Here is a 57,671-nt window from a genome sequence, read left to right as displayed (position 1 = left end):
ACCCAGAAATGACTGCAATGGCTAAAGAAGAACTGGAGTCTTCTAGAAAAGAGTTGGATGAAGTTGAACACAACATCACTCTTTTGATGCTACCTAAGGACCCTAATGATGATAAGAATATTATCATGGAGATCCGTGGTGCTGCTGGTGGTGATGAAGCCAGTTTATTTGCAGCTGATTTGTTGAGTATGTACAGTAAATATGCTGAAAAACAAGGTTGGACTTTCGATATCATTGATGAAACTGACACTGAAGTTGGTGGATACAAGGATGTCGCTGTCATGATCACAGGTAATAGTGTCTATTCAAAATTGAAGTATGAGAATGGAGCACACCGTGTTCAAAGAATTCCTTCTACTGAATCACAAGGCCGTGTTCACACTTCAACAGCCACAGTTGCTGTTATGCCTGAATATGACGAAGTTGATATTGATATTGACCCTAAAGATATTCGTACTGATGTTTACCGTTCATCTGGTGCTGGTGGTCAGCATATCAATAAGACTTCTTCAGCCGTTCGTATGACCCATTTGCCAACCGGAATTGTTGTTGCTATGCAAGATCAACGTTCACAACAACAAAACCGTCAAAAGGCCATGCAAATTTTGAAATCTCGTGTTTATGATTACTATGAATCACAAAATCAAAGTGAATACGATGAGCAACGTAAGTCAGCCGTTGGTACCGGGGATCGTTCTGAACGAATCAGAACATACAACTATCCTCAAAACCGTGTGACTGATCATCGTATCGGTTTATCTTTGAACAAACTGGATAGAATCATGAATGGCGACCTTGAAGAAATTATCGATGCCTTGATTGTTGACGACCAAACCAAGAAGTTGGAGCAAATTCAAAGTGGAGAAGCTAAGTTATTCTAACGCCCTGAAAAGGGCTTTTTTATTGTTAAAAGAGCAGGATAAGTTTCCAGAAGATGCGCAATACTTAATGGAAGAGTTAAGTGGCTTTAACTATACACAGTTGCAGCTGCATCGAAACGACATCGTGCCAAATGATGTTATGCGTAAATTTCGTGATGGCATCATTAAGCTAGGAATGGATGTCCCAGTTCAATATATCCTAGGCTATGCCTATTTTTTGAATCGTAGTTTTACGGTGAATGAAAATGTTTTGATTCCAAGACAGGATACTGAAGAGATGGTTCAAAAGATCATCGACGACCACAGTGACAAGAATGAATCGATCTGTGACATCGGTACCGGATCAGGAATCATTGCTGTCAGTTTGGGATTGGAATTTCCTGATGATGAGATTTTAGCGACTGATATTTCCGACGAAGCACTCAAAGTGGCTCAACTTAACGCCGATAACTATCAGACTAATAATGTCTATTTTCAACAGAGTGATCTGTTTAAAAAGATTGAACCACAGCAATTTGACGTGATTGTATCTAATCCACCATATATTGCTGAGGACGAAAAAAAGGACATGGATCCAAGTGTTATTAAATATGAGCCCGATTTAGCTTTATATGGAAGAGATAATGGTTTAGAATTCTATGAGAACATTGTAAAGGTAGTCGATAATTATCTTTCGGATCACGGAACTCTTTATATGGAATTTGGATTTAAACAAAAAAATGCAATAAATCAAATTTTTTGTGATAATCTACCCAATTATGTTGTAGAATTTCATAAAGATATGAGTGGTAATTATCGATATCTAAAAGCTAAAAAGGAGATGTAGTATTGGAAACTGAGATACTCGAGAGTACACAGATTCAAGAGGCTGCAGACTTCTTAGCCGATGGACAGTTAGTGGCTTTTCCCACAGAAACTGTTTACGGCTTAGGAGCTGACGCAACAAGACCTGATGTAGTCAAAGAGGTTTATGCTGCTAAAGGACGTCCAAGTGATAATCCTTTGATAGTACATGTTTCGGGACCAGAGATGGTTTGGGAATATGCCGACAACAGTTACAAACCATTGGCGGAAAAACTAATGAAAGCATTTTGGCCAGGTCCTTTGACAATTATTATGCCAATTCAACCCGGTAAACTTTCAAAAGCTGTCACAGGTGGTTTAACAACTGCTGCTTTTCGTATGCCTAAGAATACAGCAACATTGAACCTGATCAAGACTTTTGGCAAACCAATTGTTGGTCCTTCCGCTAATACTAGTGGGAAACCTAGTCCAACTTTGGCTAAGCATGTTTATCATGATTTACATGGTAAAATTGCAGCTATTTTGGACGACGGACCAACTAAGATCGGTGTTGAGTCAACGGTAATCGACTTATCTGTTGACGTTCCAACAATTTTGAGACCAGGGATGATAACGGATAAGGACCTTTTGAAGGTCATTGACAACGTTAATAGTGATCACCATAAGGTCAAAGCCGGTGAGGTTCCAAAGGCACCAGGGATGAAATACAAGCACTACGCACCAAGTGCTCAAGTTATTATTGTCGATGATAAGAATGACTTTAAACAAGCAATTGCACAATACCAAGCTAAGGATGTTCCAATGGGCGTCATGGCAGTGGATGAAATTTTGCAAGAAGTACCAGCTGGAATCAAGACCTTCTCTTTAGGAAATGATGTCATTAGTGCTTCGAGGGATCTATTTGCTGGCTTACGCCAATTAGATGCTGATCATGTTAAATTCATTCTTGCTCAAGGCTTCCCAGATGCAGATCATGGTGAGGCATATAGTAATCGTTTGAACAAATCAGCAGGTAACACACATTATAAAAACTAAGGAGACAGAAAATGTCTAAATTTACAGTATTGAACCACCCTTTAATTCAACACAAATTAACAATTATCAGAAATAAGAATACTGGTACTAAAGTATTCCGTGAAGTTGCTAATGAAATTGGTGAATTGATGGTTTATGAAATTACAAGAGACTTACCTCTAAAAGACGTTGTCGTTGAAACACCAATGGGCAAATCAACACAAAAGGTACTTGCAGGTAAGAAGCTTGCCGTTATTCCTATTTTACGTGCTGGTTTAGGCATGGTTGATGGTGTTCTTGAATTGATTCCAGCTGCTAAAGTTGGTCATATCGGAATGTATCGTGACGAACAAACTTTGAAACCACATGAATACTTTGTAAAGCTTCCTAGTGACATCGATCAACGTGAATTGTTCATTGTTGACCCAATGCTTGCTACTGGTGGTTCTGCAAATATGGCCATTGATGCATTGAAAAAACGTGGTGCTAAACATATGCGTCTAGTTGTTCTAGTTGCTGCTCCAGAAGGTGTTAAAGCCGTTCAGGAAGCACATCCAGACGTTGACATCTATGCAGCTTCACTAGATGAAAAGATTACAGATAGTGGTTATATCTTCCCAGGATTAGGTGATGCTGGTGATAGATTATTTGGGACAAAATAGTAATTTCATTGTTTGAATATATAAAATTTAGTGTTATTATTTTGTAGTATCAATTGTTTTCAATAAGCAAAGAAAGGAGGGTTATTATTGGATGATAAGTATAAGTTTATTGATTTCTTAGGGTTAAGATTCAATGTTGCAAATGACTTATCAGTTCTTATCTCTGCAATCCTTGTTTTCATTTTGGTCTTTGCATTATCACGAAAGATCACAATGAGGCCAGGTAAGGCACAGAATGTACTCGAATGGATGATTGATTTTACAAATGGTATTGTAAAATCAGCAATGCCTGATGGGTCTGGTAGACGCTTTAACCTTTACGCGTTTGTATTATTCCTATTTATTTTCGTATCAAATCAATTAGGATTGTTTTTCCAACTAAAGGTTGGAGGTTTCACATATGTTAAGTCACCAACGTCTAATCCACTAATTACAATGGGACTCGCTACGATTTCATTGTTGCTTTCACACTACTATGCTGTGAAGAAATTTGGATTTGGCGGTTACTTATCCAATTATGCGAGACCGGTAAAGTTCTTACTACCAATTAACCTTCTGGAAGAGTTTACAAACTTCCTGACATTGTCACTTCGTCTTTACGGTAATATATTTGCCGGTGAAGTACTTCTTGCACTTATTGGAACTGTTGCAAAAAGCGTTGGCGCTGTTACATTCGTCGCAGCAATACCATTAGCTATGGTATGGCAAGGCTTTTCTGTATTTATTGGAGCCATCCAAGCGTATGTATTTACCACATTGTCTATGGTCTATATTTCACGTAAACTGGAACAAGAATAACTTTTATTGGAGGAATTTTTAATTATGAAAGATATTGCGGCAGCTCTTGCAGCTGGTATCGCTGCTCTTGGAGCATCAATCGGTAACGGACTTGTTATTTCAAAGACTCTTGAAGGTATGGCCCGTCAACCAGAAGTAGCTGACAAACTAAGAGGAACAATGTTCATCGGTGTTGGTCTTATCGAAGCTGTTCCTATCATTGCTATTGCTATTGCGTTCGTTATTCTTTTCGTTTAATACATATGATGATTCGGCGATAAATTGACATCGCCTTTTTTATGTGTGTATTTATTTGAGAGGAAGGAGTGAAGAATATTGGCAGGTTTATTAGTTCTCGGAGCTAATCAAGTAGCTTTGGGTGACATGCTTTTCATTCTTGTTTCTTTCATCATTTTGGCACTTGCGGTTAAGCACTTTGCTTGGGGTCCGATTACAAAAATGATGGATGCCAGATCTGAAAAGATCACTGGTGATTTGGATTATGCGGATCAAGAACGTGCTCGTGCTAAAAAGTTGGCTCAAGAACGTGAAGATGCACTTAAAAATTCACGTGCTGAAGCAGTCGGAATTGTTAATAAGGCTAAAGAAAGTGGAGAGACTCAAAAGAAGTCTATCCTAACTGAAGCCCATGGCGAAGCTGAAGAAGTAAGACAAAGAGCTAAATCTGATGCTGAAAAAGCTAAACAAGATGCTATGGCTGGAGCACAAAAGGACATAGCAAACTTATCTTTGGAAATTGCTTCTAAAGTTATTTCTAAAGAGCTTAATGCTGACGATCAAAAGTCACTAATCGACTCTTATATTAAGGAGTTGACGGTTAATGAAACTAAGTAATAAGCAAGTGGGAAAACGCTATAGTAAGGCACTTTACGAAGTTGCCGAAGAACAAAAGTCTGTAGAAGAAATGCTCGAAGATCTAAAAGCTTTGAAGCAAGTTTATGAACAAAATCCAGGTTTGGGTTTTGCTTTAGCAGGCCGTTCTATTTCTCGCACTGAAAAGCTTAAAATCTTGGATACATTAAAGGGTCAATTTGGTCCTTTGATGCAAGATTTCTTAGGTTTAGTGTTTGATAACAATCGTATGGATTGTGTCATTGACATTGCTGATGCTTTCATCGAAAGATATGATGAAGTTAATGGAATTGTTGAAGCAACAGTTACAACAGCAATTGATTTGGATGAAGCACAAGCTAAGAATCTTGAATCCGTGATTAAAAAGAGATTTTCAGTAAATGAAGTAAATTTAACGAAAATAGTTGATTCAAATATCATTGGTGGCGTTATAATCCGTGTTGGAGACCAAGTTGTCGATGGTAGTGTTGTTAAGAAATTTAACGATATTAAGAACATGCTATTAGTTAATAATTAATTCGAGGTGAAAAGAATGAGCATCAAAACTGAAGAGATTAGTTCGCTGATCAAAGAACAGTTAAAGAACTATAAAAATGAACTCTCAGTTGATGAAGTAGGTACAGTTACATACGTCGGTGATGGTATTGCTCGTGCTAATGGCCTTGAAAATGCTATGGCTAGTGAGTTACTTGAATTCCAAGACGGTACTTTTGGTGTGGCTCAAAACCTTGAAAGTGATGATGTTGGTATCATTATTTTAGGTAATTACGATAAGATCCGTGAAGGCGATACTGTTAAGAGAACAGGTCGTATCATGGAAGTTCCCGTCGGTGATGCGATGGTTGGACGTGTCGTTAATTCTTTGGGTCAACCTGTTGATGGTCTTGGAGAAATCAAGACTGACAAGACAAGACCTATTGAGTCACCTGCACCCGGTGTTATGCAACGTAAGTCAGTTTTCGAACCTCTACAAACAGGTTTGAAATCCGTTGACTCACTTGTTCCTATTGGTCGTGGTCAACGTGAGTTGATCATCGGTGACCGTAAAACTGGTAAGACATCAATTGCTATCGATACTATTCTTAATCAAAAAGATCAAGATATGATTTGTATCTATGTCGCAATTGGTCAAAAGGAATCAACAATTAGAGCCCAAGTTGAAACCTTAAGAAAGCATGGCGCAATGGATTACACAATCGTTGTTGAAGCTGGTCCTAGTCAACCAGCACCTATGCTTTACTTTGCACCATATGCTGGTGCTGCAATGGGTGAATATTTCATGTACAATGGCAAGCATGTTTTGATTGTCTATGATGATTTAAGCAAGCAAGCTAATGCCTACCGTGAAATTTCGCTATTGCTTCGTAGACCACCTGGGCGTGAAGCATATCCTGGTGATGTTTTCTACTTGCATTCACGTTTGCTAGAACGTGCTGCTAAGTTGAGTGACGATTTAGGTGGCGGTTCAATGACTGCTTTGCCTATCGTTGAAACACAAGCCGGTGATGTGTCAGCCTATATTCCAACTAACGTTATTTCCATCACTGATGGACAGATTTTCTTGAGTAGTGATATGTTCCACTCAGGTACACGTCCAGCTATCGATGCTGGTACATCTGTTTCTCGTGTTGGTGGGGATGCCCAAATTAAGGCTATGAAGAAGGTTGCTGGTACTTTACGTCTAGATCTTTCTTCATATCATGAATTGGAATCATTCGCTCAATTCGGTTCAGATCTTGATGAAGCTACAAAGGCAAAACTAGACCGTGGACGTCGTACAGAGGAAGTTCTAAAACAACCAGTACACTCCCCAGTTCCTGTTCAAAAACAAGTTTTGATTTTGTTTGCTTTAACAAGAGGATTCTTAGATAAAATCAATGTTGATGATATCAAAGAATATGAAGCTTCACTTTCTGAATACTTCGATGCAAACCATTCAGATCTTTTACAAACAATCAAAGATAAAGGTACATTACCTGATGAAGATACCCTTAAGTCAGCTGTAGATGAATTTACAGAAAACTTCTTGGCTTCAAAATCAGATTCAGATAGCAAGCAAGAAAAATAATACAGGAGGTTTAAATAATGGCTGAGTCCCTTATGGATATTAAAAGAAGAATTTCTTCTACTAAGAAAACCGGTCAAATAACTAAGGCCATGCAAATGGTCTCTGGTGCTAAACTCTCTCGTATTGAAAAGAAATCTATTGCTTATCAATTGTATGAAAAAAAGGTTGAAGATATTGTTAGACATTTAACAGCTGCTGATGTGTTTAAAGAATTATCTGTTGCAGATGATTCCACTGATCCGTTGAGTCTAAACAGTCTTCTAAAAGTTCGTGAAGTCAAAAAGACTGCCTATGTTGTCATTACAAGTGACCGTGGTCTTGTTGGTGGATACAATAGTAATATCTTAAAAGCAATGATGGATCTTTTCCAAAAGAAATATCATGGTGATAAGAGTAAATTTACTATCATTTCCTTAGGTACAACTGGTACTGAATTTTTCAAAGCACGTGGCTTTGACGTTGCTTACGAATATACAGGTTTACCTGATATTCCAACTGTTGAAGACATTACACCAATCATGAAAACAATTTTGCAAATGTATCAAGCTGAATTGTTTGATGAAATTGACATTTGTCATAATCATCACGTTAATTCATTAGTTTCTAAGTTTGTAACTCAAAAACTTTTGCCATTAACTGAACCTGATGATGTTAGTGCTGAAGAACAACAAGTTGCTAGCGAATACATCACAGAACCAAACCCTAAAGCAGTTCTATCTGCAATTGTGCCTCAATATATTGAGTGTTTAGTTTTAGGAGCAATGATGGATGCAAAAACAGCAGAGCATGCTGCTTCTGTAACAGCTATGAAGAGTGCTAGTGATAATGCTGATGACCTTATTGCAGGTTTATCATTACATTACAACCGTGCTCGTCAGGCTCAAATTACTACAGAGATCACTGAAATTATCGGTGGTGCTGCTGCACTTGAATAGTTTAGAAAGGAGCCAAATTAATGAGTAGCAAAGGTAAAGTTATTCAGGTAATCGGTCCGGTTGTCGATGTTGAGTTTGCCATTGATGGAGACTTACCAGAGATCAACGACGCTTTGAAAGTTAAGAAAAGCGACGGATCAGAGATTACCCTTGAAGTTGCTCTAGAACTAGGTGATGGCGCCTTGCGTGCTATTTCTATGAGTTCTACTGATGGACTTCAAAGAGGTGCTGAAGTTATTAACACAGCCGGTCCTATTTCTGTACCAGTTGGTAAAGAAACATTGGGTCGTGTGTTTAATGTCTTAGGTGAATCAATCGATGGAGGTAAGGAATTTCCTGCTGACTTCCCAAGAAACAGTATTCACCGTGCTGCACCTGCTTATGATCAATTAAATACATCAACTGAAATTCTTGAAACAGGTATCAAAGTTATCGATCTACTCGAACCTTACGTTCGTGGTGGTAAGGTTGGTTTGTTCGGTGGTGCCGGTGTTGGTAAAACCGTTCTAATTCAAGAGTTAATCCATAATATCGCCGAAGAGCATGGTGGTATTTCAGTATTTACTGGTGTTGGTGAAAGAACACGTGAAGGTAATGACCTCTATTACGAAATGAAGGAATCCGGTGTTCTTTCTAAAACAGCCATGGTTTATGGTCAAATGAACGAATCACCTGGTGCTCGTATGCGTGTTGCCTTAACAGGTTTGACAATTGCTGAGTACTTCCGTGATGTTGAAGGACAAGATGTTCTATTGTTTATCGATAACATCTTTAGATTTACACAAGCTGGTTCAGAAGTTTCTGCCTTGCTTGGTCGTATGCCTTCAGCCGTTGGTTATCAACCAACATTGGCTACAGAAATGGGTCAATTGCAAGAAAGAATCACTTCTACTAAGAAGGGTTCAATTACTTCAATTCAAGCCGTTTATGTTCCTGCCGATGATTATACTGATCCTGCTCCTGCTACAACCTTCGCCCATTTGGATGCTACAACTAACTTGGAACGTAGATTGACACAACAAGGTATTTATCCAGCCGTTGATCCTTTGGCATCATCATCATCTGCTCTTGATCCCGACGTTGTCGGACAAGAACACTATGATGTTGCAACTCAGGTCCAAGAAGTTCTTCAAAGATATCATGAACTTCAAGATATTATTTCTATCTTGGGTATGGATGAATTATCTGACGAAGAAAAGACTGTTGTTGCTCGTGCAAGACGTATTCAATTCTTCTTGTCACAAAACTTCAGTGTTGCTGAACAATTTACTGGTGTGCCTGGATCATACGTCCCAGTTGAGGAAACTGTTAAAGATTTCCGTGCTATCTTAGATGGTAAATATGATGATGTTCCTGAAGATGCCTTCAATGGTGTTGGTGGAATTGATGATGTTTTAGCTAAGGCTAAGAAGATGGGCTGGACACCAGCTGATGAACAAAACGACGATGACGACGCTACTCAAGCAGTTGCCAATTAACAGAAGGAGGAAATGATATGGCTGGTAATATTATGAAGGTCAATATTGTTACTCCTGATGGTGTTGTTTACGACCATCATGCAAAACTCGTTGTCTTGAGTACCATTGATGGTGAAATTGGTGTCATGGCACACCATGCCCCAATTATTGCCCCATTGGTCATTGATGAAGTTCGTGTCCGTCGTGTCGACAAACCTCACCATGAAGACTCAATTGCTGTAAATGGCGGGTTCTTGGAGTTTAGTAATGATCTAGTATCGATCGTGGCTAATAGTGCCGAAAGAGCTAGAGATATTGATTTAAGACGTGCCGAATATGCTAAGCAAAGAGCTGAAGATACCATTAAAGTTGCTGAACAAAAACACAACATTGATGAGTTGGCTCGTGCACAAGTATCCTTACGTAAGGCTATTAACAGAATTAACGTAAGCTCACATCGTAATTAATATGTAATTAATAAAGACTGAGGAAACTCAGTCTTTTTTTGTACCTTTCTCTAATTTGAAAAGAGCGGGGAGAGTGAAGTTTCCCGTCTTCCACAAGAATTGGGAATGCCTTGGAACGCCGTGGGCGCGACTTGGAGCTAATTATTTTACACTTTGTGCAAAATAATGGATCTTCAAGCTCGTCCTCATTGTAAGTAGCAAGCTACTAACAATGATTTCACGGCTGAAGGCATTCCCAATTCTTGTTCCAGACTAAACAGTACTTTGCCTATTTGGTTAGAAATTATATTTTGGAATCAAAAAACATTTTTGCCATACAAACGATTTAACGGATTTCGGTACTTAACTATTTAAAAGTTTCATAGTCAATTATATGGTGAATCTAAAAATGATAGTGTCCACAGCGTTTCAGACCGATCGGGCTTGTTGTGGAAGACGGCATATTTAGCAAATAGGAAGGGCCTTTTCTCTTAAATTAATTTAAAGTATTTGATATGTATTAATATAGGCATTAATAAAATGTTATTATTTAGAAAAGTGAGGTTTATAAAATGACAAACTTAGGAATAAATGCAATAATTACGCTTGTAAGCCATATCATTTTCATATGGATCAGTTTTAATGCTTTACAAGCAGTAGATTGGAAAAAGATATATAACAAAACCAATCCTAAAATGTTACAATTACTTGTAGCGTTTATTGCAATCGCTCTAGGTTACACTGTAAGTTCATTTTTCATGAGCATATTTAGTTTAGCCCGGAATATAAACTTGCTTTTTTAAATGATTCTAGGTTTTGGAGGAGAATATTGTGCAACAAATAATCGTAAATGGACCTACGCAATTAAAGGGAAATGTAAGAATTGAAGGTGCGAAGAATGCTGCCTTACCAATTTTGGCAGCGACTATCCTAGCATCAAAAGGAAAAACCTCTTTGACAAATATCCCTCCGTTATCAGATGTAATTACAATGTCTAAGGTTTTAAAAGCTTTGGATGCAAATGTTTCATATGATGAAGTTGATGAAGTATTAACGGTCGATACAAGTGAAGGAACTTCCACTACGGCTCCCGAAGACCTAGTTGATAAAATGCGTGCTTCCATTGTCGTCTTAGGACCATTGTTAGCTAGAAATAAAGAAGCCCACGTTGCTATGCCTGGTGGCTGTGCAATTGGTTCTAGACCCATAGATTTACATATTAAGGGTCTTGAAGCTATGGGTGCTAAGTTTAAACAAAATGGTGGCTACATTGATGCCACAACTGACGGATTACATGGTGCTAATATTTATTTAGATTTTCCAAGTGTCGGAGCTACTCAAAATATTATGATGGCTGCTACATTGGCTGATGGTGAAACAACTATCGACAATGCCGCTAGAGAGCCTGAAATTGTTGATCTAGCTAATGTTTTAAGTAAAATGGGTGCAGATGTTACAGGAGCTGGTACTAATACAGTTCGTATCACCGGTGTATCTAGTTTACATGGCTGTGAACATTCAATTATGCAAGACAGAATCGAAGCTGGTACATTTATGGTAGCCGCTGCAGTTACGAATGGTGATATTTTCATCAAAGATGCAGTCGCTGCACATAATCGTCCATTGATATCTAAATTGATTGAAATGGGTGTTAAGATTGATGAAAATGATGAAGGTATTAGAATTACCGGATCTAATCAATTGAAACCAGTTGATGTTAAGACAATGCCTCATCCTGGTTTCCCAACTGATATGCAAGCTCAAATGACTTTGGCTCAATTATTGAGTGTGGGAACAACCGTTATGACGGAAACAGTCTTTGAAAATAGATTTATGCACTTCCCAGAATTTGGGAAGATGAAGGCCGATTATAAGATTGAGGGAAATTCAGTTATTATGTTCGGACCTGCACAATTGAGTGGTGCTAATGTTGCTGCTACCGACTTACGTGCCGCTGCGGCATTGGTATTAGCAGGATTAGTTGCTGAGGGCGAGACAAGAGTTTCTAACCTTCAATATTTGGATCGAGGATATTATCATTTTACTGAGAAGTTAAGAGACTTAGGTGCTAACATAAGACGTGTAGCAATCGATGAATCAGGTCGAGAAAGTTTAGTATTGAATACAATACCAAGTGTTACAAAATTGGCTTAAAGTTGACTTAAGGAAGTGGAATTTCCACTTTCTTTTTTTATTGGCAATTTAATGATTGAGCTGGTTATGATATACTTTTTGTGTTTAGATTTTGGAGGATATAGTATGTCGAAATATCTAGGAATTGATTTGGGTACAGCAAATGTACTTATTGATGTAAAAGGAGAGGGAATTGTCTTAAATGAACCCTCTGTCGTAGCAATTAATACGAATAATAATGATGTTGTAGCTGTTGGTAAGGATGCCTATATGATGGTTGGTAGAACACCAGCTAACATTAAGGCTATCCGTCCATTGAAAGATGGTGTAATAGCTGACTTTGATATTACTGAAAAAATGCTTCAGTATTTCATTGATAAATTGAATATGAGAAGTCGCTTTGCTAAACCAACAATTATGATCTGCGCACCTACCAACGTTACACCGGTAGAACAAAAATCTATCATTGAGGCCGCTGAACAAGCTGGTGGTGGTAAAGTTTATTTACAACTTGAACCTAAAGTTGCTGCAGTTGGTGCAGGTCTTGATATCTTTAAACCACAAGGAAATATGGTTATTGATATCGGTGGTGGTACTAGTGATATTGCCGTTATTTCAATGGGAGATATCGTTACAAGCCGTTCATTACGCTTTGCGGGTGATAAGATGACAGGTGCCATCCAAGCTTATGTGAAGCAAAACCATAGCCTTATCATAGGTGAAAGAACTGCTGAGCAAATTAAGATGGAAATTGGTTGTGTCATGGATGCTGATGAGAGTAAGACATTCTCTGCTAGCGGAATTGACATTGTTACTGGTTTGCCTAAAGAAATTACGATCAATGAATTAGAGGTCCAAAATGCTTTATCTGATGGTGTAGAACAAATTGTTGACGCCGCCAGAAATGTTTTGGAACAAACACCTCCTGAATTGTCTGGTGATATTATTGATCGTGGTATTATGTTAACTGGTGGTGGAGCTTTATTGAAGAACCTTGATAAACTCCTTTCCGAGAAGTTGCAAGTACCTGTACTTTTGACAGATAGTCCACTTGACTCAGTTGCCTTGGGTACTGGTGTTTTATTAGAGAACATCGAAAAACATAAAAAATACTAGGGTGAAAAATGAAAAGAGACTTTGGTAAAGAATATCGTCGTGATATTTTTAAGAAAATAGGTTGGGTATTATTATTAATGCTAATTTTTTTAGTGTTGGGTATGTTAATTGGCTCAGCTTTGGGTGGTTCTAATCCGTTGGCCGTATTGTGGCCAGGGACCTGGATGCATATGTTCGATTTCCTAAAATAATATGTTAAAGAAAATATTAATAGGAATTGTTAGATTTTATCAGAAATTCATATCGCCAGTGTTACCACCCAGTTGTCGTTATTACCCGACGTGTTCATCTTATTTTATTGATGCGGTAAAGAAGCACGGTGGAATTTTAGGTACTATTATGGGGATTGCAAGAATATTACGTTGTAATCCCTTTGTGCGTGGTGGGGTAGATCCCGTACCAGATAATTTCACCATTTTTAGAAATCCTCATCCGGAAAAATATGAAGATGAAATTATTGCAAAAAAATTTCATAATAAAGAATAGGAAAGATTCAATGTCTAGAAGAAAAAAATCAGTCGAAATAAATTTAAAAGATATCAGTAGTGATCCCGAAACTTATGAACTTTGGGATGGTAAACATTATATTGGAACGATAAAAAAAGAAGGCGAACGTTATCTTTCATTTGTAGAAAGTAACGATACTCCTTTTAAGTCGGTCAAACTTGACGATGCAATTAATGAATTGTTGATGCAATATAATTTACATAATCATTAATAGGTGTAGATATGCAAATAAGAAATGAAAATAAAAAGAACGACGTGGATTCGAGAATTGATTACGGAATAATTTTTTCCGTAATGATGTTGGCTATGATTGGATTAATGTCGATCTATGTGGCAACAATTCAAGATTCACAAAATCCATTAAAAAATGTGATTTCACAAGTAGTTTGGTACGTTATCGGAGCCGTTATTGTGGCGGTGGTGATGCAATTTGATGCGGAACAACTGTGGCAGGTGGCAACCTTGGCTTATTTTGCTGGGCTGGCGTTGCTGTTTTTGGTATTGATTTTTTACAGTAGATCTTACGCTGCAAGTACAGGTGCTAAGAGTTGGTTTGCCATTGGCTCGTTTACGTTCCAGCCGTCTGAAGTAATGAAACCAGCGTTTATATTGATGCTGGGTAAGGTAATCACAAACCATAATAGTGAATATTCTCATACGATTAAAAATGACTTTATGTTGATTGGAAAGTTATTCCTATGGACATTGCCTGTTATGGTACTTTTAAAGTTACAAAATGACTTCGGTACTATTTTGGTTTTCGTGGCCATCTTAGGTGGAATGATTTTGGTATCAGGTATCGATTGGAGAATTCTTTTAGTAGGATTCCTGATTGTTGCTGTTGTCGGTGGAACAGCTTTACTGTTCGCTACTACTGACTGGGGTAGAGAGATTCTTGGCCATTTTGGTTTCAGATCATATCAATTTGCCCGTATTGATAGTTGGCGTGATCCTTCAGCCGATACTTCTGAAAATGGGTATCAGATTTGGCAGAATATGAAGGCTATTGGTTCAGGTCAACTGTTTGGTAAAGGTTTTAATGTTTCCAATGTTTATGTACCAGTTCGTGAGTCAGATATGATTTTCTCTGTCGTAGGTGAAAACTTTGGATTCGTTGGTTCTTGTATTTTGATTCTCTTATACTTTTTACTAATTTACCAAATGGTTCAAGTAACTTTTGATACTAAGAATGAATTCTATGCATACGTATCAACAGGTGTTATTATGATGATTCTATTCCACGTATTTGAAAATATCGGTATGAGTGTCGGTCTATTGCCATTGACCGGTATCCCATTGCCATTTATTTCGCAAGGTGGATCTGCATTGCTTGGAAATATGATTGGTATCGGATTGATTATGTCGATGAGATTCCATCATAAGAGCTACATGTTTGAAAATGGAACTTTTAAACAAAGGTAGGAATTAATTATGAGTGATAAAAAGAATTATTTTTGGATAAAAAAGGGTGAGCATACAACTCGTATAGGTCTCACAAAAGAAGCTCAAGATACTTTAGGTGATGTCAAATATGTTGAATTACCTGATTTAGATTCTGACATAAAAAAAGGCGAATCTAGTGGCGAGATTGAAGCCCAAAAAGCCGTAGTTGAGCTAGAATCACCGGTTAGCGGTAAGATTGTCAAGGTTAATGATAAATTAAATGATAATCCTGAATTATTAAATGGTACTGAAAAAGATGCATGGTTCTTTGAAGTAAATAATTAAATTTTTAAAATTTATCTTTTTATTGTTGCTTATTTCTTGCAACATTTTTTAATAACTGTTTAAATTATCCATGGAATTAATAAATGAATGGGGATAGTTTAGAATGAAAATCTTAGGTGAAAAGATTCGCCATTACAGAAAACTCAGAGGTCTTTCTCAATCTGAGTTAGCTGATGGCATTTGTACACAGGCAACTGTCAGCCTGATTGAAAAAAAAGACAAGATTCCAAGCATGGAAATTTTGGTTCGCATTTGTGATAGACTGGGTATCACAATGAACCTTGTAATTGTTAATGATGATAGTCAAATCTATTCATTGATCAGTGATATTAAGAAGTCATTCTATCAAAATGACTTCAATGGAATTAGTGATAAACTGGGTAAGCTTAATAACATCAATGTCAACAACAAGCAAGAAATTAAGCTAATTCACTTCTTCCATGGTTTGATCGAATATGTCACAAACAAGAATTACGACAAGGCCATTTTTGATTTCAATCGCGCAATGAATGTGAACATTGCTAATGTTGATATGTACGATATTTTAATCGACATATTTACAGCTAAGGCATACATCAATAAGAAATCACTTGATGAAGCCAAAGTATACTATGACCAAGCTAAAGACTTAATCAAGTCAAGCTTAGAAAAAATTGGTGATGAGAATTACCATGATAGCATTTTGATTTACGATAACATGTCCGACTTATCATTGAAGTTGAACGAAAATCAACAAGCTATGAAGTATGCTAACGAAGGTATTTTCATTGCAAGAAAAGAACAAACTCTTTTCAAACTTGATGAAATGTATTCTTACTTAGCAGAAGCTGGCACACGTGAAGGTCAAAAGGCCGACGAGGATTACATTAAAGCATATGTGATCTCTAGTGTCAGTGAAGATAAAAAAGTATTTGAACAACTAAAATCAAAAGTTCAAGATATGCACTTAAATATCTTTTAATAAAAATAACAATTTATTAAATTCCAATAAAAAAAGGAGTGATTCGAAAGAATCACTCCTTTTTTGTTTTACCAATTATTTTCTAGGTTTCTTGATTGTCTTATTGTCTAAGTCAGTTCTAACAACAAGAACATCGCAAGCTGCAGTTCTTGTTACATATTCAGTAACAGAACCGATTAATAGTCTCTCCATGGCGTTAAGACCGGTAGCACCGATCATGATCAAATCAACGCCTAATTTCTTAGGGAAATCTGTGGCAATGATTGCCTTAGGAGCACCATATTCAATACTGTAATCAATTTCGTCTAAACCAGCATCTTTAGCCGTCTTGACATAACTCTTAACAGTATCCTTAGCTTTTTCTGTGATTTGTTCAACCATTGTTGAATCAAAACTAGAAACGTTTTGGAAAGCTCTAGTATCAATAACATGAAGCAAGTGTACAGCAGCATTATTTCTTTTAGCTACTTCTACCGCTTTCTTAAATGCTAATTCAGCTTCAAATGAACCATCAATTGGTACGAGAATGTTTTTATATTGTTGTAACATAAGTATCACCCCGTTAGTGTAGTATTGTTACTGCTTTATACCCTTATTTTAGTTGATTGAGACCGATAAATACAGTAATCAGCGAATATTTGCTAAATAAATTGAAAAGGCTGCCGCAATCAAACTGCCTAAAAGTAAAGTTATCAAATTCATTTCTTTGCTACCGACTAAAATGATGATGATCCCTAAAAGAGCAACCAAAGCTAGTAGGACAGCAGTGAAGCGCATGATATTTTTTAATGTTAGATTCTCGTTAGGCGAGTAGATCAGAAACTTCTTGTTACTGTGTGACCATAATGTATAGGCTAATGCCAATAAGAAAATAATAAAAAATATCATTAAAACTTTAATTATCATAACTATCTAACCCCGTTTTGAATTCTTTTTCCATTCTTGAATTTGTTGCATTCGAAGATTTAATGCTTGTTCATACTTACCAGTATTCTTAGGTTGATAATACTTTTTATTAACGAGATTGTTAGGTAAATATTGTTGTTCGACCCAAGAATTAGGATAATTATGTGGATATTTGTAATCAATTCCGTGACCCAATTTTTTAGCTCCTGAATAGTGGGCATCCTTAAGATCATCAGGAATTGAATTAGCGACGCCATTACGAACGTCTTCTAAAGCACTATCGATTGCTGTTATACCGGAATTTGATTTAGGACAGAGACACAGATCAATTACGGCATCTGCTAAAGGAATCCTAGCTTCAGGTAAACCAACCATTTGTGCTACCTGAGCAGCTTGAACGGCACGTGCACATGCTTGAGGATTGGCTAAACCAATATCCTCATAAGCACAAACTAGTAGGCGACGGATGGCAGATGTTAATTCACCAGCTTCCAACAGTCTAGCAAGATACAATAAGGCAGCGTTTGGATCGCTACCACGGATTGATTTTTGAAAGGCCGAAATAACATCGTAATGACTATCACCGTTTTTATCAGCCGAGATAGCTTTTCTTTGAATTGATTCTTCAATTGATTGTAAATCGATGTGAATTTGTCCGTTTTCATCACTTTCTGTTGAAAGTACGGATAGCTCTAAGCCATTTAAAATACTTCGAAGATCGCCATTCGTAGAATTTACTAACAAATTCAAAGCATTTTCGTCTAATTGGACATCATACTTACCTAAACCGTTCTTATCGTCCTCTAAAGCTCTTCTGACAGCTTTTTTTAAGTCATCACTAGTAAGTGGATGTAATTCGAAAATTTGGACACGTGAGCGGATAGCAGGGCTTATATTGATATATGGATTTTCAGTTGTAGCACCGATCAAAATAATAGAGCCACTTTCCAATAGTGGTAAGAGAAAATCCTGTTTAGTTTTGTCTAAACGGTGAATTTCGTCTAACAAAAGTACAACTGTGCCACTCATTTTGGCTTCTTCAGCCACAATTTGTAGATCTTTTTTGCTATCAGTGGCAGCATTTAATTTTCTGAAAGCATATTTGGTACTCCCAGCGATGGCACTAGCAATACTAGTTTTTCCGATCCCAGGAGGACCATAGAGAATCATTGAAGATAGCATTTTTGCTTCAACCATTCGACGAATGATTTTATGTGGACCAACTAAATGTTGTTGTCCAACGACTTCGTCAATATTAGTTGGTCGCATGCGATATGCTAATGGTTTTTGCATAATTCCTCCTATATAATTAATATGTATATATTCTACAACAAAGGATTGAGAACATGTTTAATAAAAATGATTTTAAAGTTTTCAATGATGATACCTTGAGTGGACGTTTGGAGCTAATTAGAAAAGACCTTGATCCTAAATTTGAAGTCTTAGGACAAGATCTACTTCAGGCACTTGAAGAAGAATATCATCAAAAGTTCTTTTTAAAAATAGCCAAACACCAACGTCGGACTAAAAATCCACCTCCTGATACTTGGTTAGCCATCAATCAAGATAAGAAAGGTTATAAGAAGACACCACATTTGGAATTCGGCTTGTGGCCAGATCGTTACTTTATAACTTTCAGTTTGTTGGCAGATATCAGAGGAAGGGTAGACTATTATCCTATTCTAAAAAAGTATCAAAGTAAAATCATAGCTGAGGGATGGGGCGTTTCAAATGATCACACTTCCAGTACGCTCAAGAAAGCTAACGACTTTGAGGATGTCATCGCTCATTATCAAAAAGTAAAATCCAGTGATTTAGTAATTGGATTTGAGCTGTTGAGGGATGATCCAATTGTCTCAGACTCTGACTATGATGAGCTGTTAAAAGATAAGTTTATGGAATTGAGTAAATATTTAGTCCTGTTCAATGAAGAAGTTGCAAAGAAGTAAATTGTGATTGATATCAACTAGTAGAATTTTGAATAGATACTGTTATTTTGTCAAATTTAGAAGAAAATAATAAATAGAATTGCAATTTAGCCCGGAGCAACAAATCCGATTGGTCTCAGCCGTGAAATTATACTTAGCGATTTATCGCTTAGTATAAGACCTGTATTTGAGACAATTGTGAACTTCAATTGGCTCAAATCAGCGTCCACAGCGTTCCAGACCAATCGGGTTTGTTGTGGAGGGTGACATATTTATACTTAATAAAATAGAAGCCTCTGAATAAGGGGCTTTTTTGATGGTAAAAAAAATACACCCACCAAATAGTGGATGCATTTGTTCCAAATATTAAAGAATTTGGTTGTAGTATTCAACGATCAATGATTCGTCAACATTTGGTTCTAGTTCGTCACGTTCTGGGTTACGTACTAGAGAACCTGTCATTTCGTTATCATCAAATGTAACGAAACCAGGACGACCAACAACGTTTTCAAGATTATCTTTAACAATTGTAAGATTCTTTGACTTGTCACGAAGGCTGATCTTTTGACCAACTTTAACTTCGTATGAAGGGATATCAACACGTTTGCCATCAACAGTGATGTGACCGTGGTTAACAAGTTGACGAGCTTGTGGACGTGAACTTGCTAAACCTAAACGATAAACCATGTTATCCAATCTTGTTTCAAGAAGAATCATCAAGTTAACACCGTGGATTCCTTCCATCTTACCGGCACGATTAAATAGGTTACGGAATTGACGTTCGTTAACATCATACATGAAACGTAACTTTTGCTTTTCAGCTAATTGTTGACCGTATTCTGAAACCTTACGACGGCCACCATTTGGTCCATGTTGACCAGGGGCATAGTTTCTACGGGCAATTTCCTTACCTGTACCTGAAAGTGAAATTCCTAAACGACGTGATAATTTCCAACGAGGTCCTGTATATCTTGACATAAATAAATTCCTCCAAAATGTTTGTCTGGAGTAAAATAATTAACTAGAGCACAGCATTCGTGCAGTTATCGTTACAATTTTCACCATGCGCAGCCACAGGTTACTTGTTGAACTAAATCGTCGATAAATGTTGACGTTCTTGCCGCTCTTTGCTGCATATTTTACACGAAGGCTAGTATAACGTGATTAGTACCAATTGTCAAAGCAATTTTTCCTAGGAATAGTTTAAAACTTTATTATGAAAAGTTGATAGTGCTAATAATAGTAATAATATTTGGTATAATTTCCTAGAGATAAGACGCAATTGTCATTAGGGGTGTAAAAGTGTTTGCAATTATTATTGGAATAATATTGATCGTATTGATCTTTTTGTGGTATATGTGGTTCTTGCAACGAAAGAACGCATCTACTTTAAATAAGTTAAAAGATCAAACGGATCAATTAAAAGAAGCTACTTTAGATGAAAAAATAAAAAAATTGGAAGAGATGAAACTTGCTGGTGCCAGTAAAGATCGTTTCAATCAATTAAAAGACAGTTATCGTGAACAAGTTGACCAAGTGTTTACCGATATTTTGAAACAAATGCGTGCTGCTGAATACAAGAATACTGAATTTAAGGTGTTTGGGTCAGCTAGCGACTTAAAGAAAGTCAATACTGAGGTTACTGCCTTTGAACAAAAAATCGGTGGAGTTTCGAAAGGTTTTGAAGACTTATTAGCAAGTAATGAATTGAATGCAACTCACAGTGAGGAATTGCAGAAACAATATCAAACCTTAAGAAAACAAGTTTTAACACAATCATTTAGCTATGGTCCAGCAACTGATAAATTAGAAGATGAATTGTCAGAAATTGCTAACCTATTAGATCAAGAGAAACAGTTAACTAATAAAGGGGATCACATCGAAGCCAGTCAGTATTTGGATGACGTTAAGCTTAAATTGGGATTGATTACCGATCAATTGAAAGTGATCGAACCTTTGTATCACGACTTAAATGAAGTTTTTCCTGGTCAAGTTGATGAAATAAAATTTGTCTATCAAAAATTGGTCAAACAATACTTTCAATTTAAAGATGATATTATTCAACAGATTTCTGAAGTTCAAAATGAGATTGAAGAGTCCAATAAGAAGTTGGGCGATTTAAACTTTGACGCTGTTAATACTAATAATGAAGATATCAAACAACGAATTGATGATTTATATGAAACTTTAACTTTGGAAATAGATGGTAAGAAAGATGTTCTAAAGGAACAAAAACCGGTCTTAGACTATTTGAATCATGCGGTGTTCCAACACAATCGTTTGGATAAACGGATTCAAAAGTTGCAAGAAGAATATATCTTAACCGATAAAACCCTTAAGACATTTAATGATAACTTTGCAACTTTAAATGAAGTCCGTCAAAAGTACGATGCAGATGTCCAAAGTATTGCCGACAAGAAAGTGATTTTCTCGGAAGTTAGAGAAGATTTCAAAGAGATCGTTAAACATTTAGATGATATCGAAGCTAGTGAGAAATCAATTAATGATGATTTGAATCAAATGTTGTCTAGTGAACAAATTGCTCGTAATAGCGTGGATGAGTACGCTAAGCGTTTGGAAATCCAGAAAAAGATGGTTGAACAATTACGTTTAAATGGATTACCTGATGATTATCTAGATTACTTCTATATGGTTTATGACGAGATCAATAAACTTTATGATGAACTGGACGCTAAGCAGATCAATATGGAAGATATTAGTAAACAGGTCATTGTGACCCAAGAGGACTTAAGCAACTTAGTCGAAAAAACGAAGAAGTTAAAATATAATGTTCTCTTGTCTGAAAAATTATTGCAGTATGCTAATCGTTATGCCAACAAGAATCCCGAATTTAGAGATGAATTGATTCGTGCACGAGCACTATTTGATACTGATTACAATTATGATGAAGCTGTTGAAGTCATTTCGAAGGCCTTGGAAGAAGTTGAATCAGGTTCAGTTGCTCGAATAAAAGAAACAATTAATGCATAATGGTATAGTTTTGTGTTAAGTTATAAGAGATAAAATTTTAGGCCGCAAGGCCTTTTTGTTTTGGTGAGGCAGAAATGATATATTTTGATAACAGTGCAACAACAAAAGTTAATGATTCTGTACTAAAAACTTACAATGCTGCCAGTGAGGAATATTTTGGTAATCCTTCAAGTTTGCATAAATTAGGTTTGAAAGCATATGAATTGTTAGAAACATCTCGTAAACAAATTGCGAATCTATTAGGTTTTAAGCAGGACGAAGTCGTCTTTACTAGTGGTGGTACTGAGGGGAACAACTGGATCATCAAGGGTACTGCATTCAAGAAGCGTGAATTCGGTAAACATATTATTACGACTGAAATTGAGCATCCTTCGGTGTTGAACACAATGCACCAATTAGAAGAACTTGGTTTTGAAGTAACTTATTTACCTGTAGATAAGACTGGCCATATCAGTGCTGATGATTTGAAAAAGGCCATCCGTAGCGATACTATTTTAGTTTCAACTATGGCAGTTAATAATGAAATTGGTGCAATTCAACCAATTCACGAAATTGCTAATGTATTGAAAGACTATCCAAGTATCAGTTACCATGTTGATTCAGTTCAAGCGATTGGTAAGAATCTTCAATCTAAATTTATGGACCCAAGAGTTGATTATTATACTTTCTCAGGTCATAAATTCCATGCACCTCGTGGAATCGGCTTTATTTATATGAAAGAAGGCAAGCAATTAGAGCCTTTAATGGCCGGTGGTGGTCAAGAATCTAACCTTCGTAGCGGTACTGAAAATACACCTGCAATTGCTGGTATGGCAAAAGCTATCCGTTTGTTGAAAGAAAATGAAGCTCAAAAAGCTGATAAGATGGAACAACTAAAGGAAAAATTAGTTAACCATTTGCATACTTTGGATAATGTTCACGTCTTCTCACAAGTTGCCGATAATTTTGCTCCACACATTATTTGTTTCACAATTGATGGTGTTCGTGGCGAAACAATCGTACATACTTTTGAGGACCGCGATATTTATATTTCTACAACTAGTGCTTGTTCTTCTAAGAAGGGCTTGGAGTCTGGTACTTTGAAAGCCATGAATGTGCAAGAAAATGTTGCAACTAGCGCTGTACGTGTCAGTTTAGACGAAAGCAATACAGAAGCTGAAATGGATGAATTTATTAAGAATTTGGATGAAATTCATGATCATTTTCAAATTTTGAATTAGGAGATTTAAATGGAATATACTGAAATTATGGTTCGTTACGGCGAGCTATCAACTAAGGGGAAGAATCGTAAGAGTTTTATCGACCGCCTTCATGGTAATGTCGCTAAAGTTTTGAACGATTATCCTGATTTAAGAATGCAACCACATCGTGATCGTTTGCATATCAAATTGAACGGCACAGATGCTAAACCAGTAATGGAAAAGTTAAAGAATGTTTTTGGTATTCAAACTTTTTCATTGAGTGTTAAAGTTTCTCGTAATTTTGAAGATGTGAAGAAAAAAGCTGTTGAAATGATGCATGAGGCTTATAAACCTGGCATGAGTTTCAAAGTTGGAACTAAACGTTCTGATCACACCTATGAACTTGATACTAATCAAATCAACTTGCAATTAGGGGATGCTATTTGTGATGAATTCCCTGGAATTGATGTTGAAATGAAGAAACCGGACATCAAGATTTCTGTAGAAGTAAGACAAGATGGAATTTATCTTTCATATCTAACAGTTAAAGGTGCCGGTGGATTACCAGTTGGTACAGCTGGAAAAGCTATGTTAATGCTATCTGGTGGAATTGATTCACCCGTTGCTGGTTATCTAGCAATGAAACGTGGTGTTGATATTGAAATGGTGCACTTCTTCAGTCCACCATACACATCAGAGCAGGCTTTGAACAAGGCCAAAGAATTAACTTCTAAGTTAACAGCTTTTGGTGGACATATTAAGTTTATTGAAGTACCATTTGCTGAAATTCAAGAAACAATCAAAGCAGGCGTTCCAGAAGGCTATCTAATGACCATCCAACGTCGATTCATGCTGAGATTGACAGACTTGATACGTGAAAAAGAAAATGGTTTAGCTATTTTTAATGGAGAAGCCGTCGGACAAGTTGCTTCACAAACATTGGAAAGTATGGCAGCTATCAATGATGTCACAACAACACCAATTTTGCGTCCCGTAGCCACAATGGATAAGACTGAAATTATCAGATTGGCAGAAAAAATCGATACCTTCAATCTATCAATCCAACCATTCGAAGACTGTTGTACAGTTTTTGCTCCACCATCACCAAAGACCCGTCCAAGTATCGAAAAGACACGCAAGTTTGAAAGTTCACTTGATGTTGACGGATTAATCCAACGTGCAATGGACGGAATCAAGATCACAACCATCGAACATGGTGACAAGTTCATGGAAAGTGACCAAGAAAATATCAGCAGTTTGCTATAAAACTGATTGACGTTTCACAATTTATGATTTATTATCAGAATATCAGCTTTGAGCAGGAGTGTTATTTAGCTAGATTTCAGAGAAGGCATGTTGTTGAGAATTGCCGAATCGAACTAAGTAACTGTTGCCTGTGAGCTATCATATAAAAATGATCGGGCCACCGTTATCTGTTGAGTGAGGAGTTATTCGTAACTCCTAATTTAGGTGGTACCGCGAGTCTTCGTCCTATTCGGATGAGGGCTCTTTTTTTTACAAACTCTTAGCGGTTATACCGCTTAGAGTTTGTTATGGGGACGTCGAGAGACGCCTGTATACTCATTTTTACATATTTTAATAATGTATATTAATTTTTCACGGAGGAACTACTATGAGAGAAATCGACATGGATACAAAATATAATCCACAAGAAGTCGAAGAGGGACGTTATCAAACATGGTTAGATGACGGAGACTTTAAACCTTCTGGCGACAAGAAAGCTAAACCTTATTCAATCGTTATCCCACCACCAAATGTTACTGGTAAGTTGCACTTAGGACATGCCTGGGATACAACAATTCAAGATACTTTGATTCGTTACAAACGTATGCAAGGTTTCGATACTTTATATCTTCCTGGTATGGATCATGCCGGAATTGCTACACAAGCTAAGGTTGAAGCTAAGTTACGTGAACAAGGTGTAACACGCTATGATCTTGGACGTGAAAAGTTCGTTGATGAAGTTTGGAAATGGAAAGATGAATTTGCTTCAATCATCAAATCACAATGGGGTAAACTAGGTTTATCACTTGATTACTCACGTGAAAGATTTACCTTGGATGAAGGCTTGTCAAAGGCTGTTCGCAAAGTCTTTGTTAAGTTATATAACGAAGGTTTGATCTATCGTGGTGAATACATTATCAACTGGGATCCACAACTACAAACTGCTTTGTCAGATATTGAAGTTATCCACAAGGATGACCAAGGTGCTTTCTATCATGTTAAGTACCCATACGCTGATGGTTCTGGTTTCATTGAAATTGCTACAACACGTCCAGAAACAATGTTTGGTGATGTTGCCGTTGCCGTTGCTCCTGATGATGACCGTTACAAGGATATCGTTGGTAAAGAAGTTGTTGTTCCACTTGTAAATCGTAAGATTCCTATTATCACTGATCACTATGTTGATAAAGAGTTTGGTACTGGTATGGTTAAGATTACACCTGCCCATGACCCTAACGATTTTGCTGTTGGTAACAGACATGACTTGAAGCGTATCAATACTATGAATGCTGACGGTACAATGAACGAAAATGCTGGTAAGTATAACGGTATGGATCGTTTCGAAGCTCGTAAGGCTATTGTTAAAGACCTTGAAGATAACGGTGATATGATCCGTATTGAACCATACGTTCACAGTGTTGGACATTCAGAACGTTCTGGCGTACAAGTTGAACCAAGACTTTCAACACAATGGTTTGTTAAGATGAAGCCACTAGCTGAGATGGCTTTGAAGAATCAACAAACTGATAACAAAGTTGATTTTGTTCCTGATCGTTTTGAAGATACCTTCACACAATGGATGGATAACGTTCATGATTGGGTTATTTCAAGACAACTATGGTGGGGACATCAAATTCCAGCTTGGTATAACAAGAAGACTGGTGAAACTTACGTTGGTGAAGAAGCTCCTAAAGATATTGAAAACTGGGATCAAGAATCTGATGTTCTTGATACATGGTTCTCAAGTGCTCTTTGGCCATTTTCAACTATGGGTTGGCCAGATACTGACTCAGAAGACTACAAACGTTATTTCCCAACTAATACTTTAGTTACTGGATACGACATCATCTTCTTCTGGGTTTCAAGAATGATTTTCCAAAGTTTGAAATTTACAGGTAAGAAACCGTTCGACCACGTTGTTATTCACGGTTTGATTCGTGATGAACAAGGCCGTAAGATGAGTAAATCACTTGGTAATGGTATTGATCCAATGGACGTTATCAAAAAGTACGGTGCTGATGGTCTTCGTTGGTTCCTACTAAACGGTTCAACACCAGGACAAGATACACGTTTCAGTTATGATAAGATGGACTCTTCATGGAACTTCATCAACAAGATTTGGAATGCTTCACGTTACGTTATCATGAATCTTGATGAAGATACTCCAGCTATGGATGATCTTTCTAAAGTTACAACATATGATCTTTCAGATAAGTGGATTTTAGCTAAATTGAATCATACAGTTAAAGAAGTTATTCGCTTAATGGATAGCTTTGAATTTGGTGAAGTTGGCCGTACACTTTATAACTTTATCTGGAATGATTTCTGTGATTGGTATATTGAGATGAGTAAAGCTACTTTAACAGGGGATGATGAAGCAGCTAAGAAACAAAAGAAGATGATTTTGACATACGTTCTTGATCAAACTCTACGTTTAATGCACCCAATCATGCCATTCGTTACAGAAAAAATCTGGTTGACAATGCCACATAACGGCAAGACAATCATGCATGCTCAATATCCTGAATATCATGAAGAGTTAGACAATGATGATGCTATGGACCAAATGGATGTTTTGATCGACTTAATCAAGGCCTCAAGAAAGATCCGTGTTGAAGCTAACGCACCAATGTCCAATGCTGTTGATATTATGATCAAACCTCAAGATGAAAAAATTAAAGATGTTATTTTGAACAATAAGGAATACATCGATCGTTTCATGCATCCTAAGGAATTGACAGTAGCAACTGACGTTGTAGCACCTGCATTGGCAATGACATCAGTAACTAATAGTGCTGAATTGTATGTTCCATTGGCAGAATTGATTAATCTTGATGAAGAAATTGCTCGTCAAGAAGAAGAAGTTGCTAAACTGGATAAAGAAATTGCACGTATTGATAAGAAATTGTCAAATAAAGGTTTTGTTGAGAAAGCACCTGAAAAGGTTGTTAACGAACAAAAAGAAAAATTGGCTGATTATCAATCTCGTCAAGCAAAAGTTCAACAAAGAATTCAACAATTAAAAGATAATCAATAAAATTGAGTATATAATTATAGGGGTTGGCAGATGTCCAACCCCTTTTCTTTGAAAAGGAGTGATTTAAGTTGTTAAAAAGCTATGAAGAGGCAATTAATTATATTCACTCGTTACCAAAGTTTCATCGTACGAATAATTTAGACAACATCAGGGAAGCTTTAGACGTTTTGGGTAATCCTCAAAATGATTATGAGACGATTCATATTACTGGGACAAATGGCAAAGGTACAACCAGTAACTTTTTAGCCAACTTATTGGAAGCTGATAATAAGAAAGTTGGACTATTCATTTCGCCTTATGTAAAAGTATTCAATGAACGGATTCAAATTAATCATCAATATATTCCCAATCAAGATTTATTAGATAATGTGAATTATTTAATAGATAAAATTGGTGATATTCAATTGGCAGAATTTGAATTTGTTACTGTCTTGGGGTATTTTTATTTCCGTGGACGTGTCGATGTAGCTGTGATCGAAGCGGGAATTGGTGCTCGTCATGATAAAACAAACGTCATTACACCGGTGGTATCAGTAATTACTTCCGTAGATTTGGATCATGAGAAATTAATTGGACCGACTTTACAAGATATAGCATTTGAAAAAGCTGGTATTATTAAAAAAAATAGACCGATCGTAACTGGTTTATTGCAAGATTCCATAAAAGAAATAGTTGCCGATGCCGCTACGGAAATGTCGAGTCCACTTTATAAATTTAATCGTGATTTTGGTATTAAAGATTTTGAAACAAAAAATTTCAAATTATCATTTACATATTATGATGATAAGGTAACAATAAGAGAGATATCTTGTGATGGTTTTGAAAAAACCACTGCGATGAATGCTGCTATCGCTATTTGTGCTTATAGTCAGTATCAACAAAAGCATCAAAATGCAGTCTCAACAGGACTTATCAAGGATAATCTTGATAGTCATCACCTGCTAGGACGAGCACAAATAGTTCAAAATGAACCCTTAGTTTTGATGGATGGGGCACATAATATTTCAGCAATTTATAATTTAATTAATTCTTTAGCTACAAATTATGAAAATAAAGATATAATTGTTTTGTATGCTGGAATGAAAGATAAAGATCGCAGTGAAATTATTCAAGAATTAGCACCAAAGGTAAAGCATATTTATATCACAACACTTGATATGCAAAGATCTGCGGCTGCTGAGGATTATGATTTATCGGATTATAGTAATATTTCTTTTATTGAAAACTATCATGCGGAGTTACAGAAAATAACAGATCAATTAAGTGATCAGCAAATGTTGTTGATTACGGGATCTTTCTATTTAATTTCTGATTTGGAGAGTTATTTTGCGTAATTTCCACTATGATGATAAATTTAAGAGAAAAAATTTTAGCTTATGGTGTCAGCACCTTAAAAGATGAAGAACTAATGGCCGTTGTCATTGGCAATGGCACCAAGAAAAATAATGTTTTGGAGCTATCGAAAAAAATTGTTTCGAATGTGAATGGTTTAAATTTGAATTTGGACCAATTAATGGCTTTTAATGGTATTGGAGTTGCTCAAGCCTGTAAAATTTTGGCGGCAATCGAATTAGGTACTAGAAAAGTTAAATCAGATAGGTTATCAGAACAAGTTGTTTCAGTAGATGATATTGGAAAACATTTAATAAATATAATAGGTAGTACTCCACAAGAAAAACTAATGGCCGTCTACTTGAATAATAGTTATCATGTCATTAATGAGAAGACCATTTTCATTGGCACGATCGATCAGGCAACAGTTCATCCGCGAGATATTCTGCGAGAAGCAATCCAAGTTTCAGCAACGCAAGTCGTGATAGCTCATAACCATCCGAATGGTACGTTGATGTTTTCGAAGAATGATCAGGAATTTAGTTTGAGGTTGAGAAAGTGTTGCGATTTAATGGGAATAAACTTATTAGACCATTTAATTATTACAAGAAAATCATATTCTAGTTTGAAGAATTTAAATTTAATTTAGGATATGTTTTGTCATACTTTAAATCAGTATTTTGTATGATATAATTTTGGTTAGCGTAAAATGTGGTGTGTACTTTAAAGGAGAGAAATAAATTGTTTGGTATTGGATCAAAGAAGCTTGGCATAGATTTAGGAACTGCAAATACTTTAGTTTATGCTGAAGGAAAAGGAATCGTTTTAAACGAGCCTTCTGTTGTTGCAAAGAATAATAACACTGGAGAAATCGTTGCTGTCGGTTCAGATGCTCGTGAGATGATTGGACGTACACCTGGTAGTATTTCTGCCATTCGTCCAATGCGTGATGGAGTAATTGCTGATTATGACACAACTGCTGCTATGATGAAGTATTTCATTGAAAAAACAGCCAATAATTCAAAACCTTCCGTAATGGTTTGTGTTCCTAGTGGTGTTACTGAAGTTGAAAAGAGAGCTGTTATTGAAGCAACTCAACATGCAGGTGCTCGTGAAGCATATGTAATCGAAGAACCATTTGCAGCCGCTATCGGAGCTGGACTTCCAGTTATGGATCCAACCGGTAACATGGTTGTTGATATTGGTGGTGGTACAACTGACGTTGCTACCATTTCACTAGGTGGAATTGTATCATCACGCTCAATCAGAGTCGCTGGTGACAAGTTTGATGATTCAATTTCAGCTTATATTAAGTCAAATTATAATTTACAAATTGGTGAAAGAACTGCTGAAGATGTTAAGATTCAAATCGGTTCAGCTTCAATTGAAAAAGCTAAAGAGATTGAATCAATGCAAATTCGTGGTCGTGACCTTGTTACAGGTTTACCAAAGACAGTTCAATTAACTGGTGAAGATATTGCAACTGCAATTCATGAAAATGTCGAAGAGATCATTGAGACAATCAAAGAAACTCTTGAAGAAACATCTCCTGAAATTGCTGCCGATGTAATCGATCACGGTATCGTTCTAACCGGTGGTGGAGCATTATTGCATCATTTACCAGAAGTAATCTCAGAAGCAACTGGAGTTCCCGTATTCATTGCTCAAGACCCACTAGATTGTGTGGCTATCGGTACTGGCGAATCACTTAAGAATATCGATGTAATGCGTCGCCAAAAATAAGCGGGATGAATTCCCGTTTTTTTTATTTGATCTACTAGGAGGAAGCAATGCAAAAGTTTTTTTCAAATAAAAAATTGATTATTTTAATGATACTTATTATCGTCACTTTTGGACTTTTGGCAGTAACGGTTAATATCCGTGATAAGAAAAATACACCACCAGTAGTCCAACAAGTGGGTAATGATGTCGTCAGCGTTGTTGGAGGGGTCTTTGCATATCCAACTAATGCGGTAAAAAATGCTACCTCAGAATTCTCTGATTTGTACAATACCTATTCTGAAAACAAACGTTTGAAAGCTAGAATTGGTGAATTGGCACAAAATCAGGCTAAGTTAGAAGTAGTTCAAGATGAAAATAAGAAGTTAAAACAAGAACTGAAATTGAACGGTACACTCACTGATTACAGTACAGTTAATGCTTCTGTTTTATCTCGATCACCAAGTAGTTGGCAAAACTACTTGACTATTAATCGTGGTCAAACTAGTGGTATTAAGAAGAATATGCCAGTTATGTCTGGAAAAGGTCTAATTGGTAGAATTATTGAAGTAGATAAAGTTAGTTCAAAAGTTGAATTGATTTCGACTAACAATGAACTTAATGATAAGTTTGCAGCAGAAATTCTTGGCGATGCTAAGAATACTACTGGAGTTGTTAGCCGTTATGATAGTTCTACAGGTGACTTGGTGATGGAAAACGTTAATTCTACAAAAGATATCAAAAAAGGCCAAAGCGTTATCACATCAGGTTTAGGTGGATTAACACCTCGTGGATTGTACATTGGTAAAGTTTATGGGATCAAGAAAGATAACTATGGAATGACTAATTCCGTATATATCACCCCAGCAGCTGAGTTGCGTAACTTTACTGTTGTAACAGTCATTAAATCATCGGTTCATGGTGAAAATTAATGAATGTAAAAAGACGTAAAATTTTTGGACAAGTATTATTCATCTTATTAGCATTTTATTTAGATGGTTTAATAAAATGGGCCTTTTTGAATAATATTAATCATGAAACAATAATGATTTTGCCACAATTAATGTTGATGGCTGTTGTTATGTTAACGATGAGAATTGAGGATCGTCGTCAGTTAATTATCTATGGCATAGTTTTTGGGGTTCTGTATGATTCTTATTACTATGGAATCATTGGTTTGTATACAATTTTGCTGCCATTATTAATGGTAGGAATTGATCATTTCAGATATTTATTGATTAAAAATAATATGGGTTATGATATTTCTATTTATTTCTTGGCATTAACTTTTTTACAGACAGGAATTTATTTATTAGAAAAATTATTACAGCAAACAAGTACAGATGTTTTTGATTTCATCACGTATACGTTGGGACCAACGTTGCTTTGGAATATTGTCGTTTTCTTTGTTATCTATATTCCGTTAGCAAATATGTCTGCCTGGTTGGTGAAATATCGGAGGGATAGTAAATGAGTGACATCATTTTAAAAGGTGGTAAAGATGGTTTTTCAGTTATTTTTAACGAAAATGCCAATTATGACGATGCGTTGAAAGAATTAAAGGAATTAATTATGCAACAAAACGTTAAGTCAACCAACGAAGATGATGATGTTATTAGTTTTACTATTAAAACCGGTAAACGGTTATTCACTGATCAACAAAAGGAAAGCATCGAAGACTTCTTTGAAAAATATCCTCAATTAGAATTAAAGGACATTGAGTCAGAGGTTGAGGATAAAGAGAAAGTTCAAGAATTGTTGGATAGCAATAAAACCAACGTTGAGTCGGGAATTGTTCGTAGTGGTCAACGATTAGATTATAAAGGGGATTTAATCTTTTTAGGTTCATTGCATCGAGATGCTCAAATTTGTGCAACTGGTTCAATTTATATTTTAGGAGAGGTCGATGGTATCGTTCAGGCCGGTTATCCTGATAATCCTAATGCAGCTATTTTTGGCAACTTGGAGAATATTGATCAATTGCGGATCGCCGATGTCATTGAAATCGTGACAGACGATAATCGTAAAGAATTTCAAAATGGAAAATTTGCTTTTATCAATGATCTTCATGCCATCAGTGTTGACGATTTGAAGAACTACAAAGATAAAATAAATGATTTAAGAAAAAGGACAGATTAACTATGGGGATATCAATAGTTGTAACTTCGGGAAAGGGTGGAGTTGGTAAAACAACTACTACTGCAAATGTAAGTACTGTCTTGGCAAGTCTTGGTAAAAAGGTCTGTATGGTAGATCTTGATATTGGTTTGCGAAATTTAGATGCTGTCATGGGTCTAACAAATCGAGTTGTTTACGATATCGTTGATGTGGCTCAACACCGAGTTGTTGTTTCTCAAGCTTTAGTTAGGGATCCTAGGTTTGAAGATAATTTATATTTATTGGCTGCTTCACAGTTTGCGGATAAATATGTTTTGGATAAAGATTCTTTGGCTTTGATCATTAATGAGTTGAAACAACGTTTTGATTTTGTAATGATTGATTGTCCAGCTGGAATTGAATATGGTTTTCAAAATGCGGTTTCTACAGCAGATGGGGCGTTAGTAGTAACTAATCCAGAAATTGCTTCAGTTAGTGATGCTGATCGAGTTGTTGGTATTTTAGAAAATATGAATATGCCGATAACACCACATCTAATTATTAATCGTATTCGCAAGAATATGATCAATGAGGGAACATCAATGCGAATTGATGATATTGTTAATCATTTAGGAATTCCATTATTGGGAATTGTTATTGATGAAGATAAAGTTATCTCTGCATCTAATGCTGGACAGACCGTTGCCTTTGACCGTGATAGTAGTGCTGGTCACAGTTATCAGAATATTGCTCATAGAATGCTTGGTGAGAATATTCCACTGAATTTGACAGATGAAACAAAAAAGGCTGGATTTTGGGGTCGTATTTTTGGAAAAAAATAAGCCCTATGGTACAATGACTTTAAATAATGAAAGTCAACACAGGGGGAGCCGTAGGCTGAGAGTGAACGTAATGTTCAGACCCTTTAAACCTGTTATGTTAATACATGCGTAGGGATAGTGTTGTTCAAGCAAAAGCTCGAACTCTCTTGTGATGACGAAAATCAGAAGGGAGTTTTTTTGTATGATCGATAAAGCTAATAGCCAAGACAGTTTAATTGTCTTGACAGAAGGGGCCATTATTACGGCGTTGGCAATGGGGTTATCTTATGTACCTCATTCCACAGGGGTCTCTTCAGTTGAATTTGTTTACGGACTGATTCCAATGTCTATTTACGCTTTAAGAAGAGGTTTGAAACCCGGTTTAATGGCTGGTCTAGTATGGGGACTTTTGGATATGTTTCTTAGAGGACTAGGTGGAGGAGTGTTGAATCCACTTCAAGGTTTTGTTGAATATCCATTAGCTTTTGGTGTCGTAGGGTTGATTGGTTTAGGAAGTGTTCGTGTTCAACGTGCTATAAGAGATGGTAAGAGCGGATTAGGATTGATAATTTTCTATTCTGCAATTGGTTTCTTAGCTAAATACTTCTTGCACTTTATTGCCGGAGGAATTTATTGGGGTTCATATGCACCTAAGTCAATGAATCCATGGATTTATTCTCTAGTTATTAACGGTGGTAGTTTTATTGCTAATATGATTATGTTGATTGTTTTGGCAATTCTTTTGAATCGTATCTTTAAACAATTAATAATTCCAAGAAATTAGTTAAAAGTATAAATTTTGAGTTTTTATTCAAATTAAACTGTAATAAATATCAACTTAATATTTTTAAAATCAAAAAGCGTTCATATCAACCGTAACTGGGTGATATGAACGCTTTTTTAGCACTGATAAAAAGTCGGTATAAGTTAGAAAAAATTATTCAGTCTCATAGAATAGATGAACATACTTAAATTTATTAATAATAATGTTATTTTTGCCATCTCACATATATGTTAGCTATGTAGATGTTTTTTGATTTAAAAGTAATTTAAAAGATAAAAAAGACACTGAACTAAATATTTTACCTCAAATCAAACAATTAAACTCTCTTTAGTCCGGAACAAAAATTGGGAATGCGTTCAGCTATGAAATCATTGTTGCCGGCTTTGCCGGTTACAATGAGGCCGACTTTGGAAATCCATTATTTTGCACGGAGTGTAAAATGATTAGTTCCAAATCGTGCCCATAGCGTTCCAACAGCATTCCCAATTTTTGTGGAGGACGGGAATTTAAGTATATTTCCATTCAAACCAAACTAAGAATCAAAATCTTAATTTGGTCTCCTTATTTGTATTTTTAGATAAAACTCATAACTGAACCGAGAACAACGCCACCAATTGTGACAAGAATCATTAACCAAACAACAATTTGAATAATTTTAGTTAATGTGCTTTTAGGTTTCTTTTCGTCCAAAACTTCCACCACCTAATTTATATATAGTGAAATGGTACTTCACAAAGGGAATTTATGCAATGTTGTAAAGGTTTTCTCTTTCAAAATTGGGAAAACTCCCCACCCCCATAAACGTATAGTTACCAACCATTGGCAAGTTTTTTAACTAGTTTAGACCAATTGTCAAATATCGTGTGGTTAATTGTGGTAATTTGTGGTAAATTAGGAAGTGTTAAAGAATTGAGGTGATATCCATGTTCATGGGTGAATTTCATCACACGCTTGATAATAAAGGCAGAATAATTGTACCTGCTAAATTTAGAAAATTACTTGGTGATGAGTTCGTAATTACTCGTGGAATGGATGGGTGCCTTTTTGGTTATCCTTTAGAGCAATGGAATAAACTTGAATCTCAGTTGGATAAGTTGCCGCTAACCAAAAAGGATGCTAGAGCCTTTACTCGATTCTTTTATTCTGCAGCTGCAGAGGTTGAATTTGACAAACAAGGTCGGATTAATCTTTCGACCCCGTTGATTAAATTTGCTAAGTTAAATAAGAATTGTGTAATTGTAGGTGTTTCTGATCGCATAGAAATATGGGATGAGGAATGCTGGAATAAATTTAGCCAAGAGGCTGAAGATAATTTTGAAGAAATATCGGAGAAAATGACAGACTTTGACTTCTAACGAATATAAACATAAAACAGTACTTTTAAAAGAAACTATTGATGAGGTAAATCCGCATGATAACGGTATTTATGTAGACGCTACCTTTGGCCGTGGAGGACACAGTAAGGAATTACTAAGTCGTATGCACCACAGCCATCTTTATGTTTTTGATCGCGATGAAGCCGCTATTAAAGTCGGTGAAAGTATTCAAAGTGATCCAACAATAATCGGTGATAATTCGTTAACACTGATACGTGATAATTTCGAGAATATGCAAGAACGTTTGTCGGATTTGGGTGTTACTGAAGTAGATGGGATTGTTTACGATTTGGGAGTTTCTTCTCCCCAATTTGACGATGCAGTCAGAGGATTCAGTTATAAGAAGGCTGCCCGTCTTGATATGAGAATGGATCAAAGACAAGATCTAGATGCAGAAAAAATTGTTAATGATTGGTCTTATAGTGATTTAGTCGGCATTTTCTACAAATACAGTGATGAAAAATTTTCCAAACAGATTGCCCGTGCCATTGAACGCACACGAGCTGATCACCGAATTACTTCGACTCTAGAATTAGCAGATATTATTAAGAATGCTATTCCTGCAGCCGCAAGAAGAACCGGTGGCCATCCTGCTAAACGTGTCTTTCAAGCAATTAGGATTGCGGTAAATGATGAATTAGGATCTCTTGAAAGATCCCTAGATCAAGCAATTAAATTGTTAGCACCAAAGGGCAGAATAAGCGTTATAACTTTTCAATCAAAAGAAGACAGAATTGTAAAACATATTTTTAAAGATAACTCTCACGTTGATGTTCCTCGTGGATTACCTGTTATTCCAGATGATATTAAACCAGTTTTGAAGCAAATAACAAGAAAACCAATTCTGCCTAATACTGAAGAACTGTCTGAAAATAATCGAGCACACAGTGCTAAATTACGTGTTGTTGAAAAGATATAATGGAGAAATAATATGAGAGAAGAAAGTACGGCTAGAAATTTACAAGACTATCAAGCTGCTCCACAACCACAGAAGGTCGTTCAAGCAGCTCCTAAAGTACATAGTGTTAAACTGTCAAAATTTGAGACTGTTTCCATTGTTGGTCTCTCTCTTTTGACGTTGGCATTAATGGTGGCTTTAGTTAGTATAAAAGTTTCGATGACTTCTTCTCAAAATGAATTAGATAGTCTTACTGAGCAGATCTCTAAGACCAATACAAGTAATGTTAATTTAAGACAAGAAATTTCTGAGTTAAGTAGTTTTGATCGTTTTTCTTCTTTCGCTAAGAAGCACAATTTAAAAATGAGCGATAACAATGTAAGGAATATATCAAAATGAGTAAGTTCAGAAAACTATTAAAAAATAAGGCAAGACGCAATCATTATATAGTTGGTATATTAATTTTGATTGTGACTGCCTTTTCTTTTATCCTTTTTATCCAAAGGTTTGCTTATATCTCTGTCAGCAAGCAATATGACGGAGTAAATTTAGTTAAAAGAACTAAAGCTAAGTATGAAAAAGTAACTAAGGTTAATGCTAAACGTGGTGATATCCTTGACGTTAACGGGGATATGATTGCTGGAGATTCAACGATTTATAATATTTATGCAATTGTAGATCATAAGTCAAAAACAGCAGCGGGTAAGGCTGACTATGTAGTTGATAAAGAAAAAACTGCTGAAACATTGAGTAAGTATTTACCACTTTCCAAGAAACAATTGATCAAATATTTATCACCTAAGAATAAAAAGCAGTATCAAGTAGAGTTCGGACAAGCTGGACGTAATTTGTCAATTGAAATCAAGCGAAAGATTGCTGCACAAAAGTTACCGGGGATTCACTTCGTGGAGTTTCCTTCACGTTCGTATCCTAACGGTGTTTTTGCAACTAATTTGGTAGGAATAACTAAAGCCGATAATGCTAATGATCAGAACAGTAATATCAGTGGTGTTATGGGTATTGAAAAATACTTTAATAAGTTGTTGTCAGGTCAAGATGGTAAAAAGATTACTAAGGTCGACTTTAACGGTAATGAATTGCCCAATTCTCGAGTTAATGAAAAACAATCGGTCGATGGATCGAATGTTTATTTAACTTTGAATAGTAAAATTCAGCAGTACGCTGAAATTTTGGCACAAGAAACGGCCGAAAAATATGAACCTAAGAATTTACAGATTCTTGTAATGAATGCCAAGACAGGCGCAATCGAAGCGGCAACACAACGACCAACCTTTAATCCAACGACTGGTAAGGGATTATCGGATAGTTGGCGTGATACTTTGGTAGAAGATCAATTCGAACCGGGTTCCGTTATGAAAATTTTGACATTATCAGCGTCAATCGATTCTGGCAATTATGATCCGGATGAATTGTATAAATCTGGTTCAGTCGAAGTAGGCGGTAGAACAATTAGTGATTGGAATAATGCCGGCTGGGGTTATATACCTTTATCAGAAGCCTTTCCAAGATCTTCCAATGTCGGAATGGTCAAACTGGAAGAGAAAATGGGCTCAAAGACGTGGATGAAGTATATGAAACGCTTTAATATTGGGACTAAAACTAATATTCCATTGCCTGGTGAAGTAGCTGGAGGAATTTCTTACCAACACACTAGTGATCAAGCTATGACTTCATTTGGTCAAAGTGTCAATGTAAATACTATTCAGATGTTGCAGGCATTTTCAGCAATCGCCAATGGTGGCAAGATGATCAAGCCACAAATAATTCAGAAGGTCGTTAATGTAAATACTGGTAAAACTACTCAAAGCTTTAAACGAGAAGTAGTAGGACAGCCAATCAAGAGTAGTACCGCTAAAAAAGTTCAAAAGGCTATGCGTCAAGTTGTCACAAAGAACTATGGTACTGGGCTTGTTTATAACATTCCGGGAATTAAAGTTGGTGTCAAAACTGGTACAGCTCAGATAGCTTCACCAAATGGTGGTTATCTAACTGGAAGTAACAATTATATCTTCTCCGTTGCGGGAATGATTCCTTATGATGATCCAAATTACATTGTTTATATAACGATGAGACAACCTCAAAAGATGACGGAATCACCGGAAAAGATTCTATCCGAAGTCTTTAATCCATTAGTTAAACGTTTGGTAAACCAAGGTAAGTCTCAAACTAACTCCACTCAAGCTGGTAGTCAGTACGTTGAAGTCCCAGGGTTGTTGGATAAATCGACTAACAGTGCTTTGAGTAAGATCAAGGATCTTAATTTGCAATCTGGTGTTATTGGTACCGGTAATAAAGTGGTACAACAACTACCAGCAAGTGGTGAAAAAGTTATGCCGGGTCAGAGAATGGTCTTACTAACCAATGGAGCCATGACGATGCCTGACTTAACGGGTTGGTCTAAAAATGATGTTTTGAAGTTTGCTGAGATAACTGGTAAACAGGTCACAACTAAAGGTGACGGATATGTTGTTAAACAATCAGTCAGTTCTGGTCATGTGATAAATGACAGTGGTAAAATTATAGTTACATTGAAAAATAAATAAAATAAGGGGATTTTCATGGAAATTAGTCATATAGTTTTCGACATAGTTAGTTCGTTTGTAATTGTGGCAATCTTGATGCCATTCTTGATTGGTTACCTAGTTGCTCACAAAGAGGGACAGTCAATTCGTGAGGAAGGACCTAAGTGGCATGAGAAAAAGTCTGGTACACCGACAATGGGTGGACTTTTGGTCATTATTGCTGCTCTGATCACAAATATTTGGGTCGGCGCTTGGCAAGGTCAACTGACTCATTCACTTTTGATTACAACATTTGTAATCGTTCTTTACGGATGTATCGGTTTCATTGATGATTTCATTAAAGTTTTCAAGAAGAGAAATCTTGGACTTAGAGCTTGGCAAAAAGCACTCTTACAAATAATTGTCGGAATAATATTCTTATACGTTTATAACGGCGATCAATTGCCAATGAACTTTACCATTCCTGGTGTTGTGTCAATTAATTCAGCTGTGATCTTTATCTTGTTCACATTGTTCTGGTTGGTAGGTTTCTCTAACGCTACTAATTTAACTGATGGTTTGGATGGATTGTTAGGTGGTTTAGGAACTATTTCTTATGCCACATACGGTATCATCGCTTTAAATCAAAATCGTGCTGATATAGCAATTGTTTGTTTCTCAGTAGTTGGTGCTTTGTTAGCCTTTCTATTGTTCAATCACAAACCCGCTAAGATCTTTATGGGGGATGTTGGTTCTTTAGCATTAGGTGCTGGTTTGGCTGCTATTTCAATTCTTTTAGGTCACTACTGGTCACTATTGTTGATTGGTTTCGTTTATGTTGTTGAGACATTGAGCGTTATGTTACAAGTTTTCTCATTCAAAGTATTCCATCGTCGTATTTTCAAGATGACACCAATTCATCATCATTTTGAAATGATGGGCTGGAGTGAATGGAAGATAGATATCGTATTCTGGATCGTTGGTTTGATTTGTTCTGCAATTTATTTAATTTTATTCGTATAGGAAGTAAAAGATAATAATGAAAACAAAAAGTAATTATTCAAATAAAAAAATCTTAGTTTTAGGCTTAGCCAAAAGTGGTTTTGCAGTTGCTAAATTATTGAAGAAAATGGGTTCTGATGTAACAGTTGTTGATTCTAATCCTTTGGAAAAGAACACCGAAGCACAAGCTTTGATCGATGCCGGCTTCAACGTTATTACTGGAAGCAATGATAAAGATTTAATCGATGATTCATATGACTATTTAGTAAAGAACCCGGGAATCGTTTACTCTAATGAGTTGGTTGTACGTGCTCAAGAATTGAATATCCCAGTTATTACGGAACCTGAAGTAGCTTATAGTTATTCAGATGCAAATATGGTTGCGGTAACTGGTACAAATGGAAAGACAACTGTAACGACTTTAATTCAATTGATGTTGAAGCATTCACCTAAATTCAAGAATTCATATTATGCAGGTAACATCGGTATTCCTATTTCTGATGTTATTCAAAAAGCAACTAAAGACGATGTTGTGGTAACAGAATTATCAAGTTTCCAACTTGAAGGTACAATTGACTTGCATCCACACGTTGCCGTTTTAAATAATATCTATTCAACCCATTTAGATTTCCATAAAAACCGTGCTAACTACATTAAGGCTAAGATGCACATCACCAAGAGCCAAACTAAGGATGATTACTTTGTTGTTAACTGGAATACTGACGAATGGCGTCAGTTAGCTACACAATCTAATGCTCAAATTTTGCCATTTTCAGATAACCAAGAATTAGATAAGGGTGCCTTTGTCAAAGACGACATTATCTATTGTAATGGTGAAAAAATTATGAACGCTGATGAAATTCAAATCCCTGGAGAACATAATGTTCAAAATGCTTTAGCTGCAATCAGTGTTGCAAAACTGTACGATGTTTCTAATGATGATATCATTGAAGTGTTATCTTCATTTAGAGGTGTTAAACATAGAATTCAATACGTTGATACATTTGGCGGACATAAATTTTATAATGATTCTAAAGCAACTAATGTTGAAGCAACCATCGTAGCTTTGACAGCTTTTAAGAAGCCAATTACTTTAATAGCTGGTGGACTTGATCGTGGGAACGGTTTTGATGAATTGATTCCTTCACTCAAGGGCAAAGTTAAGAATCTAGTCGTTTATGGACAAACAGCTGACAAAGTTATTTCTTCAGCTGAAAAAGCTGATGTGTCAAATATCGTGAAAGTTAATAATCTCAAGGAAGCTGTTCCTGAAGCATACAAGCAAAGCGATGCTGGGGATGTTATCTTACTTTCACCTGCAGCAGCTAGTTGGGATCAATTTAAGACCTTTGAACAACGTGGAGACCAATTTATAGAAGAAGTTGAAACTTTAAAGGGAGAAATTAAATAGATGACAAAAATGCGTATAATCGTGTCCGGCGGTGGTACTGGCGGTCATATCTATCCGGCAATGGCTCTAATTAAGCGTCTCAAGGAAAGAGATATGATTGAAGATGTTTTATACGTTGGTACCGAAAAGGGACTAGAGAGCAAGATAGTTAAGAATGCGGGAATTGACTTTAAGACGATTGAAATTCGTGGCTTCAAAAGAAAGTTGACTTTAGAAAATGTTAAAGTTGTTGAACTATTTCTATCCAGTATTCGTAAGTCTAAAAAAATCATCAAGGAATTCAAGCCTGATATTGTCGTAGGAACTGGTGGTTATGTTTCAAGTGCTATTGTTTACGCAGCACATTCGATGCATATTCCTACCGTTATACATGAACAAAATACGATTGCTGGTGTAACAAATAAGTTTTTGGCACATTTTGTAGATAAGATTGCAATTGCTTTTCCAGATGCAATAGATCAATTCAGCGAAAAGAAGAAGATCGTCTTTGCTGGTAATCCTAGAGCTCAAGAAGTTGTTGATATTCAGAAGAATGATCGACTAAAAGAGTTTGATTTAGCAGCTGATAAACCAACAGTTATGATCTTTGGTGGATCTAGAGGTGCTAAGCCAATCAATTTAGCAGCAATCGATGCTATGGATAAATTTAGTCAAGCCAATTATCAAGTTTTATTTGTCACAGGACGTGTGCACTATGATAATGTGATCGAAAAAATTGATTCACAGTATCTAAATAGTGCAAATATTTCCGTATTGCCATATATTGATAACATGCCGGAAATTCTTCCCGACATTAATTTGATTGTTGGTCGTAGCGGAGCCACAAGTATTGCCGAGATTACTGCCTTAGGTATTCCAGCAATCTTTATTCCTAGTCCTTATGTAACGCATGATCATCAAACAAAGAATGCATTATCCGTTTCAAACGTTGGAGCGGCCAAGTTGATTCCAGAGTCAGATCTTACACCTGATTCTCTTTTCCAAGAGGTCAATGAGATCATGAGTAGCGAATCAATTCAAAAAGAAATGTCCGAGAAATCTAAGAAAATCGGTGTTCCTGATGCGGCTGATCGTTTGATCAAGATTCTCACGGACTTGGTAAATAAGTAATATAAGGATTGATATTGATGGCATTAAAAAAAAGACTTAGGATAAGTAAAAATGGATTGATATTTCTAATAGTTTTTATCATAATTATTATTGCTTATTTTGGTTCGCCTTTGAGTAAAGTTAGAAATATTAATGTTGAAGGCGTTAATGATCTGGGAGCACAACAAGTAATCAATGCGACCAAGATCGATGACAATTCAGTATTGTTAAACGTTTTAATACATCATAAATCAATTACAAAGAAGACCGAGAGTAAGTTGCCATCTATTGAGTCGATGAAGATCAAAACGCGAAATATGCGGGATGTAACGATACGTGTTAAGGAGTATCCCACTTTGGGATTTATCAATAAAAATGGCTACTATTACCGTATTATCAACAATGGTCATGTGATAAATCAAAAAATGAGTGCGCCTATTGGTAATTATCCAACGTATAGTAATTTTGGGGCTAAAAGGTTAAAGAAGATCTCTAATCTTTATGCGGAATTACCAAGTAACGTACAAACAAATATTTCAGAAATCTATAATGCACCGACTAAGTTAAATCCATATCGGATTAAAATTGATATGAATGATGGTAATAAAGTTATCGCTGATATGAGAACTGTTAAAACTAAATTAAAATATTATCCAGGTATGGCTGCCCAAATGAAAAAAAAGGGCGTTATAGATTTGGAAATTGGAGCCTATTCTTATCCCTTTAAAGATAAGAAATAGGTTTAATATAATCGTTTTTGTGTTAAAATTTTTTAGTGAATAGATTTTTTCTAGGTAAGGGAGGCTGCCACGATTAATGGACAATTCAGAGTTTTTTGTAGGTCTTGATATTGGTACAAATTCAGTAAAAGTAGTGGTTGCTGAATCGTCAGATGACAGGTTAAGTGTTGTTGGCGTAGGAAGCGAACGATCACAAGGAGTTAGCCGTGGCGTTATAGTCGATATTGATAAGGCTGCCGGCGCTATAAAACGGGCTGTTAAGAAGGCCGAGACGCAGGCAAATATTACGATTCGTGACGTTGTAGTCGGTATATCGGCGAACATGTTACAAATTGAAAAATGTCAAGGAATGATAGCGGTCGGTTCTCAGTCCAAGGAAATTACTGAAAATGATGTCAGACAAGTTATGTTGGCTGCAATGGTTCAAAACTTACCTAGTGAGCGAGAAGTGGTTTCTTTAATTCCTAAACAATTTTCTGTCGATGGATTCAATAATATTCGTGATCCTCGTGGAATGATTGGTGTTCGTCTGGAAATGACAGGAATCATATATACTGCACCAAAAACAATTGTACATAATACGAAAAAGGCCATCCAAAAGGCTGGTCTAAATATAATTCATAAAGTTATTTCTCCAATGGCGTTAAGTCAGGTTGTATTAAACGACGGTGAAAGTGACTTTGGAGCCGTAATTATCGATATGGGTGCTGGCCAAACAACTGCTTCAGTTGTTCATGATCACAATCTCAAATTGTCTACAGTTGATTTTGAAGGTGGAGATTACGTCACTCATGATATTTCGGTAGTTTTGAATACAACAGTTGAAAATGCTAATCAATTAAAACTTTACTATGGTAACGCTTCATCGGCTCAAGCATCGACTGAAGAGAACATTAGTGTAGAAGTAGTTGGTAAAAATGAACCTGCGACGATTTCAGAAGAGAATTTATCTGAGATCATTGAAGCTAGGTTGGAGCAAATTTTCACAAGATTGCAAGCTCCGTTAGAAGATGCTGGTGCTTTGTCACTTCCCGGTGGAATTGTTTTGACTGGTGGAGTTGCAGCAACGCCAAATATTGAAGATTTAGCTCGAGATATTTTCGGCGTTAAAGTGAGAAGCTATGTACCTACCCAAATGGGGATGAGGTATCCGTCATACTCATTAGGCCTGGGCTTAGTAACGTATGCTTCAAGATTGAATGATATTGGTGTTATTGCTGATAATGTTGTTAATGGTGCAACCATTGGTCGCAACACGCCACAACAACAACCACAGTCACAACCTGTTCAAGCCCCTGTTAATAAAACAGTACAAGAACAACCACAGACTCAAGAGCCAGAAGCTGACGATGAGAAAACTTCAACGCCGGATCAGACTAAGAAGACATCGAAGCTCAAGGACTTTTGGAGTAAGTTTTTTGATTAATAAAAATAAATTAAATTCAATTTTAAACTAGGAGGAACTCCTTAATGGAATATACTTTAGACTCAACCAATAATAAGGGAGCGGTAATTAAGGTTATCGGTGTCGGTGGCGCTGGTGGTAATGCCGTAAATCGAATGGTCGAAGCAGGAATCAAAGGTGTTCAATTTATTACTGCTAATACTGACGTTCAAGCACTAGAAAGCTCTAATGCTGAAACTAAGATTCAATTAGGACCTAAACTAACAAGAGGATTAGGTGCTGGCTCAAATCCCGAGGTTGGACAAAAGGCTGCTCAAGAAAGTGAAGAAGCCATTAAAGAGGCCCTTGAAGGTGCCGATATGATCTTTGTTACTGCCGGAATGGGTGGTGGTACTGGTACTGGTGCTGCTCCAATCGTAGCTAACATTGCTAAAGAAAGCGGTGCTTTAACGGTTGGTGTTGTTACACGTCCATTTGCCTTTGAAGGTGCAAAACGTTCTCGCTTTGCTGCTGATGGTATTACTGAACTTAAAAAAGATGTTGATACATTAGTTATTATTTCAAATAGTAAATTGTTAGAAATCGTAGATAAGAAGACACCAATGGGTGAAGCATTCAGTATTGCTGATGATGTTTTACGTCAAGGTGTTCAAAGTATCTCTGATTTGATTACATCTCCTGGTTTCGTTAACCTTGATTTTGCCGATGTTAAGACTGTTATGTCAGACCAAGGCTCAGCTTTGATGGGTATTGGTACAGCTAACGGCGAAAACAGAATTACAGAAGCTACTAAGAAAGCTATTTCTTCACCATTGCTTGAAGTTTCTATTGATGGTGCAAAACAAGTTCTTCTTAACATTACTGGTGGCCCAGACTTGTCATTGTTTGAAGCACAAGATGCAGCGCAAATTGTTTCCGAACAAGCTACCTCAGATGTTAATATTATCTTTGGTACTTCAATCGATGATACTTTGGGTGATCAAGTTAAGGTTACCGTAATTGCTACAGGCGTTGAAAGTGAAGATAAGAAGCGTGAACCATCAAGACGTCCTTTAAATAACCCAAGAGCAGCTTTTAACAATAATCAAAATAAGACTGCTGACAATGCTGATGAACAACCAGCTAAGCCAAAGGAACAAACACCTAATAGTGATCCATTGGCTGCTTGGGATATTAATCGTGACGCATCTAAGTCTAATAACGATGTTGCTGGTGAAAAAGGTGATTTTGAAATTTTCCAAAAGCCAGAAACAATTGATTTAAGCGATGATGACGATGATTCAACTCCTCCAATCTTTAAACGTCGTAACAATAAATAAAAGGAGATTTTCTTATGGCATTTGAAAAACTAAGCAGTTTTTTTGGAATTAATGACGATGAAGACTTTGAAGAAAAGAAAGTCGACACACCTCAACCTAAAAAGAATTATTCAAATAATGAAAAGGTCGTATCAATGAGTGCAGCAAGTGAGAGTAGAAGTGCGGTCAATAGTAAGATTGCTATTTATCAACCCAGAGTTTACTCTGACGCAAAGGTTATTGCTAAACAACTTTTGAATAATAAAGCTGTGATCGTTAATTTTAATAATGTCAATGATGAACAATCAAAGAGAATCGTGGATTTCTTAACTGGTACTATCTTTGCTTTAAATGGCGAGATCAAGCGTGTTGGGGAAAAAATCTTTCTTTGCACACCACCGAAGTTTGAAATCGATGGAAGTATACCAGACATAAACGAATAGTAAGTCGAGGAAAGATATGGATCGAATTGTAAGTGGATTACCATTTATCATTAGCTGGGCATTTCAAGCATATGAATTTATTTTGTTCGTCTACTGCTTGATGTCTTTTATACCAGCACTGTATAACTCTGCTTTTGGAAGATTTGTTGCGGCAATGGTAAATCCATTCTTAAATCTAATCAGAAGAGTCATACCAACAAGTATTGGCCTTTTTGATTTCTCCCCAATTATCGCCATAATAATATTGCGATTAATACAGAGAGTGATCTTTATGATAATTTTATGATGGAAGATAAAAAAGGGATTATGGGTGGAGGCTACTTTAGACCAGAGGAAAAACCGTTTATCGATAAGATGAACGATATATTGCTGAAGGCCCAAACAATGTATACTCCCCAATTGACGGATTTTTTAAATTTACGAGAACAAACGATTTTAAATAATCTGATTAATAAGTATGATGATTTATTTGTACATTATTTTGGTGGATATGATAATGCTGAAAGGGTCAGGGGAATAATAGCTCCTGACTATTTTGTACCTAAGGATTCAGACTATGATATTTCCATGTATGAGATTCGTTATCCAGAAAAATTTGCTAATTTACATCACGGACAAATCCTAGGATCGTTAACCGGTTCAGGAATTGACCGCGACCGTTTTGGTGACATCATCACTGATGGTGAGAATTGGCAATTTTTCGTTTTTAAGTCAATGAGTGACTATATTGAGAATCAAGTTAAGAAAATCGGTCCATTTAAGATTCACTTGATGGAAAAAGATTTTCAAGATTTGTTATTGCCTAAGGATGAATCAACGGATGAAACAATCAATGTTCAGTCGTTGCGTTTGGATACTATCATCGCAACAGTTTATGATTTGTCTCGACAAAATGCTAAGGCATTAGTAGATCATGGGAAAGTTCAAATAAATTGGGCTGTTAATAAAAATGCAAGTTCATTTATTACAATAACTGATACACTAAGTGTAAGAGGTTTTGGTAGAATAAGAATTAATGACATTATGGGACGATCAAAGAATAATAAATATATTCTCTTCGTGAATGTTATTAAGAAATAATAGGGGCGTGAAGTTATGGTATTGTCACCAGTAGAAATACATGATAAAGAATTTGATAGTAAATTTAGAGGCTATGACCGCGACCAAGTGAATGAATTTCTGCAACAAGCAGCTCAAGATTATAATTTAGCATTACAAAAGAATGCTGAATTAGAAAAACAACTCAAAGATACTACTGATCAATTGAAATATTTCACTGATATGAAGGATGCCTTGAATCAATCTATTTTGGTTGCCCAAGAAGCAGCTGAAAAAGTTAAATCTGAATCGGAACAAGAAGCACAGATTATTGTTGAGGAGTCACAGAAGAAAGCACGTGATTTGTTGAATCAATCAACAGACAAATCTAATCGTATCTTACAAGATGCGTCTGATCGTGCACGTCAAGTGACAATTGAAACCGATAATTTGAAGAAATCAGTCAACTCTTTCCGCAAGGGACTTCAAGGAATGCTTAAGCAACAACTTGATATGGTTGACAATCCTGAGTGGTCTAGGTTGAATGACAGTACGTCTACTGATAAGTTGAAACAAGAAATTGGTGGGCAAGGTGTTGATAACCAAGACTATCAGCCAAATGTACAAAATAATGAAAATATGCAAGATCAGGTTTCAAAGTCAGATCAAATGAATTATAATGATAATATTCAGGATGACCAACCGGACGAATCTTACACGATTAATCATCAACAAAATGAACCAACGTTCAATTTTCAAGATGATTCTGATGATGGTGATCCTAAGGAAAATTAAGAGAATAAGTGCTTAAACTAGATTTTTTCAGCGAGCTAACGAATGGTGTGAGGTTAGTAAAAACTTTTTAAGTATATCGACTCTTAAAAAACTGTATATTAATTTACCAATAGGTGGTATAGCGAGAACTCGTCCTAGATTGGATGGGTTCTTTTTATTTTAGAAGGGGTGAAAGAATGCGAGTAAAAGATACTCTAAACTTAGGTAAAACTAAGTTCCCAATGCGTGGTAATTTGCCAAACAAAGAAGCTGAATGGCAAAAAGCATGGGAAGAAAACAAACTTTATGAACAACGACAAAAATTGAATGAAGGTAAGCCAACTTTTGAATTACTAGATGGCCCTCCATTTGCTAATGGTGATATCCATATGGGACATTCACTAAATAAGATTTCTAAGGATATTATCGTTCGTTACAAGTCAATGAACGGTTTCCGTGCACCTTATGTACCTGGCTGGGATACTCATGGTCTTCCAATCGAACAACAATTGGCTAAAAAGGGTGTTAAACGTAAGGAAATGAGCATGTCCGAATATCGTAAGTTATGTTACGAATTTGCTCAAGGCGAAATCAAGAAGCAAATGGCTGGATTCAAACGTCTAGGTATTTCTGCTGATTGGGATCATCCTTACATTACTTATCAACCTGAATTTGAAAAGGCTGAACTAGAAATCTTCGGTGAAATGGTTGATAAGGGCTACATTTACCGTGGTAAGAAGCCTGTTTACTGGTCACCATCATCAGAATCAACTCTTGCTGAAGCTGAAGTTGAATATAAAGATATCAAATCACCATCAATCTTTGTTGCTTTCAAAGTGCGTGATGGCAAGGGCGTTGTTGACAGCGATGCATCATTTATCATCTGGACAACAACTCCATGGACAATTCCAGCTAATGAGGCTATCTGTGTAAATCCTAAATTCATTTACGCTGAAGTTAATGCTGACGGTAAAAAATATGTCGTTGCTCAAGAAAGAATCCAATTCGTTCAAGAACAATTAGGATGGGAAAACGTTGAAATCCTTAAGACATTCAAGGGTTCTGAACTAGAAGGACTAACTGCTACACATCCACTTTACGACCGTGAATCAGAATTGATTCTTGGTTATCACGTTACACTTGATGATGGTACTGGTTTAGTTCATACAGCTCCTGGATTTGGTGCCGATGACTTTGTTGTTGGTATGAAATACAAGTTGCCTGTCTTCTCACCAATTGACGCTCAAGGACGTTTTACTGATGAAGTACCAGAATACAAGGGTGTCTTCTACGATGATGCTAACAAGCTAATTTCTGAACGTATGAAGGAAAATGGCTCACTATTGAAGTTGAGCTTCTTCACTCACAGTTATCCACATGACTGGCGTACAAAGAAACCAGTTATTTTCCGTGCAACACCACAATGGTTTGCATCTATTGATAACTTCAGACAACAAATTCTTGATGAGATCGAAAAGATCGACTTTATGCCTTCATGGGGTAAGACACGTCTTTACAACATGATTCGTGATCGTGGCGACTGGGTAATTTCAAGACAACGTGCTTGGGGTGTTCCATTACCAATTTTCTATGCTGAAAATGGCGATCCAATCATGACTAAGGAAACTGTTGACCATGTGGCTGACTTGTTCGGTAAGTACGGTTCAAACATCTGGTTTGAAAAAGACGCTAAAGACTTGCTTCCAGAAGGATATACTAATCCAGGTAGTCCAAATGGTAAGTTTACTAAAGAAACTGATATCTTGGATGTTTGGTTTGACTCTGGGACAGTTCATTCAGGTGTTGCCAAGACACGTGATAACCTAACATTCCCAGCTGACTTGATTCTTGAAGGTTCTGACCAATATCGTGGTTGGTTTAACTCAATGTTAGTTACTTCTGTAGCTGCTTATGGCGTAACACCATATAAAGCTGTTATGTCACAAGGTTTCACTTTGGATAAGAACGGTGTCAAGATGAGTAAATCACTTGGTAACGTTATTTCTCCTAGTGATATCGAAAGACAATTCGGTGCTGAAATTATCCGTCTCTGGGTTGCTTCAGTTGATTCAAGTTCCGATGTTTCTGTAACAGTTGATTCATTCAAGCAAGTTTCTGAAACTTATCGTAAGATCAGAAATACAATCAGATTCATGTTAGCTAACACATCTGACTTTGATCCAAAGACAAATGGTGTAGCTTATGAAGACTTACGTCCAGAAGACAAATATATCAAGGTTAAGTTGAATGACTTAGTTAAGAATGTTTTAGCAGATTATGACAAATATGATTTTGGTGATGTTGAAAAATCAATCGTCAGCTTCATTGTTAATGAAATGTCAACATTCTACCTAGATTTTGCTAAAGATGTTGTTTACATTGATCCTAAGGATTCACATTCTCGTCGTTCAATGCAAACTGTTATCTATGATGTAGTTGTTAAATTAGCTAAGATGTTAACACCAATCTTGCCACATACTATGGAACAAGTTTGGGAATACCTTAATGAACCAGAGGATTACGTTCAATTAGCAGAAATGCCAGAAGTTGAAGAAATCCCTGATCAAGCTGAAATTGAAAGTGAATGGGCAACATTCATGGACTTTAGAGATAATGTTTTGAAGTCACTTGAAATTGCTCGTGGCGATAAATTAATCGGTAAATCACTAGAAGCTAAGGTAACAATTCATCCTAGTGCTGAATTAAAAGCTGTTCTTGATAAAATCGATAGTAACTTTGGTCAAATGTTGATCGTATCTCAATTCGAAATTTCCGATCAAGAGATTGAAAATGCTGATAAGTATGAAATTGCTGATGTCCTAGTTGAAAAGGCACAAGGCGAAGTTTGTCAAAGATGTCGTATGATCAAGACTGATGTCGGTGTTGATAGTAATTATCCAACATTCTGTGGCAGATGTGCTAAGATTGTTGCTGAAGAGTATCCAGAAACAAAGACTGAGGGCTTTGATGATTAGGAATGGTGAATAATGTTCACAGGAAAAATAGTAAGATTCAATAAAGACCGTGGTTTTGGTTTTATAAATAACGGGGATGAAGATATTTTCTTCTTTGCAGATTCAATTCTTAACCGTGAGGACTTTTATATTGAAAAGGACCTCGAGGTTACTTTTGAGATTGCACCTGGTTATAAAGGACCACAAGCTGTCAATATTAATATTAAAAAAGAAGAAAGCGCTGAATAGTGCTTTCTTTTTCTTTGAAAAGAAAATAGGAGAAGGAATATGAACGAGCAAGCAAATCCTAGAAGATGGATGATTTTGATCTCGGTTGGTATTTTTACTTTAATGTCAACGCTTGACGGTTCAATCGTTAATATCGCATTGCCGGTTATTAGTAAAAATTTAAATATTGAGATGAACATGGCTGAATGGGTCGTTTCCATATACTTGGTCACAATTTGTATATTCTTGTTGATGTTTGGAAAGATTGCTGATTCCATTGGGAAAATAAAAGTTTTTAAAATTGGTTCAGTAATGTTCATAATAGGTTCCATTATCTGTGGTTTAAGTGACAATTTAGTATTATTGTTGTTGGGTCGAGTAGTTCAGGCTACTGGTGCTTCAATGGCTATGGCAACTAATAATGGGATCATTACTGAAACTTTTCCATTACGTGAACGTGGTTATGCCTTAGGTTATATAGGCTCATTTGTTTCAATTGGTGCGATTGCTGGACCCGGAATCGGAGGGTTGATTTTAGGACATTTCCACTGGAGTTATATTTTTTGGATCAATATTCCCATTGGCTTGGTAGCTTTGATTTTGGGTTATATGAATTTGCCGAAAGTTGAAAAAACTAATCCAGTTAAATTTGATAAAACGGGATTTGCAGCCTATTTTGTAACTTTGTTACTCTTCTTTGGTGCTATTTTTATTGGCCAGTCAGTTGGCTTTACTAATCCATATATTATTGCAACCTTTATAATCTCAATAATTTTCTTTATAATTTTCTTGTCGATTGAAAAAAGAGTTGCAAATCCAATGATCGAGTTACGAATTTTTGCCAATCATAATTTCACATTAGGCTTAGTAGCTGGCTTCTTTATCTTCGTTACTAACTTTTTCTTTAATGTGATTTCACCATTTTATTTGGAGAATGCCTTAGGTATTGCTGCCTCAACTGCAGGATATATCTTAATGGCTTTTCCACTAGTACAGGTTGTAGTTGCACCTATTTCTGGTAAAATATCAGCAAAGGTTAATCCAATTGTCTTGACGATTGTTGGATTAGTCGTGATTGAACTAGCACAATTAGGATATCTAGCCTTTGATTTGAAGACAGAAATTTGGTTCATTCTATTGTGTATTGGTCTAAATGGGCTTGGTAATGGGCTCTTTCAGGCACCGAATAATACTATGATCATGAGTTCTGTTGAAACAAAAGATCTAGGAATTGCGGGTGGTTTAAATGCCTTATCACGTAATTTAGGTATGATAATTGGTGTCTCAGTTTCAACCACAGTACTATTTTTATCAATGAGTAAGTTTTATGGTAAGTCAGTTACTACTTATGTTGAAGGCAGACCAGATATTTTTATCGATGGGATGCGTGTTACAATGACATTTGCAGTAGTTATTTGTTTAATTGCAATTGTGATGTCAGTTGTAAGATTAATTAAGTCAGGAAGGTCAAGTAATGAGTAAAGAAGATTCGAGATATTATGAAGAGGTCGTTGCTAAAAAAAGAATGTTTGGCGGCAAAATTTTTAATGTTGATGTAGAACAAGTTGTTTTACCTAATGGGATTCCTGATATCCGTGAAGTAGTCGAACATCACGGTGCTGTAGCGATTATTCCTTTCACTAATGATGGCAAGATGATTTTTGTCAGACAATGGCGTACACCACTGGAACAAGAAACGTTAGAGATTCCAGCCGGAAAAATTGATGCGGATGAGGGTAGTGATTTAAAAGAGGTTGCCCTACGTGAAATGGATGAAGAATTAGGATTAACAACTGATAATCTTGAAAAAGTTACAGCCTTTTTTGCCAGTCCTGGTTATTCAAATGAGAGATTGACAGTCTTTAAAGCTACTGATTTGAAAAAAGTTGAATTCAAACGTCCTTTAGATCCAGATGAATTCTTAAATGTAGAAGAATTGACATTAGATGAAGCAAAAGAACAAATTGAAAAAGGTGTTATTTGCGATTCGAAATCAATCTATGCAGTTACCTATTGGGAATTAATGGAAGCAAAGGAAAAATAAATGTTTTCGAAATTAAAGGACTTTTATAATTCAAAAGTTAAATCAACTGATCATCCTCAAACTGTGGTTCGAGCTGATCAGATTGAACAGCAACAAGAAAAGATGCGCATGCAGGAACGTCGTCGAGCAGAACAAGAGTATGCAAAACAACATCCTGAGCAAATTATTGAAGAAAAAATGCAATCTTTTGAGAATAAGACAAATAGTTTGAAAAAAAAGCTAAATATTGCAATCATTACAGTATTCGGCCTAATTATCTTAGTGTTTTTAATATTATTTTTTATTTGAGGGGTAAAGTATGAAAATTGGTGTAATCGTTCCAATGGAAGAAGAAATTAAATTGATGAAGGAATCTTTAACTAATGTTAAAAAAGATTCTGTAGCTGGAGTAGATATTACCATTGGTAATTACAAGAATCATCAAGTTTATCTAGCACAAAGTGGAATCGGTAAAGTACAAGCAGGGATGACAACGACAATTATTAATGATCGTTACCAACCTGATTTTGTAGTTAATACCGGTTCAGCTGGTGGTATTGGTGAAGGTCTACACATCGGTGATGTGGTTATTTCTGATAAAATGGCTTATCACGACGTTGATGCAACTGGCTTTGGTTACAAAGTGGGTCAATTACCTCAACAAGAACTTTACTTTAATGCAGATCCAACCTATGTTGAAAAGATTGCTGCCGCTGCTAAGAGAACTGGCCTAACATCTCATGTCGGTTTGATAGTAACCGGGGATCAATTTATTGACGCAGCTGAAAAAATTGCTACAATTAAAAAGTCGTTCCCAGATGCTTTGGCATCTGAAATGGAAGGTGCAGCTGTGGCTCAGGTCTGTACACAATTCAAGACACCATTCGTTGTTATTCGTTCAATGAGTGATGTTGGTGACGAAAATGCTAGTGTAAACTTTGATGAATTTGTCCTACAAGCCGGACGTAAATCAGTGACAATGTTGCTGAACTTTTTAGACCAAGAATAGAGGGGATTTATCGTGGCATTTGTTTATTTAGATAATGCTGCTACGACACCAATGGCTACATCTGTAGTCGATGTGATCAGCGACCAAATGGCGAATAATTTTGGTAATGCTTCTGCTACCAATTATTTTGGACGCCAAGCTCGTAAAGTTTTAGATGAAAGTCGGCATGTAATTGCTCAAAGTATCAATGCGAAAGATTCAGAAATAGTCTTTACAAGTGGTGGTACTGAAAGTGATAACACCGCTGTCATTGAAACGGCATTATCGAGACAAAAATTAGGAAAACATATTATAACGACAGCAATTGAACATGAAGCTATCTTGAAACCAATGGCCTACTTGGAATCACTTGGCTTTGAAATTACTTATCTTAAACCTAATGAACGTGGCGAAGTTACTGTTCAGCAAGTTAAAGATGCTTTACGTGACGATACTATTTTGGTATCGATCATGTATGGTAATAATGAAGTAGGTTCAATGAATCCGATTAAAGAAATTGGTGAATTGTTAAAAGATCATCAAGCCTTTTTCCATACGGATGCTGTTCAAGCTTATGGCATGGAAGATATTGATGTTAAAGCTGAACATATTGATATGCTTTCAACGTCAGCACACAAGATCAATGGGCCTAAATTTATTGGCTTTTTATATATTAATGACGATATACATATTCCATCTTTTGTAAAAGGTGGCGATCAGGAAACTAAACGTCGTGCCGGAACTGAGAATGTTCCCGCTATTGCTGGTTTTGCTAAAGCAGTACAATTGATTACTCCTGATGAAAAGAAGGCTCGTCAGGAACGTTATTTTGGCTTTAAACAAAAGATCCAAGAAATCTTAAAACAAAATAATATTCCTTTCGGAATTAACGGACCAACTGACAGCCATGCTTTGAATCACGTTATGAATTTGTATTTGCCTGGCATTGATCGTGGCGTGTTATTGACACGTTTAGATTTGGAAGGCTTTGCTATTTCTGGTGGTTCAGCATGTACTGCCGGTAGTTTGGAACCTTCACATGTTTTAGTAGCAATGTTTGGTGCGGATAGTCCTAAGATCAATGATTCAGTTCGAATCAGTTTTGGTAAGGATAATACTGAAGCAGAGATTGTTAAATTCACAAATAAATTAGTAGATATCGTTTCCGACTTGACTAATTAATTAATTTTATTCAAACTTATAATTAATAATGATTATTTATAAGGGATGATAAATATGGATAAAAAACAAGCTCAAGTACTCGGGGACCAAGAAACTTATGAATTAAGTCCTGAGATCAAACGTTATTCACTAATGGACAGTGGTTTTAAAGAAACTAACAAGGGTGGTTTCCGTCTGGAACATCCACTTAATGGAACATCTCCATATGCGGCAAGATTTTTTGTCAAAGCAATTGTTAGCAAAGATTTAGATAGTTTGAAACTATCAATTACCGACAAGAGCGGTATGCACAACATTAATATCTTTAAACTAAAAGATTCTGAAGAAGAAATTAAAGATTACAGATATTTAATGGACTTTTTGAAAGAAAAAAACGTATTAGCAAAATAAATGAGGTTTTAAAATGGATAATAAGAAGAAGCGTGTTGTAGTAGGTATGAGTGGTGGCGTTGACTCGTCAGTTAGTGCACTTCTTTTGAAACAACAAGGCTATGAGGTTATCGGAGTCTTCATGAAGAACTGGGATGACTCAGATGACTCCGGTGTATGTACAGCTACTGAGGATTACGAGGATGTTGCTAAGGTTGCCAATAAGATTGGTATTCCTTACTACTCGGTTAATTTTGAGAAGGAGTACTGGGATCGTGTATTCGAGTATTTCCTAGATGAGTATCGTAAAGGTAGAACTCCAAATCCTGACGTTATGTGTAACAAAGAGGTTAAGTTCAAGGCTTTCTTGGATTATGCTAACAAGTTAAATGCTGACTATATTGCAATGGGACACTATGCACAATCATTCCGTGATGACAATGGTGTTGTTCATTTGCTACGTGGTGGCGATGCTAACAAGGACCAAACTTACTTCCTAAGTACTGTTCAACAAGATCAACTACAAAAGGCTTTGTTCCCAATCGGTGGAATGCAAAAGTCAGAGGTTCGTCGTATTGCTGAAGAGGCTGGTTTAGCTACTGCTAAGAAGAAGGACTCAACTGGTGTATGCTTCATCGGTGAGAGAAACTTCCGTAAGTTCTTGAGCGAGTTCTTACCTGCACAATCTGGTAAGATGATGACACCTGATGGTGAGATCAAGGGTGAGCATGCTGGTTTGATGTACTATACAATTGGCCAAAGATCAGGACTTGGTATTGGTGGTAACGGTAAGTCTAACGAGCCTTGGTTCGTTGTTGGTAAGGATATGAAGAAGAACATTCTTTATGTTGACCAGGGATACGATAATCCTAGACTATATGCTGATCATCTAGATGCATCAGATCTTTCATTCATCACAGGCTTAGATTATGGCGATACATTCCATGCCACAGCTAAGTTCAGATATCGTCAACAAGATACAGGCGTTACAGTTCATGTTTTAGGTGACGGTAAGGTCAGTGTTGAGTTTGACAATCCAGTACGTGCTATCACACCTGGACAAGAAGTTGTCTTCTATGATGGCGAGGAGTGCCTTGGTGGCGCTACTATCGATGCTGCTTACATGGCTGCAAAGAAGCTACAATACATTTAAGATTAACTAATAATGACAGACATCTGTTGGAGTACACATATTATGTGTGATTCTAATGAATGTCTGTTTTTGGTATGGGATAGTGTGCTTCTATTATTGAAGTAGTGCAGGATGCCGTCTTCCACAAAAATTGGGAATGCTGTTGGAATGCACTAGGCCTTGTCAAGTTGACACTTTTTTCGAGTAAATAATATAACTTTAAGAGATGGATTCATTCCAATATTCCTTTGGAGTGAGTCCATTTCTTGTTTCTGATCTATCTAGAGTATCAAAATAATTCATTTCGTCCTTCACCAAAAGTTTTAACTCTTCCAATGTTTTAGGTGTCTCATGTAGATTGATCCATCTCAATTTGAAATCATTCCACCAACGTTC

At 36.4% G+C, this 57,671-nt stretch carries 62 protein-coding genes and 1 riboswitch (1 of these 63 running past the window's edge); of the genes, 57 read left to right on the top strand and 5 right to left on the bottom strand.

Annotated features, from left to right (window positions below; all coding sequences use genetic code 11):
• The 21 genes from prfA to U8526_RS10125 all read left to right on the top strand — a co-directional run.
• Positions 1-881, top strand: the 3' portion of a protein-coding gene (gene prfA / locus U8526_RS10225) for a peptide chain release factor 1 (protein WP_334341862.1). The gene continues 217 nt to the left of window position 1, outside the view; the window shows 881 of its 1,098 coding nt (coding positions 218-1,098); the start codon falls outside the window, past its left edge; the stop codon is at positions 879-881.
• Positions 859-1,707, top strand: coding sequence for a peptide chain release factor N(5)-glutamine methyltransferase (gene prmC, locus U8526_RS10220; RefSeq protein WP_334341861.1), 849 nt, complete (start codon positions 859-861; stop codon positions 1,705-1,707). The genes prfA and prmC overlap by 23 nt, the downstream gene beginning before the upstream one ends.
• 2 nt (positions 1,708-1,709) lie before the next feature.
• On the top strand, positions 1,710-2,720 hold the full coding sequence (locus tag U8526_RS10215; protein WP_334341860.1) for an L-threonylcarbamoyladenylate synthase: 1,011 nt from the start codon (positions 1,710-1,712) through the stop codon (positions 2,718-2,720).
• Between the two features lie 11 nt (positions 2,721-2,731).
• Entirely contained in the window at positions 2,732-3,361 is a 630-nt protein-coding gene (gene upp, locus U8526_RS10210; RefSeq protein ID WP_056951997.1) for a uracil phosphoribosyltransferase, read from the top strand.
• 87 nt (positions 3,362-3,448) lie between these two features.
• A complete protein-coding gene (gene atpB, locus U8526_RS10205; RefSeq protein WP_334341859.1) occupies positions 3,449-4,159 on the top strand; it encodes a F0F1 ATP synthase subunit A in 711 nt (236 codons plus the stop codon).
• Positions 4,160-4,183: 24 nt separating this feature from the next.
• The gene (gene atpE, locus U8526_RS10200; protein WP_010020175.1) at positions 4,184-4,396 is read left to right on the top strand and encodes a F0F1 ATP synthase subunit C; all 213 of its coding nucleotides are present in this window, start codon (positions 4,184-4,186) and stop codon (positions 4,394-4,396) included.
• Positions 4,397-4,471: 75 nt separating this feature from the next.
• Positions 4,472-4,993, top strand: coding sequence for a F0F1 ATP synthase subunit B (atpF, locus tag U8526_RS10195; protein WP_442886245.1), 522 nt, complete (start codon positions 4,472-4,474; stop codon positions 4,991-4,993).
• A complete protein-coding gene (gene atpH / locus U8526_RS10190) occupies positions 4,980-5,528 on the top strand; it encodes an ATP synthase F1 subunit delta (protein ID WP_334341857.1) in 549 nt (182 codons plus the stop codon). Before atpF ends, atpH begins: the two co-directional genes overlap by 14 nt.
• A gap of 15 nt (positions 5,529-5,543) precedes the next feature.
• The gene (gene atpA / locus U8526_RS10185) at positions 5,544-7,079 is read left to right on the top strand and encodes a F0F1 ATP synthase subunit alpha (RefSeq protein ID WP_334341856.1); all 1,536 of its coding nucleotides are present in this window, start codon (positions 5,544-5,546) and stop codon (positions 7,077-7,079) included.
• A 17-nt stretch (positions 7,080-7,096) separates the two neighbouring features.
• Positions 7,097-8,014 (top strand): F0F1 ATP synthase subunit gamma, encoded by a 918-nt coding sequence (locus tag U8526_RS10180; RefSeq protein WP_334341855.1) that lies wholly within the window; start codon positions 7,097-7,099, stop codon positions 8,012-8,014.
• A 20-nt stretch (positions 8,015-8,034) separates the two neighbouring features.
• Positions 8,035-9,492, top strand: a complete 1,458-nt coding sequence (gene atpD, locus U8526_RS10175; RefSeq protein ID WP_334341854.1) for a F0F1 ATP synthase subunit beta — start codon at positions 8,035-8,037, stop codon at positions 9,490-9,492.
• 17 nt (positions 9,493-9,509) lie between these two features.
• Positions 9,510-9,938: a F0F1 ATP synthase subunit epsilon gene (locus U8526_RS10170; RefSeq protein ID WP_334341853.1), complete on the top strand. Its 429-nt coding sequence runs from the start codon at positions 9,510-9,512 to the stop codon at positions 9,936-9,938.
• A 551-nt stretch (positions 9,939-10,489) separates the two neighbouring features.
• Positions 10,490-10,720, top strand: a complete 231-nt coding sequence (locus U8526_RS10165) for a DUF1146 family protein (RefSeq protein WP_334341852.1) — start codon at positions 10,490-10,492, stop codon at positions 10,718-10,720.
• Positions 10,721-10,748: 28 nt separating this feature from the next.
• Entirely contained in the window at positions 10,749-12,071 is a 1,323-nt protein-coding gene (gene murA, locus U8526_RS10160; RefSeq protein WP_334341851.1) for a UDP-N-acetylglucosamine 1-carboxyvinyltransferase, read from the top strand.
• A 105-nt stretch (positions 12,072-12,176) separates the two neighbouring features.
• Positions 12,177-13,166: a rod shape-determining protein gene (locus U8526_RS10155; protein ID WP_334341850.1), complete on the top strand. Its 990-nt coding sequence runs from the start codon at positions 12,177-12,179 to the stop codon at positions 13,164-13,166.
• Between the two features lie 8 nt (positions 13,167-13,174).
• Positions 13,175-13,357, top strand: a complete 183-nt coding sequence (locus U8526_RS10150; RefSeq protein ID WP_054643442.1) for a DNA-directed RNA polymerase subunit beta — start codon at positions 13,175-13,177, stop codon at positions 13,355-13,357.
• 1 nt (position 13,358) lies between these two features.
• Positions 13,359-13,652, top strand: a complete 294-nt coding sequence (gene yidD, locus U8526_RS10145) for a membrane protein insertion efficiency factor YidD (RefSeq protein WP_334341849.1) — start codon at positions 13,359-13,361, stop codon at positions 13,650-13,652.
• A gap of 10 nt (positions 13,653-13,662) precedes the next feature.
• Positions 13,663-13,884: a DUF2969 family protein gene (locus U8526_RS10140; RefSeq protein ID WP_334341848.1), complete on the top strand. Its 222-nt coding sequence runs from the start codon at positions 13,663-13,665 to the stop codon at positions 13,882-13,884.
• A gap of 11 nt (positions 13,885-13,895) precedes the next feature.
• Positions 13,896-15,095, top strand: a complete 1,200-nt coding sequence (locus U8526_RS10135) for an FtsW/RodA/SpoVE family cell cycle protein (protein ID WP_334341847.1) — start codon at positions 13,896-13,898, stop codon at positions 15,093-15,095.
• Between the two features lie 9 nt (positions 15,096-15,104).
• Positions 15,105-15,401, top strand: coding sequence for a glycine cleavage system protein H (locus U8526_RS10130; protein WP_025085334.1), 297 nt, complete (start codon positions 15,105-15,107; stop codon positions 15,399-15,401).
• A gap of 103 nt (positions 15,402-15,504) precedes the next feature.
• Positions 15,505-16,362 carry a helix-turn-helix transcriptional regulator gene (locus U8526_RS10125; protein ID WP_334341846.1) on the top strand — a complete coding sequence of 286 codons (858 nt, stop codon included), beginning with the start codon at positions 15,505-15,507 and terminating at the stop codon, positions 16,360-16,362.
• Positions 16,363-16,437: 75 nt separating this feature from the next.
• Here U8526_RS10125 and U8526_RS10120 read toward each other — a convergent pair whose 3' ends face one another.
• The 3 genes from U8526_RS10120 to U8526_RS10110 form a co-directional block, all read right to left on the bottom strand.
• Positions 16,438-16,911, bottom strand: coding sequence for a universal stress protein (locus U8526_RS10120; protein WP_334341845.1), 474 nt, complete (start codon positions 16,909-16,911; stop codon positions 16,438-16,440).
• Positions 16,912-16,989: 78 nt separating this feature from the next.
• Positions 16,990-17,268 (bottom strand): hypothetical protein, encoded by a 279-nt coding sequence (locus U8526_RS10115; protein ID WP_334341844.1) that lies wholly within the window; start codon positions 17,266-17,268, stop codon positions 16,990-16,992.
• 6 nt (positions 17,269-17,274) lie between these two features.
• Complete coding sequence (locus tag U8526_RS10110; RefSeq protein ID WP_334341843.1) at positions 17,275-18,561, bottom strand: replication-associated recombination protein A; 1,287 nt, start codon at positions 18,559-18,561, stop codon at positions 17,275-17,277.
• 53 nt (positions 18,562-18,614) lie between these two features.
• On the opposite strand from U8526_RS10110, the gene U8526_RS10105 reads away from it, so the two are divergent.
• Positions 18,615-19,217, top strand: a complete 603-nt coding sequence (locus tag U8526_RS10105) for a DUF1054 family protein (protein ID WP_334341842.1) — start codon at positions 18,615-18,617, stop codon at positions 19,215-19,217.
• A 345-nt stretch (positions 19,218-19,562) separates the two neighbouring features.
• Here U8526_RS10105 and rpsD read toward each other — a convergent pair whose 3' ends face one another.
• Positions 19,563-20,174, bottom strand: a complete 612-nt coding sequence (gene rpsD, locus U8526_RS10100) for a 30S ribosomal protein S4 (protein WP_334341841.1) — start codon at positions 20,172-20,174, stop codon at positions 19,563-19,565.
• A 324-nt stretch (positions 20,175-20,498) separates the two neighbouring features.
• Here rpsD and U8526_RS10095 point away from each other — a divergent pair, with 324 nt between their 5' ends.
• The 12 genes from U8526_RS10095 (at position 20,499) to thiT (ending at position 34,403) form a co-directional block, all read left to right on the top strand.
• Entirely contained in the window at positions 20,499-22,187 is a 1,689-nt protein-coding gene (locus U8526_RS10095; protein WP_334341840.1) for a septation ring formation regulator EzrA, read from the top strand.
• A 74-nt stretch (positions 22,188-22,261) separates the two neighbouring features.
• On the top strand, positions 22,262-23,407 hold the full coding sequence (locus U8526_RS10090; RefSeq protein ID WP_334341839.1) for a cysteine desulfurase family protein: 1,146 nt from the start codon (positions 22,262-22,264) through the stop codon (positions 23,405-23,407).
• 9 nt (positions 23,408-23,416) lie between these two features.
• A complete protein-coding gene (gene thiI, locus U8526_RS10085; protein ID WP_334341838.1) occupies positions 23,417-24,634 on the top strand; it encodes a tRNA uracil 4-sulfurtransferase ThiI in 1,218 nt (405 codons plus the stop codon).
• 367 nt (positions 24,635-25,001) lie between these two features.
• Positions 25,002-27,650: a valine--tRNA ligase gene (locus U8526_RS10080; protein ID WP_334341837.1), complete on the top strand. Its 2,649-nt coding sequence runs from the start codon at positions 25,002-25,004 to the stop codon at positions 27,648-27,650.
• A gap of 68 nt (positions 27,651-27,718) precedes the next feature.
• Positions 27,719-28,984 carry a bifunctional folylpolyglutamate synthase/dihydrofolate synthase gene (locus tag U8526_RS10075; protein ID WP_334341836.1) on the top strand — a complete coding sequence of 422 codons (1,266 nt, stop codon included), beginning with the start codon at positions 27,719-27,721 and terminating at the stop codon, positions 28,982-28,984.
• Positions 28,985-28,992: 8 nt separating this feature from the next.
• Entirely contained in the window at positions 28,993-29,631 is a 639-nt protein-coding gene (radC, locus tag U8526_RS10070; RefSeq protein ID WP_334341835.1) for a RadC family protein, read from the top strand.
• 92 nt (positions 29,632-29,723) lie between these two features.
• The gene (locus tag U8526_RS10065; RefSeq protein ID WP_334341834.1) at positions 29,724-30,725 is read left to right on the top strand and encodes a rod shape-determining protein; all 1,002 of its coding nucleotides are present in this window, start codon (positions 29,724-29,726) and stop codon (positions 30,723-30,725) included.
• 47 nt (positions 30,726-30,772) lie between these two features.
• A complete protein-coding gene (mreC, locus tag U8526_RS10060) occupies positions 30,773-31,633 on the top strand; it encodes a rod shape-determining protein MreC (protein WP_334341833.1) in 861 nt (286 codons plus the stop codon).
• Positions 31,633-32,175, top strand: a complete 543-nt coding sequence (gene mreD, locus U8526_RS10055; protein WP_334341832.1) for a rod shape-determining protein MreD — start codon at positions 31,633-31,635, stop codon at positions 32,173-32,175. The genes mreC and mreD overlap by 1 nt, the downstream gene beginning before the upstream one ends.
• A complete protein-coding gene (locus U8526_RS10050; protein WP_334341831.1) occupies positions 32,172-32,840 on the top strand; it encodes a septum site-determining protein MinC in 669 nt (222 codons plus the stop codon). Before mreD ends, U8526_RS10050 begins: the two co-directional genes overlap by 4 nt.
• Before the next feature lie 2 nt (positions 32,841-32,842).
• Positions 32,843-33,640 (top strand): septum site-determining protein MinD, encoded by a 798-nt coding sequence (gene minD, locus U8526_RS10045; protein ID WP_334341830.1) that lies wholly within the window; start codon positions 32,843-32,845, stop codon positions 33,638-33,640.
• A gap of 31 nt (positions 33,641-33,671) precedes the next feature.
• Positions 33,672-33,773: riboswitch (TPP riboswitch) on the top strand.
• A gap of 48 nt (positions 33,774-33,821) precedes the next feature.
• Positions 33,822-34,403, top strand: a complete 582-nt coding sequence (gene thiT, locus U8526_RS10040; protein ID WP_334341829.1) for an energy-coupled thiamine transporter ThiT — start codon at positions 33,822-33,824, stop codon at positions 34,401-34,403.
• A 573-nt stretch (positions 34,404-34,976) separates the two neighbouring features.
• On the opposite strand, the gene U8526_RS10035 is transcribed toward thiT, so the two are convergent.
• Complete coding sequence (locus U8526_RS10035; RefSeq protein ID WP_442886244.1) at positions 34,977-35,102, bottom strand: DUF4044 domain-containing protein; 126 nt, start codon at positions 35,100-35,102, stop codon at positions 34,977-34,979.
• Positions 35,103-35,326: 224 nt separating this feature from the next.
• On the opposite strand from U8526_RS10035, the gene mraZ reads away from it, so the two are divergent.
• From mraZ to mnmA, 23 genes are all read left to right on the top strand, one after another.
• Positions 35,327-35,758 (top strand): division/cell wall cluster transcriptional repressor MraZ, encoded by a 432-nt coding sequence (gene mraZ, locus U8526_RS10030; RefSeq protein WP_334341827.1) that lies wholly within the window; start codon positions 35,327-35,329, stop codon positions 35,756-35,758.
• Positions 35,748-36,698 (top strand): 16S rRNA (cytosine(1402)-N(4))-methyltransferase RsmH, encoded by a 951-nt coding sequence (gene rsmH / locus U8526_RS10025; protein WP_334341826.1) that lies wholly within the window; start codon positions 35,748-35,750, stop codon positions 36,696-36,698. The genes mraZ and rsmH overlap by 11 nt, the downstream gene beginning before the upstream one ends.
• 12 nt (positions 36,699-36,710) lie before the next feature.
• Positions 36,711-37,076 (top strand): cell division protein FtsL, encoded by a 366-nt coding sequence (gene ftsL / locus U8526_RS10020; RefSeq protein WP_334341825.1) that lies wholly within the window; start codon positions 36,711-36,713, stop codon positions 37,074-37,076.
• Positions 37,067-39,241 (top strand): penicillin-binding transpeptidase domain-containing protein, encoded by a 2,175-nt coding sequence (locus U8526_RS10015; protein WP_442886243.1) that lies wholly within the window; start codon positions 37,067-37,069, stop codon positions 39,239-39,241. The genes ftsL and U8526_RS10015 overlap by 10 nt, the downstream gene beginning before the upstream one ends.
• A 15-nt stretch (positions 39,242-39,256) precedes the next feature.
• Positions 39,257-40,222 (top strand): phospho-N-acetylmuramoyl-pentapeptide-transferase, encoded by a 966-nt coding sequence (mraY, locus tag U8526_RS10010; protein ID WP_334341823.1) that lies wholly within the window; start codon positions 39,257-39,259, stop codon positions 40,220-40,222.
• Positions 40,223-40,238: 16 nt separating this feature from the next.
• The gene (gene murD, locus U8526_RS10005) at positions 40,239-41,612 is read left to right on the top strand and encodes a UDP-N-acetylmuramoyl-L-alanine--D-glutamate ligase (protein WP_334341822.1); all 1,374 of its coding nucleotides are present in this window, start codon (positions 40,239-40,241) and stop codon (positions 41,610-41,612) included.
• Positions 41,613-41,621: 9 nt separating this feature from the next.
• Positions 41,622-42,722: an undecaprenyldiphospho-muramoylpentapeptide beta-N-acetylglucosaminyltransferase gene (gene murG / locus U8526_RS10000; protein ID WP_334342022.1), complete on the top strand. Its 1,101-nt coding sequence runs from the start codon at positions 41,622-41,624 to the stop codon at positions 42,720-42,722.
• 17 nt (positions 42,723-42,739) lie between these two features.
• Positions 42,740-43,441, top strand: a complete 702-nt coding sequence (locus U8526_RS09995; RefSeq protein ID WP_334341821.1) for a cell division protein FtsQ/DivIB — start codon at positions 42,740-42,742, stop codon at positions 43,439-43,441.
• A gap of 76 nt (positions 43,442-43,517) precedes the next feature.
• Positions 43,518-44,867 carry a cell division protein FtsA gene (gene ftsA, locus U8526_RS09990; protein WP_334341820.1) on the top strand — a complete coding sequence of 450 codons (1,350 nt, stop codon included), beginning with the start codon at positions 43,518-43,520 and terminating at the stop codon, positions 44,865-44,867.
• Positions 44,868-44,911: 44 nt separating this feature from the next.
• A complete protein-coding gene (gene ftsZ, locus U8526_RS09985) occupies positions 44,912-46,165 on the top strand; it encodes a cell division protein FtsZ (RefSeq protein WP_334341819.1) in 1,254 nt (417 codons plus the stop codon).
• Between the two features lie 14 nt (positions 46,166-46,179).
• Positions 46,180-46,587: a cell division protein SepF gene (locus tag U8526_RS09980; protein WP_334341818.1), complete on the top strand. Its 408-nt coding sequence runs from the start codon at positions 46,180-46,182 to the stop codon at positions 46,585-46,587.
• A gap of 16 nt (positions 46,588-46,603) precedes the next feature.
• Complete coding sequence (locus tag U8526_RS09975) at positions 46,604-46,873, top strand: YggT family protein (protein WP_334341817.1); 270 nt, start codon at positions 46,604-46,606, stop codon at positions 46,871-46,873.
• Positions 46,870-47,667, top strand: coding sequence for a YlmH family RNA-binding protein (locus U8526_RS09970; protein WP_334341816.1), 798 nt, complete (start codon positions 46,870-46,872; stop codon positions 47,665-47,667). Before U8526_RS09975 ends, U8526_RS09970 begins: the two co-directional genes overlap by 4 nt.
• A gap of 15 nt (positions 47,668-47,682) precedes the next feature.
• The gene (locus tag U8526_RS09965; protein WP_334341815.1) at positions 47,683-48,420 is read left to right on the top strand and encodes a DivIVA domain-containing protein; all 738 of its coding nucleotides are present in this window, start codon (positions 47,683-47,685) and stop codon (positions 48,418-48,420) included.
• A 176-nt stretch (positions 48,421-48,596) separates the two neighbouring features.
• A complete protein-coding gene (gene ileS / locus U8526_RS09960; protein ID WP_334341814.1) occupies positions 48,597-51,374 on the top strand; it encodes an isoleucine--tRNA ligase in 2,778 nt (925 codons plus the stop codon).
• A gap of 12 nt (positions 51,375-51,386) precedes the next feature.
• A complete protein-coding gene (locus tag U8526_RS09955; protein ID WP_334341813.1) occupies positions 51,387-51,602 on the top strand; it encodes a cold-shock protein in 216 nt (71 codons plus the stop codon).
• 39 nt (positions 51,603-51,641) lie between these two features.
• Positions 51,642-53,063, top strand: coding sequence for an MFS transporter (locus tag U8526_RS09950; RefSeq protein WP_334341812.1), 1,422 nt, complete (start codon positions 51,642-51,644; stop codon positions 53,061-53,063).
• On the top strand, positions 53,056-53,625 hold the full coding sequence (locus tag U8526_RS09945) for an NUDIX hydrolase (protein ID WP_334341811.1): 570 nt from the start codon (positions 53,056-53,058) through the stop codon (positions 53,623-53,625). Before U8526_RS09950 ends, U8526_RS09945 begins: the two co-directional genes overlap by 8 nt.
• On the top strand, positions 53,626-53,913 hold the full coding sequence (locus U8526_RS09940; protein WP_334341810.1) for a hypothetical protein: 288 nt from the start codon (positions 53,626-53,628) through the stop codon (positions 53,911-53,913).
• Between the two features lie 10 nt (positions 53,914-53,923).
• Positions 53,924-54,613, top strand: coding sequence for a 5'-methylthioadenosine/adenosylhomocysteine nucleosidase (locus tag U8526_RS09935; protein WP_334341809.1), 690 nt, complete (start codon positions 53,924-53,926; stop codon positions 54,611-54,613).
• A gap of 12 nt (positions 54,614-54,625) precedes the next feature.
• Positions 54,626-55,774 (top strand): cysteine desulfurase family protein, encoded by a 1,149-nt coding sequence (locus U8526_RS09930; RefSeq protein ID WP_334341808.1) that lies wholly within the window; start codon positions 54,626-54,628, stop codon positions 55,772-55,774.
• A gap of 54 nt (positions 55,775-55,828) precedes the next feature.
• Entirely contained in the window at positions 55,829-56,164 is a 336-nt protein-coding gene (locus U8526_RS09925; RefSeq protein ID WP_334341807.1) for a hypothetical protein, read from the top strand.
• A 13-nt stretch (positions 56,165-56,177) separates the two neighbouring features.
• Complete coding sequence (mnmA, locus tag U8526_RS09920; RefSeq protein ID WP_334341806.1) at positions 56,178-57,296, top strand: tRNA 2-thiouridine(34) synthase MnmA; 1,119 nt, start codon at positions 56,178-56,180, stop codon at positions 57,294-57,296.
• The last annotated feature ends 375 nt before the right edge of the window (positions 57,297-57,671 follow it).

It is taken from the genome of Companilactobacillus sp. HBUAS56275 (assembly GCF_036913655.1).
Taxonomy (GTDB): domain Bacteria; phylum Bacillota; class Bacilli; order Lactobacillales; family Lactobacillaceae; genus Companilactobacillus; species Companilactobacillus pullicola.
This window is presented reverse-complemented; position numbering and strand designations above follow the sequence as displayed.

What these genes read in the sequence shown, in the direction of transcription:
- U8526_RS10150 (WP_054643442.1), top strand. Translation starts at nt 13,175, where the DNA reads ATGAAAAGAGACTTTGGTAAAGAATATCGTCGTGATATTTTTAAGAAA.
- mraY (WP_334341823.1), top strand. Translation starts at nt 39,257, where the DNA reads ATGGAAATTAGTCATATAGTTTTCGACATAGTTAGTTCGTTTGTAATT.
- U8526_RS10125 (WP_334341846.1), top strand. Translation starts at nt 15,505, where the DNA reads ATGAAAATCTTAGGTGAAAAGATTCGCCATTACAGAAAACTCAGAGGT.
- upp (WP_056951997.1), top strand. Translation starts at nt 2,732, where the DNA reads ATGTCTAAATTTACAGTATTGAACCACCCTTTAATTCAACACAAATTA.
- U8526_RS10110 (WP_334341843.1), bottom strand. Translation starts at nt 18,561, where the DNA reads ATGCAAAAACCATTAGCATATCGCATGCGACCAACTAATATTGACGAA.
- yidD (WP_334341849.1), top strand. Translation starts at nt 13,359, where the DNA reads ATGTTAAAGAAAATATTAATAGGAATTGTTAGATTTTATCAGAAATTC.
- U8526_RS10170 (WP_334341853.1), top strand. Translation starts at nt 9,510, where the DNA reads ATGGCTGGTAATATTATGAAGGTCAATATTGTTACTCCTGATGGTGTT.
- U8526_RS10165 (WP_334341852.1), top strand. Translation starts at nt 10,490, where the DNA reads ATGACAAACTTAGGAATAAATGCAATAATTACGCTTGTAAGCCATATC.
- atpA (WP_334341856.1), top strand. Translation starts at nt 5,544, where the DNA reads ATGAGCATCAAAACTGAAGAGATTAGTTCGCTGATCAAAGAACAGTTA.
- murD (WP_334341822.1), top strand. Translation starts at nt 40,239, where the DNA reads ATGAAAACAAAAAGTAATTATTCAAATAAAAAAATCTTAGTTTTAGGC.
- U8526_RS09995 (WP_334341821.1), top strand. Translation starts at nt 42,740, where the DNA reads ATGGCATTAAAAAAAAGACTTAGGATAAGTAAAAATGGATTGATATTT.
- U8526_RS10115 (WP_334341844.1), bottom strand. Translation starts at nt 17,268, where the DNA reads ATGATAATTAAAGTTTTAATGATATTTTTTATTATTTTCTTATTGGCA.
- atpD (WP_334341854.1), top strand. Translation starts at nt 8,035, where the DNA reads ATGAGTAGCAAAGGTAAAGTTATTCAGGTAATCGGTCCGGTTGTCGAT.
- U8526_RS09970 (WP_334341816.1), top strand. Translation starts at nt 46,870, where the DNA reads ATGATGGAAGATAAAAAAGGGATTATGGGTGGAGGCTACTTTAGACCA.
- U8526_RS09975 (WP_334341817.1), top strand. Translation starts at nt 46,604, where the DNA reads ATGGATCGAATTGTAAGTGGATTACCATTTATCATTAGCTGGGCATTT.
- atpE (WP_010020175.1), top strand. Translation starts at nt 4,184, where the DNA reads ATGAAAGATATTGCGGCAGCTCTTGCAGCTGGTATCGCTGCTCTTGGA.
- U8526_RS09925 (WP_334341807.1), top strand. Translation starts at nt 55,829, where the DNA reads ATGGATAAAAAACAAGCTCAAGTACTCGGGGACCAAGAAACTTATGAA.
- thiI (WP_334341838.1), top strand. Translation starts at nt 23,417, where the DNA reads ATGGAATATACTGAAATTATGGTTCGTTACGGCGAGCTATCAACTAAG.
- U8526_RS10130 (WP_025085334.1), top strand. Translation starts at nt 15,105, where the DNA reads ATGAGTGATAAAAAGAATTATTTTTGGATAAAAAAGGGTGAGCATACA.
- U8526_RS09935 (WP_334341809.1), top strand. Translation starts at nt 53,924, where the DNA reads ATGAAAATTGGTGTAATCGTTCCAATGGAAGAAGAAATTAAATTGATG.
- U8526_RS09940 (WP_334341810.1), top strand. Translation starts at nt 53,626, where the DNA reads ATGTTTTCGAAATTAAAGGACTTTTATAATTCAAAAGTTAAATCAACT.
- U8526_RS10080 (WP_334341837.1), top strand. Translation starts at nt 25,002, where the DNA reads ATGAGAGAAATCGACATGGATACAAAATATAATCCACAAGAAGTCGAA.
- U8526_RS10105 (WP_334341842.1), top strand. Translation starts at nt 18,615, where the DNA reads ATGTTTAATAAAAATGATTTTAAAGTTTTCAATGATGATACCTTGAGT.
- U8526_RS10120 (WP_334341845.1), bottom strand. Translation starts at nt 16,911, where the DNA reads ATGTTACAACAATATAAAAACATTCTCGTACCAATTGATGGTTCATTT.
- U8526_RS09945 (WP_334341811.1), top strand. Translation starts at nt 53,056, where the DNA reads ATGAGTAAAGAAGATTCGAGATATTATGAAGAGGTCGTTGCTAAAAAA.
- ftsZ (WP_334341819.1), top strand. Translation starts at nt 44,912, where the DNA reads ATGGAATATACTTTAGACTCAACCAATAATAAGGGAGCGGTAATTAAG.
- U8526_RS10180 (WP_334341855.1), top strand. Translation starts at nt 7,097, where the DNA reads ATGGCTGAGTCCCTTATGGATATTAAAAGAAGAATTTCTTCTACTAAG.
- atpH (WP_334341857.1), top strand. Translation starts at nt 4,980, where the DNA reads ATGAAACTAAGTAATAAGCAAGTGGGAAAACGCTATAGTAAGGCACTT.
- murG (WP_334342022.1), top strand. Translation starts at nt 41,622, where the DNA reads ATGCGTATAATCGTGTCCGGCGGTGGTACTGGCGGTCATATCTATCCG.
- thiT (WP_334341829.1), top strand. Translation starts at nt 33,822, where the DNA reads ATGATCGATAAAGCTAATAGCCAAGACAGTTTAATTGTCTTGACAGAA.
- U8526_RS10155 (WP_334341850.1), top strand. Translation starts at nt 12,177, where the DNA reads ATGTCGAAATATCTAGGAATTGATTTGGGTACAGCAAATGTACTTATT.
- rpsD (WP_334341841.1), bottom strand. Translation starts at nt 20,174, where the DNA reads ATGTCAAGATATACAGGACCTCGTTGGAAATTATCACGTCGTTTAGGA.
- mreC (WP_334341833.1), top strand. Translation starts at nt 30,773, where the DNA reads ATGCAAAAGTTTTTTTCAAATAAAAAATTGATTATTTTAATGATACTT.
- radC (WP_334341835.1), top strand. Translation starts at nt 28,993, where the DNA reads ATGATGATAAATTTAAGAGAAAAAATTTTAGCTTATGGTGTCAGCACC.
- U8526_RS10135 (WP_334341847.1), top strand. Translation starts at nt 13,896, where the DNA reads ATGCAAATAAGAAATGAAAATAAAAAGAACGACGTGGATTCGAGAATT.
- minD (WP_334341830.1), top strand. Translation starts at nt 32,843, where the DNA reads ATGGGGATATCAATAGTTGTAACTTCGGGAAAGGGTGGAGTTGGTAAA.
- U8526_RS10050 (WP_334341831.1), top strand. Translation starts at nt 32,172, where the DNA reads ATGAGTGACATCATTTTAAAAGGTGGTAAAGATGGTTTTTCAGTTATT.
- ftsL (WP_334341825.1), top strand. Translation starts at nt 36,711, where the DNA reads ATGAGAGAAGAAAGTACGGCTAGAAATTTACAAGACTATCAAGCTGCT.
- U8526_RS09955 (WP_334341813.1), top strand. Translation starts at nt 51,387, where the DNA reads ATGTTCACAGGAAAAATAGTAAGATTCAATAAAGACCGTGGTTTTGGT.
- ftsA (WP_334341820.1), top strand. Translation starts at nt 43,518, where the DNA reads ATGGACAATTCAGAGTTTTTTGTAGGTCTTGATATTGGTACAAATTCA.
- U8526_RS10140 (WP_334341848.1), top strand. Translation starts at nt 13,663, where the DNA reads ATGTCTAGAAGAAAAAAATCAGTCGAAATAAATTTAAAAGATATCAGT.
- U8526_RS09965 (WP_334341815.1), top strand. Translation starts at nt 47,683, where the DNA reads ATGGTATTGTCACCAGTAGAAATACATGATAAAGAATTTGATAGTAAA.
- U8526_RS09980 (WP_334341818.1), top strand. Translation starts at nt 46,180, where the DNA reads ATGGCATTTGAAAAACTAAGCAGTTTTTTTGGAATTAATGACGATGAA.
- U8526_RS09950 (WP_334341812.1), top strand. Translation starts at nt 51,642, where the DNA reads ATGAACGAGCAAGCAAATCCTAGAAGATGGATGATTTTGATCTCGGTT.
- mreD (WP_334341832.1), top strand. Translation starts at nt 31,633, where the DNA reads ATGAATGTAAAAAGACGTAAAATTTTTGGACAAGTATTATTCATCTTA.
- ileS (WP_334341814.1), top strand. Translation starts at nt 48,597, where the DNA reads ATGCGAGTAAAAGATACTCTAAACTTAGGTAAAACTAAGTTCCCAATG.
- mnmA (WP_334341806.1), top strand. Translation starts at nt 56,178, where the DNA reads ATGGATAATAAGAAGAAGCGTGTTGTAGTAGGTATGAGTGGTGGCGTT.
- mraZ (WP_334341827.1), top strand. Translation starts at nt 35,327, where the DNA reads ATGTTCATGGGTGAATTTCATCACACGCTTGATAATAAAGGCAGAATA.
- U8526_RS10090 (WP_334341839.1), top strand. Translation starts at nt 22,262, where the DNA reads ATGATATATTTTGATAACAGTGCAACAACAAAAGTTAATGATTCTGTA.